Source organism: Candidatus Izemoplasmatales bacterium (assembly GCA_041649275.1).
GTDB lineage: Bacteria > Bacillota_I > Bacilli_A > Izemoplasmatales > Hujiaoplasmataceae > UBA12489.
Window position 1 is genome coordinate 518,094 of record JBAZNL010000001.1, and the last position, 57,671, is coordinate 575,764.

The 57,671-nt window shown below is 59.0% G+C and carries 52 protein-coding genes (2 of these 52 cut by a window edge); 8 read left to right on the plus strand and 44 right to left on the minus strand.

What is annotated here, in order from left to right; genetic code table 11:
- The 17 genes from WC509_02455 to tsaE all read right to left on the minus strand — a co-directional run.
- On the minus strand, positions 1-1,932 hold the 5' portion of the coding sequence (locus WC509_02455) for a Tex family protein (GenBank protein ID MFA5006311.1). It extends 270 nt beyond the left edge of the window; only the first 1,932 of its 2,202 coding nucleotides appear in the window; it begins with the start codon at positions 1,930-1,932; its stop codon lies beyond the left edge, outside the window.
- Positions 1,933-2,047: 115 nt separating this feature from the next.
- Entirely contained in the window at positions 2,048-2,566 is a 519-nt protein-coding gene (locus tag WC509_02460; GenBank protein MFA5006312.1) for a hypothetical protein, read from the minus strand.
- A gap of 97 nt (positions 2,567-2,663) precedes the next feature.
- Positions 2,664-3,005 carry a holo-ACP synthase gene (locus WC509_02465; GenBank protein ID MFA5006313.1) on the minus strand — a complete coding sequence of 114 codons (342 nt, stop codon included), beginning with the start codon at positions 3,003-3,005 and terminating at the stop codon, positions 2,664-2,666.
- Complete coding sequence (gene whiA, locus WC509_02470; GenBank protein MFA5006314.1) at positions 3,002-3,955, minus strand: DNA-binding protein WhiA; 954 nt, start codon at positions 3,953-3,955, stop codon at positions 3,002-3,004. Before whiA ends, WC509_02465 begins: the two co-directional genes overlap by 4 nt.
- 2 nt (positions 3,956-3,957) lie before the next feature.
- Entirely contained in the window at positions 3,958-4,887 is a 930-nt protein-coding gene (locus WC509_02475) for an FAD-dependent oxidoreductase (GenBank protein ID MFA5006315.1), read from the minus strand.
- Between the two features lie 4 nt (positions 4,888-4,891).
- Entirely contained in the window at positions 4,892-6,175 is a 1,284-nt protein-coding gene (gene lgt / locus WC509_02480; GenBank protein MFA5006316.1) for a prolipoprotein diacylglyceryl transferase, read from the minus strand.
- A 4-nt stretch (positions 6,176-6,179) separates the two neighbouring features.
- Positions 6,180-7,121 carry an HPr(Ser) kinase/phosphatase gene (hprK, locus tag WC509_02485; protein ID MFA5006317.1) on the minus strand — a complete coding sequence of 314 codons (942 nt, stop codon included), beginning with the start codon at positions 7,119-7,121 and terminating at the stop codon, positions 6,180-6,182.
- Positions 7,122-7,140: 19 nt separating this feature from the next.
- Entirely contained in the window at positions 7,141-7,704 is a 564-nt protein-coding gene (locus WC509_02490; protein ID MFA5006318.1) for a hypothetical protein, read from the minus strand.
- A gap of 97 nt (positions 7,705-7,801) precedes the next feature.
- Positions 7,802-10,618: an excinuclease ABC subunit UvrA gene (gene uvrA, locus WC509_02495; GenBank protein ID MFA5006319.1), complete on the minus strand. Its 2,817-nt coding sequence runs from the start codon at positions 10,616-10,618 to the stop codon at positions 7,802-7,804.
- Positions 10,619-10,646: 28 nt separating this feature from the next.
- Positions 10,647-12,641, minus strand: a complete 1,995-nt coding sequence (ligA, locus tag WC509_02500; protein MFA5006320.1) for an NAD-dependent DNA ligase LigA — start codon at positions 12,639-12,641, stop codon at positions 10,647-10,649.
- A 7-nt stretch (positions 12,642-12,648) separates the two neighbouring features.
- A complete protein-coding gene (locus WC509_02505; protein MFA5006321.1) occupies positions 12,649-14,844 on the minus strand; it encodes a UvrD-helicase domain-containing protein in 2,196 nt (731 codons plus the stop codon).
- A gap of 236 nt (positions 14,845-15,080) precedes the next feature.
- Positions 15,081-15,299 (minus strand): hypothetical protein, encoded by a 219-nt coding sequence (locus WC509_02510; protein ID MFA5006322.1) that lies wholly within the window; start codon positions 15,297-15,299, stop codon positions 15,081-15,083.
- Between the two features lie 2 nt (positions 15,300-15,301).
- The gene (locus tag WC509_02515) at positions 15,302-16,945 is read right to left on the minus strand and encodes a glutamine--tRNA ligase/YqeY domain fusion protein (GenBank protein ID MFA5006323.1); all 1,644 of its coding nucleotides are present in this window, start codon (positions 16,943-16,945) and stop codon (positions 15,302-15,304) included.
- Between the two features lie 38 nt (positions 16,946-16,983).
- Complete coding sequence (gene tsaD / locus WC509_02520; GenBank protein ID MFA5006324.1) at positions 16,984-17,979, minus strand: tRNA (adenosine(37)-N6)-threonylcarbamoyltransferase complex transferase subunit TsaD; 996 nt, start codon at positions 17,977-17,979, stop codon at positions 16,984-16,986.
- 16 nt (positions 17,980-17,995) lie between these two features.
- Entirely contained in the window at positions 17,996-18,445 is a 450-nt protein-coding gene (gene rimI / locus WC509_02525; GenBank protein MFA5006325.1) for a ribosomal protein S18-alanine N-acetyltransferase, read from the minus strand.
- Positions 18,442-19,050, minus strand: coding sequence for a tRNA (adenosine(37)-N6)-threonylcarbamoyltransferase complex dimerization subunit type 1 TsaB (gene tsaB, locus WC509_02530; protein ID MFA5006326.1), 609 nt, complete (start codon positions 19,048-19,050; stop codon positions 18,442-18,444). The genes rimI and tsaB overlap by 4 nt, the downstream gene beginning before the upstream one ends.
- On the minus strand, positions 19,007-19,468 hold the full coding sequence (gene tsaE / locus WC509_02535; protein ID MFA5006327.1) for a tRNA (adenosine(37)-N6)-threonylcarbamoyltransferase complex ATPase subunit type 1 TsaE: 462 nt from the start codon (positions 19,466-19,468) through the stop codon (positions 19,007-19,009). The genes tsaB and tsaE overlap by 44 nt, the downstream gene beginning before the upstream one ends.
- Positions 19,469-19,672: 204 nt before the next feature.
- On the opposite strand from tsaE, the gene WC509_02540 reads away from it, so the two are divergent.
- The 4 genes from WC509_02540 (at position 19,673) to WC509_02555 (ending at position 23,232) form a co-directional block, all read left to right on the plus strand.
- Positions 19,673-20,551, plus strand: a complete 879-nt coding sequence (locus WC509_02540; GenBank protein ID MFA5006328.1) for a diacylglycerol kinase family protein — start codon at positions 19,673-19,675, stop codon at positions 20,549-20,551.
- A 191-nt stretch (positions 20,552-20,742) separates the two neighbouring features.
- Positions 20,743-21,387 carry a cobalamin-dependent protein gene (locus WC509_02545; protein MFA5006329.1) on the plus strand — a complete coding sequence of 215 codons (645 nt, stop codon included), beginning with the start codon at positions 20,743-20,745 and terminating at the stop codon, positions 21,385-21,387.
- Complete coding sequence (locus WC509_02550) at positions 21,384-22,550, plus strand: FtsX-like permease family protein (protein MFA5006330.1); 1,167 nt, start codon at positions 21,384-21,386, stop codon at positions 22,548-22,550. The genes WC509_02545 and WC509_02550 overlap by 4 nt, the downstream gene beginning before the upstream one ends.
- Positions 22,543-23,232: an ABC transporter ATP-binding protein gene (locus WC509_02555; GenBank protein ID MFA5006331.1), complete on the plus strand. Its 690-nt coding sequence runs from the start codon at positions 22,543-22,545 to the stop codon at positions 23,230-23,232. Before WC509_02550 ends, WC509_02555 begins: the two co-directional genes overlap by 8 nt.
- Before the next feature lie 66 nt (positions 23,233-23,298).
- Here WC509_02555 and WC509_02560 read toward each other — a convergent pair whose 3' ends face one another.
- The 13 genes from WC509_02560 to WC509_02620 all read right to left on the minus strand — a co-directional run bounded on the left by WC509_02560 (position 23,299) and on the right by WC509_02620 (position 36,317).
- A complete protein-coding gene (locus tag WC509_02560; protein ID MFA5006332.1) occupies positions 23,299-24,636 on the minus strand; it encodes a glucose-6-phosphate isomerase in 1,338 nt (445 codons plus the stop codon).
- Positions 24,637-24,752: 116 nt separating this feature from the next.
- Entirely contained in the window at positions 24,753-25,085 is a 333-nt protein-coding gene (locus WC509_02565; protein MFA5006333.1) for a S1 RNA-binding domain-containing protein, read from the minus strand.
- A 90-nt stretch (positions 25,086-25,175) separates the two neighbouring features.
- Entirely contained in the window at positions 25,176-25,670 is a 495-nt protein-coding gene (locus WC509_02570; protein ID MFA5006334.1) for a phosphatidylglycerophosphatase A, read from the minus strand.
- An 11-nt stretch (positions 25,671-25,681) separates the two neighbouring features.
- Entirely contained in the window at positions 25,682-25,915 is a 234-nt protein-coding gene (locus WC509_02575; GenBank protein ID MFA5006335.1) for a NifU family protein, read from the minus strand.
- A gap of 14 nt (positions 25,916-25,929) precedes the next feature.
- Positions 25,930-26,214, minus strand: coding sequence for a YutD-like domain-containing protein (locus WC509_02580; protein ID MFA5006336.1), 285 nt, complete (start codon positions 26,212-26,214; stop codon positions 25,930-25,932).
- Between the two features lie 96 nt (positions 26,215-26,310).
- Complete coding sequence (gene ispF, locus WC509_02585) at positions 26,311-26,802, minus strand: 2-C-methyl-D-erythritol 2,4-cyclodiphosphate synthase (GenBank protein ID MFA5006337.1); 492 nt, start codon at positions 26,800-26,802, stop codon at positions 26,311-26,313.
- Positions 26,799-27,452, minus strand: a complete 654-nt coding sequence (gene ispD, locus WC509_02590; GenBank protein MFA5006338.1) for a 2-C-methyl-D-erythritol 4-phosphate cytidylyltransferase — start codon at positions 27,450-27,452, stop codon at positions 26,799-26,801. The genes ispF and ispD overlap by 4 nt, the downstream gene beginning before the upstream one ends.
- Before the next feature lie 46 nt (positions 27,453-27,498).
- On the minus strand, positions 27,499-28,671 hold the full coding sequence (locus WC509_02595) for a PAS domain-containing protein (GenBank protein MFA5006339.1): 1,173 nt from the start codon (positions 28,669-28,671) through the stop codon (positions 27,499-27,501).
- A gap of 27 nt (positions 28,672-28,698) precedes the next feature.
- Positions 28,699-31,047: a hypothetical protein gene (locus tag WC509_02600; GenBank protein ID MFA5006340.1), complete on the minus strand. Its 2,349-nt coding sequence runs from the start codon at positions 31,045-31,047 to the stop codon at positions 28,699-28,701.
- A gap of 94 nt (positions 31,048-31,141) precedes the next feature.
- On the minus strand, positions 31,142-31,891 hold the full coding sequence (locus WC509_02605) for a DNA integrity scanning protein DisA nucleotide-binding domain protein (protein ID MFA5006341.1): 750 nt from the start codon (positions 31,889-31,891) through the stop codon (positions 31,142-31,144).
- A 101-nt stretch (positions 31,892-31,992) separates the two neighbouring features.
- Positions 31,993-32,454 (minus strand): GtrA family protein, encoded by a 462-nt coding sequence (locus WC509_02610; GenBank protein MFA5006342.1) that lies wholly within the window; start codon positions 32,452-32,454, stop codon positions 31,993-31,995.
- Positions 32,447-33,373, minus strand: coding sequence for a glycosyltransferase family 2 protein (locus WC509_02615; protein ID MFA5006343.1), 927 nt, complete (start codon positions 33,371-33,373; stop codon positions 32,447-32,449). The genes WC509_02610 and WC509_02615 overlap by 8 nt, the downstream gene beginning before the upstream one ends.
- Positions 33,339-36,317: a hypothetical protein gene (locus WC509_02620; GenBank protein ID MFA5006344.1), complete on the minus strand. Its 2,979-nt coding sequence runs from the start codon at positions 36,315-36,317 to the stop codon at positions 33,339-33,341. Before WC509_02620 ends, WC509_02615 begins: the two co-directional genes overlap by 35 nt.
- 295 nt (positions 36,318-36,612) lie before the next feature.
- Between WC509_02620 and hflX the strand changes: the two genes are divergently transcribed.
- On the plus strand, positions 36,613-37,854 hold the full coding sequence (gene hflX, locus WC509_02625) for a GTPase HflX (protein MFA5006345.1): 1,242 nt from the start codon (positions 36,613-36,615) through the stop codon (positions 37,852-37,854).
- A gap of 1,978 nt (positions 37,855-39,832) precedes the next feature.
- On the opposite strand, the gene dusB is transcribed toward hflX, so the two are convergent.
- A complete protein-coding gene (dusB, locus tag WC509_02630; GenBank protein MFA5006346.1) occupies positions 39,833-40,834 on the minus strand; it encodes a tRNA dihydrouridine synthase DusB in 1,002 nt (333 codons plus the stop codon).
- A gap of 111 nt (positions 40,835-40,945) precedes the next feature.
- Between dusB and hslO the strand changes: the two genes are divergently transcribed.
- On the plus strand, positions 40,946-41,830 hold the full coding sequence (gene hslO / locus WC509_02635; GenBank protein MFA5006347.1) for an Hsp33 family molecular chaperone HslO: 885 nt from the start codon (positions 40,946-40,948) through the stop codon (positions 41,828-41,830).
- Between the two features lie 46 nt (positions 41,831-41,876).
- Here the strand turns inward: hslO and glnA are convergent, their stop codons facing one another.
- The 10 genes from glnA to WC509_02685 form a co-directional block, all read right to left on the minus strand.
- A complete protein-coding gene (gene glnA / locus WC509_02640; protein ID MFA5006348.1) occupies positions 41,877-43,217 on the minus strand; it encodes a type I glutamate--ammonia ligase in 1,341 nt (446 codons plus the stop codon).
- A gap of 127 nt (positions 43,218-43,344) precedes the next feature.
- Positions 43,345-43,908: a hypothetical protein gene (locus tag WC509_02645; protein ID MFA5006349.1), complete on the minus strand. Its 564-nt coding sequence runs from the start codon at positions 43,906-43,908 to the stop codon at positions 43,345-43,347.
- A 1-nt stretch (position 43,909) separates the two neighbouring features.
- Positions 43,910-45,151 (minus strand): serine hydroxymethyltransferase, encoded by a 1,242-nt coding sequence (glyA, locus tag WC509_02650; protein ID MFA5006350.1) that lies wholly within the window; start codon positions 45,149-45,151, stop codon positions 43,910-43,912.
- A 4-nt stretch (positions 45,152-45,155) separates the two neighbouring features.
- The gene (pyrR, locus tag WC509_02655) at positions 45,156-45,656 is read right to left on the minus strand and encodes a bifunctional pyr operon transcriptional regulator/uracil phosphoribosyltransferase PyrR (protein ID MFA5006351.1); all 501 of its coding nucleotides are present in this window, start codon (positions 45,654-45,656) and stop codon (positions 45,156-45,158) included.
- A gap of 125 nt (positions 45,657-45,781) precedes the next feature.
- Positions 45,782-46,990 carry a glycoside hydrolase family 16 protein gene (locus WC509_02660; GenBank protein ID MFA5006352.1) on the minus strand — a complete coding sequence of 403 codons (1,209 nt, stop codon included), beginning with the start codon at positions 46,988-46,990 and terminating at the stop codon, positions 45,782-45,784.
- A gap of 30 nt (positions 46,991-47,020) precedes the next feature.
- The gene (locus WC509_02665) at positions 47,021-48,241 is read right to left on the minus strand and encodes a glycoside hydrolase family 16 protein (protein MFA5006353.1); all 1,221 of its coding nucleotides are present in this window, start codon (positions 48,239-48,241) and stop codon (positions 47,021-47,023) included.
- A gap of 95 nt (positions 48,242-48,336) precedes the next feature.
- Complete coding sequence (locus WC509_02670) at positions 48,337-49,242, minus strand: DMT family transporter (protein ID MFA5006354.1); 906 nt, start codon at positions 49,240-49,242, stop codon at positions 48,337-48,339.
- Between the two features lie 5 nt (positions 49,243-49,247).
- Positions 49,248-50,126, minus strand: coding sequence for a 16S rRNA (adenine(1518)-N(6)/adenine(1519)-N(6))-dimethyltransferase RsmA (gene rsmA, locus WC509_02675; GenBank protein ID MFA5006355.1), 879 nt, complete (start codon positions 50,124-50,126; stop codon positions 49,248-49,250).
- 1 nt (position 50,127) lies between these two features.
- Positions 50,128-50,670 carry a DUF4093 domain-containing protein gene (locus WC509_02680; protein ID MFA5006356.1) on the minus strand — a complete coding sequence of 181 codons (543 nt, stop codon included), beginning with the start codon at positions 50,668-50,670 and terminating at the stop codon, positions 50,128-50,130.
- Between the two features lie 33 nt (positions 50,671-50,703).
- Entirely contained in the window at positions 50,704-51,627 is a 924-nt protein-coding gene (locus WC509_02685) for a diacylglycerol kinase family protein (GenBank protein ID MFA5006357.1), read from the minus strand.
- 103 nt (positions 51,628-51,730) lie between these two features.
- On the opposite strand from WC509_02685, the gene WC509_02690 reads away from it, so the two are divergent.
- Together WC509_02690 and WC509_02695 are read left to right on the plus strand one after the other, a co-directional pair.
- Positions 51,731-52,393 carry an HAD-IA family hydrolase gene (locus WC509_02690; GenBank protein ID MFA5006358.1) on the plus strand — a complete coding sequence of 221 codons (663 nt, stop codon included), beginning with the start codon at positions 51,731-51,733 and terminating at the stop codon, positions 52,391-52,393.
- A gap of 1 nt (position 52,394) precedes the next feature.
- Positions 52,395-52,805 (plus strand): HIT family protein, encoded by a 411-nt coding sequence (locus WC509_02695; protein ID MFA5006359.1) that lies wholly within the window; start codon positions 52,395-52,397, stop codon positions 52,803-52,805.
- A gap of 56 nt (positions 52,806-52,861) precedes the next feature.
- Here WC509_02695 and gyrA read toward each other — a convergent pair whose 3' ends face one another.
- The 3 genes in view from gyrA to recF are tightly spaced (at most 10 nt apart) and all read right to left on the minus strand, a layout consistent with a single transcriptional unit that may run on beyond the window.
- On the minus strand, positions 52,862-55,531 hold the full coding sequence (gene gyrA / locus WC509_02700; protein MFA5006360.1) for a DNA gyrase subunit A: 2,670 nt from the start codon (positions 55,529-55,531) through the stop codon (positions 52,862-52,864).
- 10 nt (positions 55,532-55,541) lie between these two features.
- The gene (gene gyrB, locus WC509_02705; protein ID MFA5006361.1) at positions 55,542-57,485 is read right to left on the minus strand and encodes a DNA topoisomerase (ATP-hydrolyzing) subunit B; all 1,944 of its coding nucleotides are present in this window, start codon (positions 57,483-57,485) and stop codon (positions 55,542-55,544) included.
- A protein-coding gene (gene recF / locus WC509_02710) for a DNA replication/repair protein RecF (GenBank protein ID MFA5006362.1) crosses the window boundary here: on the minus strand, positions 57,457-57,671 show its end. It continues 898 nt past the right edge of the window; 215 of the gene's 1,113 nt are visible here — the last part of the coding sequence; the start codon falls outside the window, past its right edge; the stop codon is at positions 57,457-57,459. Before recF ends, gyrB begins: the two co-directional genes overlap by 29 nt.

The window sequence follows — 57,671 nt, forward strand, 5'->3', positions numbered from 1 at the left end:
GTCGCTCTTGAGGAGCGGCTGCGGATAGCGGTCGCGCGGGTCGCGCGACGGCGAGGCGAAGGCGTCGAACAGGTCTTCGACGGTGACCGGGTTCAGGCCGAGTTCGGACGCGACCTTCCCGCGGTCGGCGGCGGCGATGCGTTGCTTCGTCTCCTCGGTGCCGAGCATCGACGGATCGATCGACAGGTGCGAAAGGACCGCGAGCGCGGTGTCGTAGGATTCGGGGTGGATCGGGGTCTTGTCGAGCGGGTTCCCGGAATCCGGGACGCGCAGGAAGCCGACCGCCTGCTGGAAGGCCTTCGGACCGAGCTTCGCGACCTTCTTCAGGGCCTCGCGGTCGGAAAACGGACCGTTCGCCTCGCGGTGCTTGACGATGTTCGAGGCGACGGCGGTGTTGAGACCCGAGACGTATTGGAGGAGCGATGCCGAGGCGGTGTTGACGTTGACGCCGACTTCGTTCACGGCCGAGGAGACGACAAAGTCGAGGCGTTCGGAAAGCTTCGCCTGGGAGACGTCGTGCTGGTACTGGCCGACGCCGATCGCCTGGGGGTCGATCTTGACGAGTTCGGAAAGCGGGTCCTGCATGCGGCGGGCGATCGAGACGGCGGATCGCTCCTCGACCGCGAAGTCGGGGAATTCGGCACGGGCGATCTCGCCGGCGGAATAGACGGAGGCGCCGGCTTCGCTCACGATCACGTAGAAGACGGGACGGTCGAGTTCCTTCAGAACCTCGACGATGAACGCCTCGGTCTCGCGCGAGGCGGTGCCGTTGCCGATGGCGACGACGTCGACGCCGTATTTCGCGACGACGTCCTTGATCTCCTTCTTCGCCTCCTCGACCTGGCGCGGATTGACGCGCTGGCCGACGTAGGCTTCGTGGGGATGGACGACGCCCTTCGCCCTGAAGGTGCCGAACGGGTCAACGACCGCGTACTTGCATCCGGTGCGGTAGGCGGGGTCGACGCCGAGGACGGTCTTGCCCTTCATCGGCGGCTGGAGGAGGAGCGCCTTCAGGTTCTCGGCGAAGAGTTTGATCGCCTGGTCCTCGGCCTTCTCGGTCATCTCGCCGCGCAGTTCTCTTTCGATCGCCGGGGCGATCAGGCGCTTGTAGGCGTCCTTGATCGCGTCCTGCACAAGCGGGACGGACGGTGAACGCCGGCCGCCGACGATCTCTTCCTCGAGGTGGAGGTGGACGTCGCCGATCTCGACGATGACGTCGGCGGAGACGACCTTCTCCTCCTCGGCGCGGTTGATCGCGAGGATCCGGTGCGGCTTGACCTGCTTCATCGGCTCGCTGTAATCGTAATAATTCCTGTAGACCTGCAGTTCGTCCTTGGCGTCCTTCTTGATCTTCGTCGCGAGGGTGCCCTTGTTCCAGGTGAAGTCGCGGATCCACTTGCGGTGCTTCGCGTCATCGGAAATCCATTCGGCGATGATGTATCCGGCGCCTTCGAGGGCGTCCGCGACCGAAGCCACGGCATCGTTCACGAACGGGGCGGCGAGATCCTCGGGGGTCTTGTCCTTCGGGAAGGCGTAGATCGCCTTCGCGAGCGGCTCGAGACCCTTGGCGATCGCGTCGGTCGCCTTCGTCTTCTTCTTTTCCTTGAACGGGCGGTAGATGTCCTCGAGGTCGACGAGCTTCGTCGCCGCGGCGATTGCGGCCTTGAGTTCGTCGGTCAGAAGCCCCTTCTCGTCGATCAGACGGCTGATGTCGTCCTTGCGCTTCTGGAGCGAGACGCCGTATTCGTATTCCTTCTCGATCGTCCGGATCTGCTCCTCGTCGAGCGAACCGGTCGCCTCCTTGCGGTAGCGGGCGATGAACGGGACGGTGTTGCCTTCGCCGAGAAGGGAGAGAACCGTCTTCACCTGGTCGGGTTTGACCTTGAGATCGCCGGCGACGCGCGCGATCAATGCATCGTTAATGTAATCCATGATGAACCACCTTCGGTCGAATGTCTTCATATTATTTATACCACACCGGGGCCATTTCGCGGTAGGGAAAAAAGAAAACCCCGGAGCGCAACTCCGGGGTTCTGGAAGGCTGGATTCAGTTGAACGGGGCGTAGTCGCCGGTCTTGACGAGTTCGAGCATCTCGAGCACGGCGGTCGATCCGATCGCGGTCTCGTAGAATTCGCCGTCGTTCACGACGACGAGCATCGGCGTCCTGAGCGAGCTCAGGCTGATGACGCCGAGGAAGGCGTCCTTGTCGCCGGCGGTATCCTCGGTGATCTCGGCGGTGTTCACGAAATAGACGACGGTGTCGTTCTTGTTGATGCGGGAGACGAGGCGGAGCGCGTCCTTCTGGATCGCGACGCAGTTCTCGCAGGTGTCGTTGTAGAAATAGACGATGTAGTCCTGGACCTGCGCGGCGTCGACGGTCTGCGTGAGCACTTCGTCGTACTTGGTGATGTGCGTGTAGTCGTCGTAGCTGCCGACCGATACGGTCAGGTCGTAGAGGAAGATGACGAGGACGGATACGAGCACGAAGCCGATCAGTCCGACGATGATCTTGAGCAGGAGGAGTTCTCCGGATTGCTTCTTGAAGCCTTTCGCGTAAGTCGCCATGATGGTCACCCCAGATTGAAGATTAGCATTAATAATGATACCTTCTTTTGACCGCTTTTGCAAGCACAAGATGAGGCCGTCGCGAAAACCTCACGATTCACTTCGATTCGATCACGCAAAGACCGACGGCGTAGTCCCCCTCGTGCGAGATCGAGAGCCATACCCGGTCTTCGGGAAACTGTCCGGACGCGAGGTAGGGGCGGCCGTTCACGTCGTTTCCGACATGGATCGCGGTGATGGATCGGATCGAGAGTCCGGTCGGGGCGGCCTTGATGATGGCCTCTTTGACGGCGAAGCGGCCGGCGAGGAACTCGGCGCGCCTCTCCGGGATTCCGAACGCGGCGTAGAGTTCCAGTTCCCCGGGTGACAGGATGTGGGCGGGATCGATCGCGCGGAACCGCGCGACGGCGGCGATGTCGACGCCGATGCCGCGGATCATCGTGATTCCTCCCGGAGGTATTCGAGTTCGACGAGATAGTCCTTGAGGGCGCGGAAGCGGTGGTTGATCGCCGACTTCGTAAGCATCTTCCCGAAATGCTCCTCGGCGGCGTACGTGAGTTCGACGAGCGTCGACTCCGGATACTTCTTGCGCAGGAAGACGATCTCCGCGAGGCTCTTGGGCATGTCCTGCGGCTTGAAGGCCTCGATCTTCGCGATCAGTTCGAGCTGTTCGCGGGCGGCCTTCAGCGCCTTCTCCTCGTTGGCGATGTCGCAGTTCATGACGCGGTTGATCGAGTTCGCGAAATCGCGCTTGATGCGCGCATCCTCGAAGCGGAACAATTCGTTCGTCGCCCCCGTCACGCGCATGAAGTCGGAGATCCGTTCCGCCTCCTTGACGTAGACGATCCAGCCACGGCGGTTCTTCGTGGTCCGGGCGCCGAGGTCGAAGCCGTTCGCGAGCTTCGCGACGCTCTCCGCCAGCCGTTCCGAGAAGGTCTGGATCTCGAGATGGTAGGTCGGCGTCTCCGGCGAGTTCATCGATCCGCCGGCGAGGAAGGCGCCGCGCAGGTACGCCCTGCGGCAGCACTCCTTGGCGACGAGTGAATCGTCGACCTCCTGGAAGAAGAGGGCGTTTCTGTTCATCAGGACGAGATCGTCGACGATGTTCTGGACCCGCTCCTCGATCTCGACGACGTAGATGTCGTTCTTCTGGAGGTTCAGACGCCTTTTCGTCATCGTCAGCGGCTCGACCTTGTAACGCTCCTTCAATAGTTTCAGAAATTTCCTGACGACCGCGTTGTTGGTCGTCTGGAACGTCAGGGCGAGTCCCGTCCGGCGCAGTTCGACCGCGCCGCCCACGGCCAGAAGCGCCGACAGTTCGGCGCGGGCGCAACAGGCTGAATCGCGGGCGTTGGCCAGTTCGGCCTTGACGTCGGCGGTGAACGACATCGTCATCCCTCCGTTTTTCTGAGATCGTCGAGATACTTGACCGCCGACAGGGCGGCGATCGCTCCGTCCGAGATCGCGGTCGCGATCAGGCGGAAATCCTTCTTCGTGACGTCGCCGGCGGCGAAGAGGCCGGGAACCTTCGTCTTCATGTCCCGGTCGACGGCGATGAACCCGTCCGCGCCGACGGCGCCGGTGCCGGACAGATATCCCGTCTCGGGAAGATTCCCGACGTACACGAACGCCCCCTGGGCGGGCAGCACGCGCTCCGCGCCGGTGCGCCTGTCGCGGATCGCGACGCCTTCGAGCAGACGCGCGCCGACGAACCCGGTCACGGCCGTCTCCGTCAGGATCGCGATCGCCGGGTTGCGGCGAACGCGCGCGGCGAGTCCGGCCGCGGCGGTGAGTTCGGGGAGGTCGTGGACGATCGTCACCGAGCGGGCGATGCGGGAGAGGTAGTTACTCTCTTCGAGAGCAGAGTCGCCGCCGCCGATGACGACGACGTCCTTGTCCTTGAAGAAGATGCCGTCGCAGACGGCGCAGTAGGAGAGACCCTTCCCGACGAAGGCGGATTCGTTCGTGACTCCGAGCGTCTTCGACTTCGTGCCGGTGGCGACGATCACGGCGTCGCACAGATATTCGTCGGCGTCCGTCGTGATTCGGAATCCCTGCTCCTCCTGCCGGATCGAGAGGACCTTTCCGTAGCGGTCCTCGATCCCGAGGTCGCGCAGATGCGTGACCATCTTGGCGACGAGTTCCTCGGCCGAGACGCGGCCGAAGCCGAGGTAGTTGTCGACCTGGTAGGTGGAAAGCACGCGGCCGCCCGGGGTCGAGCGGTCGAGCACGACGACGTCCTTGTCGGCGCGTTTGGCGTAGATCGCCGCCATCATTCCGGCGGGACCGCAGCCGACGATCAGAAGTTCGCAGCGGACCATCGGATCAGAGATCCTTCTTCGCCCGTTTCAGTTCCGAAAAGTCGAATGCGCCCGGAACGTCGCCGTAGGTTCCGGTCTTGAAGCGGTAGCGGATCAGGAGATCGAGCGCGATCGCGCCGAGGATCATCAGGATCGACGTCGTCGTCGCCGCCTGCAGTTCGACTCCGAAGATCACGTAGGTCAGCGGGTCGGTTCGCATCGATTCGATGAAGATGCGCACGATGCCGTACCAGACGAGGTAGAACGGCAACAGTTCGCCGATTCGGACCGTCTTCAGACGCCTGAGGACCAGGGCGATTCCGAACCCGATCCAGTTCAGAAGCAGTTCGTACAGGAAGGTGGGATGGTAGTAGCCGGTGATCGGCTCGACCGACAGCCCGTGGAGGCCCCGGACGACGTACATGTTGTTGGCGATGAACTCGGGCAGGTGGAGCGTATGCCTGAGATAGGTCCACTGCGCCTCCAGCTGGAGGTTGGTGAGGGTTCCGGACGTGTAGCCGAAGATCGCCCCGCCATGGGCTTCCTGATTGAGGAAGTTGCCCCAGCGGCCGAACGTCTGGGCGAACACGAAGCCGACCGCAAGGAGGTCGGCGACCTTCCAGAAATCGATCTTGCGGACCCTGCAGTAGACGATCGTCGAGATCGCCGCGAAGACGAAGGCCCCGTGGATCGCCAGTCCCGAAAGACCGAAGTTGGTGAAGTCGAGGGTTCCGTTCTGGAACCCGAGGATCCGCAGAAGGGACGGGAAGAAGCCGCCGTAAACGAAACTCTCCCATTCGAAAGCGACGTACCAGAGGCGCGCTCCCAGAATCGCGATCGGGACGATCCAGAGGAATCCGTCGGTCAGCGCGTCCCGGTCGAGACCGGTCCGCTTCGCCTCCTTGAGGCCGAACGCGAGCGCGAGCATGATGCCCGTCATGATGAAGATGGAATAGAACACGACGGCGCGGTCGCCGATCACGACCAGGCGGTTGTCGAGGGTATAGACGGCTTTGATCGTGACGTCGCCGTCAATCTCGTCCCAATGGCTCTCCCACAGGTTCCAGCGGGTGAAATAGCAGTTCTCCTTGTTGTCGGGAGCCGCCGGGGCGACGATGTCGCAGGCTTCGCCCGCGGTGCAGGAGACGGTCTTGAGGACGGTGCCGTCGTAGTCGGCGAAGACGACCTCGTAATCGCCTTCGGCGGTCTTCCAGGTCGGCGTCGTGTCGATCAGGGATGCGACGACGAGGACGGCGAGGATCGTACCGAGAACGATCGCGATCCGGATCAGGCGCTGCTTCATGGTCATGGTGTCATTCCTCCCGTTTCTTCGCGTTCTCGAGGATGCGCGCGTTCAGGTCGGCGTCGAACTGCTTGGCCGAATGGTAGCCGAGCTGCTTCGCCTTGAAGTCGTAGGCGGCCGCCTCGACGAGCGTGGCGGTGTTGCGGGCTTCGGTGATCGGGATCGACACCGACGTGATCGGGGTGTCGAACACGAGCCGGGCGTCTTCCTTCAGGCCGAGGCGGTCGAAGTCGGTGAAGGCGTCCCACTTGACGAGGTTGACGAACATCGAGATGCGCTTGTTCTCGCGGTAGGCGCGGACGCCGAAGAGGTTGACGACGTTCACGATCCCGATGCCGCGGATCTCGAGATACTTCTTCAGAAGGTCGGGGGAGGATCCGATCACGATCCCCTTCTCCTTCTGGTAGACCTCGACGATGTCGTCGGCGACGAGCATGTATCCGCGCCGCACCAGTTCGAGCGCGACCTCGGACTTGCCGACACCGGATTCGCCGGTGATCACGACGCCGACGCCGTTGATGTCGAGGAGGACGCCGTGGATCGTCTGGCGCTCGGCGAGCGCCGCCTGCAGGAAGTTGAAGAGTTCGCTGAAAAGCGACGAGGTCTTGTACGCGCTCTTCAGGACCGGGATCGCGTATTCCTCGCCGAGGCGGAGGAACAGATCGGGGACGACCACGTTCTTCGAGAAAACGAAGGCCGGCGGCTGCTTCTCGAACAGCATCCGGACGCGGATCTCCTGGTCGCTTTGGTTCAGCCAGTGGAAGAAGGTGCCCTCCTTTGAGCCGATGATCTGGATGCGGTCCGATTCGTAGAAGTCGAACAGACCGGCGAGTTCGAGTCCGGGCTTGGAGACGGACGGGTTCGTGACGGGCCGACCGACGCCTTCGGAACCGGCGAGGACCTCGAGCTTCAGTCCGCCGACGACGTCGCGGACGGTGAGTTTCTGTTCCATGGGGATGCCTTCCTTCCGTTCAGGATTGCGGCGTTCCGCGGCCGGAGAGCCGTCGGACGGCGCCGATGTAGGCGAGTCTCACGAGGAAGCGGATCATCGTGAAGGAGGCGACGCCGACCAGCGGATACCAGAGGTTGTAGAACGAGAACTGGGTCGGCAGGACAAGCAGGTCGGCGGCGTAGAAGAACAACAGGTGCAGGAGGAAGAAGACCAGTCCCGACGAGTACATCACGATCTTCATCTGACGCCGGAAAAAATAGCGGCGGATCAGGACTTCGTAGACGGTGAACGCCGCCGCGAGGCCGGCGTAGATCCAGACGGAGTCGGCCTCGGCGAGGCCGACGAGGCCGAAGAGGACGACGAAGAGGATGAAGTTGACCAAGAACCCGACGACAAGGTTCGTCGTCAGGGACGGGGTGTAGTCGGCGGCCAGGTCGATCCGGATCGCGCGCACCTTGCGCGCACCAGGCTTGGCTTCCTTCTTCAGTTTGTCCAGATCCTCGCGGTTCTGGGCCTTGACCTGCTCGATCAGTTTCTCGAGGTTTTCGATGTCCTTGCGCAGGTCCTCGTCGTTCTTCTTCATGTCCGGATGCCCTTTCGCCCGCGTGCGGGCTACCTTTTATGATAACACATTTCGCCGCATACTTCGAGAAATTCCCGAGGAAAGGAAAGGCGGGAGGTCAGTTCCCTCCCGCCAGGATCTTCTTCAGATACTGTCCGGTGTAGCTCCGCGGGGTCGCCGCGACTTCCTCCGGGGTGCCGACGACGATGATTTCGCCGCCGCGGTCGCCGCCTTCGGGACCGAGGTCGATCAGATGGTCGGCGACCTTGATCACGTCGAGGTTGTGCTCGATCACGACGACCGTGGCGCCGGCGTCGACGATGTCCTGAAGCACCTTCAGGAGGTTGACGATGTCGTGCGAGTGAAGGCCGGTGGTCGGTTCGTCGAGGATGTAGATCGACTTGTCGGTGATCCGCTTGTACAGTTCGCTCGCGAGCTTGACGCGCTGCGCCTCGCCGCCCGAGAGCGTCACCGACGACTGGCCGAGCTTGATGTAGCCGAGACCGACGTCGTTGATCGTCTTCAGGCGCGTGTGGATCTTCGGGATGTTCTGGAAGAACGGCACCGCGTCCTCGATCGTCATCTCGAGGACGTCGGCGATCGACTTGCCCTTGTACTTGACGTCGAGCGTCTCCTGGTTGTAGCGCTTGCCATGACACTGGTCGCAGGTGACATAGATGTCCGGCATGAAGTGCATCTCGATCTTGATCACGCCGTCGCCGCCGCACTGTTCGCAGCGGCCGCCCTTGACGTTGAAGGAGAAGCGGCTCTTGTCGTAGCCGCGCGTCTTCGCTTCGTTGGTCATCGAGAAGAGGTCGCGGATGTCGTCGAAGACGCCGGTATAGGTGGCGGGATTGGAGCGCGGCGTGCGTCCGATCGCCGACTGGTCGATGTCGATGATCTTGTCGAAGACCTCGTAGCCGTCGATCGCGTCGCACACGCCGGCGATCTCGTTGCGGCGGGTGATGCGGTTGGCGAGCCCCTTGTACAGGACTTCGTTCACGAGCGACGACTTGCCCGATCCGGAGACACCGGTGACGACCGTGAAGAGCCCGACGGGAATCGACACGTCGATGTTCTTCAGGTTGTTCTGGCGGGCGCCGCGGATCGTCACGAACCCGCGCTCCGCCTTCCGGCGCGTCGCCGGGACGGGGATCGCGAGCTCGCCGGAGAGATACTTCCCGGTGATCGACTTTGGACATTTCATCATCTCGTCGGGAGTCCCGGCGAACATCACCTCGCCGCCGTGGATGCCGGCGCCGGGGCCGATGTCGACGACGAAGTCGGCGGAGCCGATCATCTCCATGTCGTGCTCGACGACGATCATCGTGTTCCCGATGTCGCGCATGTCCCGCATCGTGTCGATCAGGCGGCGGTTGTCGCGCTGATGGAGGCCGATCGACGGTTCGTCGAGGACGTAGAGCACGCCCGTGAGGCGCGAGCCGATCTGGGTCGCGAGCCGGATCCGCTGCGATTCGCCGCCGGAAAGCGTCCCGGCCGACCGGGACAGCGAGAGGTATTCGAGGCCGACGTTGGCGAGGAACGAAAGTCGGGTCTTGATCTCGCGCAGGATCGGTCGGGCGATCTCGTGGTCGCGCTCGGAAAGGTGGAAGCCGTCGATGTGGGCGAGATGGTTCTGTACCGTCATCGTCGAGACCTCGTGGATGTTCTTCCCGTCGATGCGCACCGACAGGGCCTCTTCGGAGAGGCGCTTCCCGCCGCAGCGTTCGCAGGGGATGTCGTTCATCATCGTCTCGATCCAGTCGCGGATCATCCGCGACGTTGTCTCCACGTAGCGGCGCTCGAGGCTGTTCACGACGCCCTCGAAGGTCTTCTTCTGGTTGTGCTCGAATTCGGAGGACTTCGAAAGGAACTTGTAGTGGATCACCTTGTCGGAACCGAAGAAGATGACGTGGCGCTGCTCTTCGGTCAGTTCGGAGAACGGCTTGTCGAGATCGATGCCGTGCGCCTTGGCGGCCTGGGCGACCATCTGGAAATAGATCGATTCGGTATTCGCGTACTTGTCGAGGACACCGCCGGAAAGCGAGAGCGATTCGTCCGGGACGAGCAGGTGGGTATCGATCTTGCGCTTGAAGCCGAGCCCCGAGCAGTCGGGGCAAGCCCCGAAGGGCGAGTTGAACGAAAACAGCCGCGGTTCGAGTTTCGGGATCGTGAAGCCGCAGTACGGGCAGCTGTAGTTTTCCGAGAAGAGCATCTCGACGTCGTCGACGATCGCGATCATCAGGCCTTCGGAACGCTTGCATGCGGTCTCGATCGAATCGTACAGGCGCGACCGCACACCCTCCTTGACGACGACGCGGTCGATCACGACCTCGATGTCGTAGCGCTTCGTCTTCTCGAGTTCGATCTCCTCGTCGAGGTCGCGGTATTCGCCGTTCAGGCGGATCCGGGTGAACCCGTCCTTGCGCAGGTCGGTGAGAACCTTTTCCTGCGCGCCCTTCTTCCCGCGGACCACAGGCGAAAGAACGGCGACCCTGGCGCCGTCGTGCTCGAGGATCCGGTTGGTCATCTCCTGGATCGTCTGGCGCGAGATCTCGATGCCGTGCTCCGGGCAATAGGGGCGGCCGATGCGGGCGTAGAGGAGACGCAGGTAGTCGTAGATCTCGGTGACCGTGCCGACCGTCGAACGCGGGTTGTTCGAGGTCGTCTTCTGGTCGATCGAGATCGCCGGCGAAAGACCCTCGATCGAGTCGACGTCGGGCTTCTCCATGTTTCCGAGGAACTGGCGGGCGTACGCCGAAAGCGACTCGACGTAGCGGCGTCGGCCTTCCTCGTAGATCGTATCGAACGCCAGACTGGTCTTCCCGGAACCGGAAAGACCCGTCATGACGATGAGCTTGTTCTTGGGAAGCGTGAGATCGATCGCCTTGAGATTGTTCTCGCGAGCGCCTTTGATGACGATCTGTCCGTCCACGGCGTCGCCTCCTGACATGATGGATTTTTTACTGCTGTTCGATCTCGGCGAGGAGGGCGCGGAAGCCTTCTTCGTCGACGATGCGGACGCCGAGTTCGCGTCCTTTGGTCAATTTCGATCCTGCGTCCGTCCCGGCCACGATCAGGTCGGTCTTCTTCGAGACGGAGCCGGCGACGCGGCCGCCGTAGCGCTCCACGAGCGCTTCGGCCTCGCTTCGCGACCATCCGGAAAGCGTCCCGGTGATGACGACGGTCTTGTCCGTGAAGGGCGTCGTCGCCGCGACCCGGTCGGACACGTAGGTCATGTTCAGCCCGAGGGATTCGAGTTCGTCGATCATCCGGGCGTTTTCGGGAACGGCGAACCATTCGACGATCGCGGCCGCGGTCGTTTCGCCGACGTCCTGGACCTTGAGGAGGTCGTCGATCGAGAGCGTCGCGATCCGATCCATCGCGGGATACCGTTCGCAGACGGTCTTCGCCGTCTTCTGACCGACGAGTCTGATCCCAAGACCGAAGAGAAGCCGGTCGAGGTTGTTCCGCTTCGACGCCTCGATCGCGTCGAGGAGGGACATGATCGACTTTTCGCCGAAGCCTTCCTTCAGAATCAGTTCCTGGGCATGGTCCTTCAGGCGGAAGATGTCCGGGATCGAACGGAGGAACCCGTCGTTGTAGAAGTCGGTGACGACCTTCTCGCCGAGCCCGTCGACGTCGTAGGCGTCGCGCGAGGCGAAATGGATCAGGCCGTTGATCTTCTTCGCGTCGCAGTCCGGATTGATGCAGAAATACTCGGCTTCGCCTTCGGCGCGCAGGAGCGGTCCGCCGCAGACGGGACACGACGTCGCCATCGCGAACGGGATTTCGGTGCCGTCGCGGCGTTCCGGGACGACCCGTACGACGGCCGGGATGACTTCTCCGGCCTTGCGGACCACGACGCGGTCGCCGACGCGGATGTCGAGGTTCTTGCAGTAATCCTCGTTGTGAAGGGTCGCCCGCGACACGAGCGATCCCGAGACGACGACGGGAGTGAGTTCGGCGACCGGCGTGACGACGCCGGTCCGCCCGATCTGGAAGGTGATCGCGTTCAGGACGGTGACGACCTCTTCGGGGGGATACTTGTACGCGGTCGCCCAACGCGGCGACTTCGCGGTGTAGCCGATCTTCTCGTAGAGCGCGAACTCGTTCACCTTGACGACGACGCCGTCGGTGTCGTACGGAAGCGAGCGGCGGAGCGCCTCGACCTTCGCCACGTAGGCGACGACATCGTTGATGTCGTGGCAGAGGCGTGACTCCGGATTGGTCTTGAAGCCGAGCCGCTTGAGCAGCGAAAGCGCCTCGAAATGGGTCGGAGCGAGGGTGCGGTCCATCATGTAGTAGATGTAGGCGTCGAGCCGGCGGCGGGCGACGGCGGTGGAATCGAGCAGTCGGAGCGAGCCGGCGGCGGCGTTGCGGAGGTTCTTGAAGGGTTCCTCGCCGAGGGTCGCCTTCTCGCGGTTCACGGCTTCGAAGGCGGCATCGTCCATGAAGACCTCGCCGCGCACCTCGAGGCGTCCCCGATGGGGGATGGTGAGCGGAATCGAGCGGATCGTGCGGACGTTCGCGGTGACGTCCTCGCCGATCGTGCCGTCGCCTCGGGTGGCGGCGCGCACGAGGCTGCCGTTTTCGTAGATCAGCGAGATCGACAGACCGTCGATCTTGAGTTCGGCGACGTAGGTGTACTCCGGAACTTCCTTCCGGACGCGGGCGTCGAAGTCCCGCAGTTCGTTCTCGTCGTATACGTTCGACAGGGAAAGCATCGGCGACGGGTGGACGACCTTCTCGAACCGCTCGACCATGCCGGAGCCGACGCGCCGCGTCGGCGAGTCGGGCGTCGCCAGTTCGGGATGGAGTCGTTCCAGTTCGATCAGCTCGTTCATCAAGGCGTCGAATTCGGCGTCGGTGAGGGAGGGGGCATCGAGCGCATAGTACTCGTAATTGGCGCGCTCGATGGCGGTTCTGAGTTCCTTGATCCGGGAGTTGACGTCCATGGGGCACCTACGCTTTCTGGATCGATGGGTGGTCCTTCATCAGGATCTTGATCCCGACGGGCGCCTTGAAGGCGATCGTCGCCTTGTCGGAATCGATCATCACGACGATTCCCTCGCCGAAGACGGCGTGCTTCACCTTGTCGCCGATGGCGAGCCGGAGGCCCGTCGGGACATAGGACGGCGCGGCCGCCGGCCGAAGTTCGGTGACGCGCGGTTCCGGCTTCGGGAATCCGAATTCGGACCGCACCTTCGGTTTCGACAGACCCTGATGCTCGATCAGGGCGTCGTCGATCTCCGCGAGGAATTCGGAATCCGGATTGTCCTGGTAGCGCCCGTACATCAGGCGCTGCTGGGCGTTGGTGATGAAGACGCGTTCCTTCGCCCGGGTGAGGGCGACGTAGAAGAGACGGCGTTCCTCCTCGACGTCGGCGCGTTCGAAGAGCGACTGCGAAGAGGGGAAGAGGGTCTGTTCGAAGCAGGTGAGGAAGACGACCTTGAACTCGAGTCCCTTGGCGGAATGCATCGTCATCAGGCTCACGAAGTTGTCGTCGGCGAGCTCGTCCTCGGCCTCGGCGCGCAGCGCCAGTTCCGTCAGAATCTGCACGAGCTTGTCCATGTTGGTGATGTTGCCCATCTCCTTGAGCTTCTCCAGGAGGATGGTCTTGAACTCGGATAGGTTTTCGCGCCGGCGTTCGGCCTCGAGCATCTGCTCGGCCGTGAGCGCATCACGCGAGAGCATCGCGTTGTATCCCGAACGTTCGAGGACGGCGTCGTAGGTCTCGAGCAGGTTCCTGTTCTCGATGTCGCCGCGGATCTCGTCGATCGCGGTGCGAAACGCCTTCAGCTTTTCGGCGGCGGCCTTTCCGACGATGCCGGAAAGGTCGTCGTCGATCAGGTCCATCAGCTTCAGGTCGGCGCGGACGGCGGCCTCCTTCATCTTCTCGAAGGTGGTCTCGCCGATCCCGCGCTTGGGTTCGTTGTAGATGCGGGAAAAGGCGTAATCGTCGCCTCGGTTGACGATCAGCCGGAGATAGGCGATGACGTCCTTGATCTCCTTGCGCTTGTAGAAGGAGAGGTTCCCGATGACCTTGTGGGGGACGTTGTACTTGAGCATGACGTCCTCGAAGCGGCGGCTCATCGCGTTGTTCCGGTAGAGGATCGCGAAATCGCGATAGGTGATCCCGCCGAGCTTGACGAGGGTGCGGATCCGGTTGTAGATCCAGTAGGCTTCCTCCTCGTCGCTCTCCGCCTTGAAGTGGACGATCCGCTCGCCCTCGCCGAGGGTCGAGAAGAGATCCTTCGGAATGCGGTTCCGGTTGTGCCTGATGACGGCGTTGGCGGCGTCGAGGATCGTCGAGACGGACCGGTAGTTCTGGTTCAGGATGATCTTCGTATGCTCAGGAAAGTCCTTCATGAACTTGCGGATGTTGGCGATGTTGGCGCCGCGGAAGGCGTAGATGCTCTGGTCCTCGTCGCCGACGATGAAGAGGTTCCGGTGTTCCTTCGCCAGCAGGTAGACGAGGTCGTACTGCAGGTCGTTCGTGTCCTGAAATTCGTCCACGAGGATGTAGGAGAACCATTCCTGGTACTTCTTCAAGACTTCCGGGAACTCCCGGAAGAGTCTGAGAGGCAGCACGAGCAGGTCCTGGAAGTCGACGAGGTCGTTGTCCTTCAGAAACTTCTGATAGCGTTCGAAGATCTCGCCGATCACCTTGCGCCAGGCGGGCTGGGCGAGTTCGATCGTGTCGGGATCGGCCTTCGCCTCCTCGATCATGCCGGCGATCGCCTTGGGCGAGAACTTCTTCGGGTCGAGGTCGAGTTCCTTCATCACGTTCTTGACGATGACGAGCGAGTCGTCGTCGTCGAGGATCTGGAAGTTGTCCGCGTAGCCGAGATGGTGGATGTCGAAGCGGAGGATCTTCGCGCCCATCGCGTGGAAGGTGGAAAGCCAGATGCCGTTCAGCGGCAGATCCGTCATTCGAAAAACGCGGCCGCGCATTTCGTCGGCCGCCCTGTTCGTGAACGTGATCGCCAGGATGTGGTTCGCCGGGATCCCGATCTCGTCGATCAGATAGGCGATCCGGTTGGTGAGCACCCGCGTCTTTCCGGACCCGGCTCCGGCGACCGCCATGACGGGACCGTGGACGGTCCTGACGGCGAGGGCCTGCTGCTCATTCAGTTGGTCGAAGATGCCCTTGCCCATGCGTCATCACCTGTCAATATTATACCATAGGGACGTTCTCCCGGAGCGACAATGATGTGTGATTTTTTCAATTTTCTTCGTTTTAAAGGAGTCTTTAAAGACTCCTTTTCAAATCGGTTTGACATCCGACTGTCGCCTCCTCGACCAGCGTACCGCGTCCTCGCAGAAAGCTGACGGACGGAGCGCTCGCGGAGATGAAAACGGATTCCCGTCGAGGGAATCCGTCCATGGGGGTTTTAACGTTCCGGCGGTTTGCGCAGGGCGAGCGCGGCGACGATCGCCAGGTGCAGCGAGAACGCGAACAGGACGAGGAAGGCGAACGCGAACGCGATCCCCCGGCCGAGGGTCCAGCCGGCATTGCCGCTTAGGAGCAGAACGACGTTCGACACCAGTCCGGCGACACTCGCGAGCGCGATGGCCGCATAGACGACGAGTTTGAGAATCGTCTTCTTCATCGTCACTTGAAACTCGACTTCAACTCGACGATGCGGTTGAAGACGAGCGCTCCCGGCTTCGAGTCGTAGTCGACGGAGAAATATCCCATGCGGACGAACTGGAACTTGGTCTCGACCGCCACGTCCTTCAGGTTGGCTTCGACGTAGCCTTTCGCCTCGTTCCACGAATGCGGGTTCAGACGGTCGAAGAGCGGCCGGTCGGAATCGGAGTCGACCATCAGCGGTTCGAGCAGGTTGAACGTCGCCTTAAGCGCCGTCGCGGCGTCGACCCAGTGGATGTTGCCGTTGGGCTTGCGGGCGTTGAAGCCGGATCCGGAGCGGGTCTCCGGATCGTAGGTGCAGCGCACCTCGACGATCTCGCCCGCGTCGTTCTTCACGACGCCGACGCATTTCACGAAATAGGCCTGCATGAGCCGGACCTCGAGACCGACCGACAGGCGCTTCCAGCCCTTGTCGGGAACGTTCTCCGAAAAGTCCTCCCGTTCGATCCAGACGTGCTTCGAGAACGAGACGGTGCGGGATCCGAGGTCGGGGTTGTCGCCGTTGTTCGGGATCTCGAAGGTCTCTGTCATCCCGTCGGGGTAGTTCTCGATCGTCAGCTTGAGCGGATTCAGGACCGCATGGGTGCGCAGCGCCTTCGCCTTGAGGTCGTCGCGCAGGCAGTTCTCGAGCATCTCCGAGGAGACCGTCGAGTTGATCCGGGAGAGCCCGGTGCCGAGCACGAAGTTGCGGATCGCTTTCGGAGTATACCCGCGGCGGCGCAGGCCGACCAGCGTCGGCATGCGCGGGTCGTCGTAACCCCGCACGACCTTCGCCTCGACGAGTTGCTTGAGGTATCTTTTCGACATGATCGTGTTGGTGATGTTGAGACGGCCGAACTCGTACTGGTGCGGGACGTGCTCCATCTCCGCCTTCTCGACGAACCAGTCGTAGAGCGGCCGGTGGTCGACGTATTCGAGCGAACAGAGCGAATGGGACACCCCTTCGATCGCGTCCTGGAGCGGATGGGCGAAGTCGTACATCGGATAGATGCACCACTTGTCGCCGGTGTTGTGGTGGGTGACGTGGAGGATCCGGTACATCACCGGGTCGCGCATGTTGATGTTGGGGGAAGCCATGTCGATCTTGGCGCGGAGCGTCTTCTCGCCGTCCGCATATTTGCCGGCGCGCATTTCCTCGAACAGCCGCAGGTTCTCCTCGATCGAACGGTCGCGGTTGGGGGAAGGACGACCCGGCTCCGTCAGGGTGCCGCGATGAGCGGAGACCTCGTCGGCCGACAGGTCGCAGACGTAGGCGAGGCCCTTCTTGATCATCCGTACCGCGCGGCGGTAGGTCTCTTCGAAATAGTCCGAACCGAAGAAGACGGCGGCCGGCTCGTAGCCGAGCCACTCGATGTCGCCCTTGATGGCTTCGACGAACATCGCGTCCTCCTTGACCGGATTGGTGTCGTCGAACCGGAGGTTGGTCTTCCCGCCGAACATTTTCGCGAGCTCGAAGTTGGTGATGATGGCGCGGGCGTGACCGATATGAAGGTAGGCGTTCGGCTCCGGCGGGAAGCGCGTCAGGATCTCCTTGACGCGACCGGACGCGAGGTCTTCCTCGATGATCGACTTGACGAAATTGGATGACATATCCATTGAAATCACCTTCGCTGACTGGAATATGATTCTATTTTACTTGATAATCACTTTAATGCAAGGCGGGAATCGCCGTTCAGATACAAATCGTCCGTGGCGCCGTATTTCCGGAACTTGAAATAGCCGGCGGCGGCGATCATCGCGGCGTTGTCCGTGCAGTACTTCATCGCCGGGAAATATACCGGGACGTCGGTGATCGTCGCGGCCATCTTCGCACGCAGGCCGCGGTTGGCGGCGACGCCGCCGGCGACGATGACCTGCTTCACGCCGTATTCCTTCGCGGCGCGTTTCGTCTTCTGGCAGAGGACGTCGGTGACGGCGTCCTGGAAACTCCGACAGAAATCCTCCTTGACGATCGCTTCCCCGCGCTGGACCATGTTGTGGTGGGTGTTGATCACGTGGCTCTTCAGCCCCGAGAAACTGAAGTCGTAGCCGGGGACGTCCATCATCGGCCGCGGGAATCCAAAAACGTCCTTCCCGAGGGCGGCGAGCCGGTCGACGACGGGTCCGCCCGGATAGGGCAGATCAAGGACCCGTCCGACCTTGTCGTAGGCTTCGCCGACGGCGTCGTCCTGGGTTTCGCCGAGCTTGACGAAGTCGAAATGCCCGTTCATCAGATCGAGTTCGGTGTGCCCGCCCGAGACGACGAGGGCGAGGCAGGGGAACTCGAGCGGACGCTCGAGGTTGTTGGCGTAGATGTGGCCCGCGATGTGGTGGACGCCGACGAGCGGGATCCCGAAGTTCATCGCGACCACCTTGGCGGCGTTCACGCCGACGAGCAGGGACCCGATCAGTCCGGGACCGTTCGTGACGGCGACGAGGTCGACGTCCTCGTAGCGGATGCCGGCCTGCCGGATCGCCTGGTCGAAGACCATAGAGACCCCCTTGACGTGTTCGCGGGACGCGATTTCGGGGACGACTCCCCCATATTCCTGATGGATGTCGATCTGGGACAGCACGACGTTCGAGAGGACCTCGCGACCGTCCTTGACGACGGCGACGGAAGTCTCGTCGCAACTGGATTCGACGCCGAGTACGTACATGGTTCTGGCTCCGTTTCTAACGAATGTTGAGCAGCATGAGATCGGCGTCTTCGCCGTTCTCGTAGTATTGTTTCCGTACGGCCACCTTGACGAAGCCGTATTTCGCATAGTAGGCGATCGCGGCGGCGTTGGTGGGGCGCACCTCGAGCGTCAGGGTGTTGCATCCGCGACTCTTCAGGAAGGCGATCGCGAATTCCATGAGAAAGGCGCCGAGGCCGACGCGACGGTGTTCCGGGACGACGTAGATGTTGACGACCTGGGCGAGCGGCGGATCGACCCAGAGAGAGACATGTCCGTAGAATTCGCACGTGTCCTCGTCTTCCATCACGAAGTAGTGGGCGAAGGGATTTTCCGAGAGTTCGGTCGCGATCGTCTGTTCACCGAGGGAATGGCCGAGGATGCGGCGGTCGGCCGCGACGATCGCGGGAATGTCGTCGGCCGACATGAAGCGGATCGCCGGCTTCATGCGTCCGCCTTCTTGCGCTCCGCCTCCGTCACCTGCAGGTAGTTGGGGACGAGCGCGTGGATGTCCTCGATCGTCTTTGCCAGAGTCGAGTTCAGGATGCGGACGGGATCGGGGGTGCCGGCGAGGCGCAGTTCGTACGGTTCGCCGATCCTTCCCCGGAAGATTTCGACGTTTTCGAGCGTGTCGGGCGTCAGTTCCTCCATCGTGTTCTGGTCGATCCGATACAGTCCCATGAACGCGTTGCCGCGCCGGGCGTCGACGAACGGCAGGACGACGCCTTCCGGAGCGCCGGATGCGAGGAGCGCGAGCGAAGAGACGGAGCGGACCGGGGTCCCGTTCAGGTAGCCGATCATCTTCGCGATCGAGACGCCGATGCGGACGCCGGTGTAGGATCCCGGACCGATGCCGACGACGATCTGATCGAGGTCGCGGAGCCCGATGCCGAGCCGCTTGAGCATCGCTTCTAGAAGCGGCAGGATCGTCACGGAGTGGTCGTTGTCGCCCACCTGATAGACGGAATCGGCGACGACCCCGTCGATCACGACGGCCAGGTAGACATGCCTAGTCGCGGTATCGAGAAACAACGTCTTCGACGATGGGTTCATAAGCGCCCTCCCCTTCGATCCGGATCTCGCGGGTGTTTTCGCCCGTCGCCCGGATGTCGATCGTGATCAGTTCTTGCGGCAGCATCGCCTTGACGTAGGGGTACCATTCGATCACCGCGACGCCGTCTCCTCCGATGAACTCCTCGAGACTCCAGTCGTAGCCGATCGTCTCGAGACGGTACACGTCCATGTGGTACAGCGGCAGTCCGCCCTTGTAGATCTTGAGGATCGTGAACGTCGGCGAGTTGACGACGTCTTTGATCCCCATGGCCTGCGCCAGGTATTTCGTGAAGGTGGTTTTCCCGCTGCCGAGATCGCCCGCGAGTCCGATTACGAAACCGGGTTTCGCATGCGCCGCGACGGCGGCGGCGAAGCGTTTCATATCCGCCAGATCGGCGATGTGGATGATTTTTTCCATGACTGATTCCTTTGTGTTTTCTCTACCGAACATTATACCACGAAACGTCGGTTTCGACCCCGCGATCCTTCCGTTCGCTGCAGGTCGGATGAAGGCGCGGGTTTGTGTGGCGAATCTGTAGAAAACGTCCGTTGATATGCGATTTATGATATAATAGAGTCTCGTAATGCGCTTGACCCATCGCGAACCAAGGAAGGTGCCCCGATGTATCTGATCATCCACAATCCCCTGTCCTTCAACCGCAAGTCCAAGTGGACGACCTCCAAGATCGTCAAGTTCTTCCAGAAGAAGGGCATCCCCTTCATCCTCCGGTCCACCTTCAAGATCGACGACCTGCTCGGGTTCCTGAAAGCCAATCCGGCGGTCACCGACATCGTCTACTGCGGCGGTGACGGTACGATCAACTACATGATCAACCACGTCGACGTGGGCGCCGTCAAGGCGAACATCCACTTCGCCCAGAGCGGTTCTGGCAACGACACCCTCCGCACCCTCAAGCCGATGAAGCGGGCCGACGTCCGTCTCGGTCGCGCCGTGACCGAAGCCGGCACTGTCGACTTCATCAACGGCTGCGGGATCGGCGTCGACGCCGCCGTCTGCCATTACGTCAACGCCGACAAGCACAAGAACAAACTCTCCTACTTCATCAATGCCTTCAAGGGCTTCTCCGGTTTCAAGCCGATGAAGACGACCGTCGAGGTCGACGGCGTCAAGCACGAGTTCGAGAAGACCTTCTTCGTCGCCGTCCAGAACGGCCGCTATTTCGGCGGCGGGATGAAGGCGACGCCGGATGCGGATCCGGAAGCCGAGACCTTCCAGATCCTAATCGCCCACAGCATCTCGCGCGCACTGATCTCGTTCCTCTTCATGACGATCTATTCGGGACTCCACCTGAAGTTCAAGAAGTACGTGACCCTGCTCGTCGGCCGGAAGATCCGGATCGCGACCGACTCGCCGCAGTATTTCCAGAACGACGGCGAGGTCCTCGAGCACGTCTCGACCGTCGAGATCGCCAAATCCAAGACGCGGACGTTCATCGCCTTCGACAAGGCCGTCATCGCCGCCGCGAACCTCAAGAAATGACGTCCATGCCCGCCGCTTTCGGCGGGTTTTTTCTACTTTCGACTTGAGAAACCGACGGATTCGTCGTATCATCGAAGCGGATTCCGACATCCCGATGCGTCGCTGTGCATCTCGCTTGGCGCGACGGGCCGTTCAGGGTATAATTTCATAGAATGATTCGCATATTTAGTGATGAAAAGGAGTGATCCATCATGAAATCCATCTACGACCGCTTCGCCGAATTTCTGAAGAACGAGGACAAGGCCGGCGCCGTCCGGTACGCGCTCGAACTGCTCGAAAGCGGCTCGATCGCGGTCTCCGACCTGTACGAGATGATCCTCGGACCGGTCCTGAACCAATTCCATTGCCCCGAGAACGACGAGTCCTGCATCTGGCGGGAGCACGTCCGCACGTCGATCGTGCGCGCGATCGTCGAAATCGCCTATCCGTACGTGCTGAAGGCGAAGGAAGCGCCCGGATTCGTCTCCGTCGGGAAGAAGGCGCTCGTCGTCTGCCCGCCCGAGGAATACCACGAGATCGGCGCCCGGATGGCCGCCGACTTCTTCGAACTGGCCGGTTTCGAGGTCAAGTTCGTCGGTGCGAACACCCCCGTCCGCGACATCCTCGCCGCCGTCCGCTTCTTTACGCCCGACGTCGTCGCCCTCGGCGTCACGAACTACTACAACCTCGTCAAGACCTATGAACTCGTCGAACGGATCCGGGCGGAGCGTCCGGACGTCCGGATCGCGCTCGGCGGAAACGCCTTCCGCGATCCCTCGCACGTGAAGTGCGTCGGCTGCGGCGACGCCGTCCAGTCCTTCCGGGATATCGTCGCGCTCGGGGAGAAACTCCGATGAGGCTGGCCTTCAAGATCGCGCTTCGCTTCCTCAGGTCGAGCCTCGGCCAGACGATCGGAATCGTCCTCGGCATCGGCGTCGGCGTCTCCGTCCAGGTCTTCATCGGATCGCTCATCACCGGTCTACAGGCCTCCCTCCTCGACAAGACGATCGGCAGTTCCTCGCAGATCACCGTGCAGAAGACGGAAGCCGAGGAGTATATCGCCGACTACGCCGACTATGTCTCCTTCATCGGCGGACTCGAGAACGTCGAGGCGGTCGCCACGACGCTCGACGCGAACTCGGTACTCTTCACGGAGAACCGTCCGGTGATCCTGCGGGGCACCGATCTGTCAAAATCGGATGCGATCTATCGTCTCTCCGAGAAACTCGTGCAAGGACGCCTCCCCGAAGCCGACTTCGAGGTCATCGTCGGCGAGAGCCTCCTCGTCGAATTCGGCTACGAGCTGGGCGACGTCCTCGACATCTACAACCCGCCGACCGGCAGCGGCGCGGACGAACACACCTTCGTCACGATCGTCGGCACCTTCGACTTCAAGGTCCAGCAGACCAACGACACCCTGATCGTCACCACGCTTCCGACCGTCCGCGACGTCCTGAACGTCGGCGACGTCGTCTCGACGATCATCATGCGGCTGGACCAGGAGTTCGATTCGGACCTCGACGCGGCGACGATCGCCGCCTACGTCGACGATCCCTCGATCGAGGTCGTCGACTGGAAGAGCCAGAACGAATCGCTGCTCTCCGGCCTCTCCGGCCAGACGGCATCGTCGCTCATGATCCAGGTCTTCGTCACCCTTTCCGTCGTCCTCGCGATCGCGAGCGTCCTCGCGATCACCGTCCTCCAGAAGTCCAAGCAGGTCGGCATCCTCAAGGCGATGGGCATCAAGGACCGCGACGCCAGCTTCATCTTCCTTTCGGAAGGCATGATCCTCGGCGTCTTCGGTGCGATCGTCGGACTGCTCCTCGGCCTCGGCCTGCTCTTTTCCTTCACCACCTTCGCCCTCAATCCGGACGGCACGCCGGTCGTGCCGATCCTGATTGATCCCGGCTTCATGGCGCTTTCGGCGCTGATCGCATTCACATCCTCCTCGCTCGCCTCGCTGATCCCGGCGGGCAAGTCGAAGAAGATCTCCATCATCGAGGTGATCAAGAATGGCTGACAACGTCATCGAACTGCGCCACGTCGAGAAGATCTACGGATCGGCGGTCAAGACGCAGGTGCTCTTCGACATCAACCTCGCCTTCGAGAAGGAATCCTTCAACTCGATCATCGGCCAGTCGGGATCGGGCAAGTCGACGCTCCTCAACATCATCGGCACGCTTGACAAGCCGACGAGCGGCGACGTCCTCGTGAACGGCGTAAAGACGACCGACCTCTCGAAGGACGAGCTCGCCTCCCTCCGGAACAAGACGATCGGCTTCATCTTCCAGTTCCACTACCTGCTTCCCGAGTTCACCGCCTACGAGAACGTCCTGATGCCGGTCAGGATCGCCGGCACGCCGATCACCGATGAGATCCGGGCGCGCGCCGACGAACTGATGGCGCTCGTCGGGCTGACGAAGGTGAAGGACAACCTCGCCGTGAACATGTCCGGCGGCCAGCAGCAGCGCACCGCGATCGCCCGCGCGCTGATGAACCGTCCCGAGATCATCCTCGCCGACGAACCGACCGGCAACCTCGACTCGGACACCACCGAGCAGGTCTATGACCTTCTGCGCGAGATCAACCGCAAATACAAGACCACGTTCGTGATCATCACCCACGACCGCCGGATCGCCGAGAAGGCCGACCGGATCGTCGAGGTGAAGGACGGGAAGATCCGTCTCGACATTCGCAAGTAGCTTCGCCGATCGAAAAAAGAGCGTCCCCGCCGATCCATCCAGGATCCGTGCGGGGACGCTTTGGTTTTACTTGTTCAGCTTCGCTTCGAGTTCGGCCTTCAGTTTCTCGTAACCGGGCTTCCCGAGCAGGGCGAACATGTTCTTCTTGTAGGCCTCGACGCCGGGCTGGTCGAACGGGTTGACTCCGAGGACGGAGGCGGAGACGCCGCAGGCGTATTCGAAGAAATAGACGAGCTGGCCGAAGGCGTAGGGGGTCAGTTCCGGAATCGAGAGGACGATGTTGGGTACCATGCCTTCCTCGTGGGCGAGGAGGGTACCTTCGAAGGCCTTGTTGTTCACGTAGTCGACGGTTTTTCCGGCGAGGTAGTTGAGGCCGTCGAGGTCGACCTTCTCGGTGCCGATCGTGACTTCGCGGCGCGGTTGCTCGACCTTGAGGACCGTCTCGAAGAAGATCCGACGTCCGTCCTGGACATACTGGCCGAGCGAATGGAGGTCGGTCGAGAAGGCGGCCGCGGCGGGGAAGATCCCCTGGCGGTTCTTGCCTTCGGACTCGCCGAAGAGCTGCTTCCACCATTCGGAGAAGGAGTTGAGCGCGGGCTCGTAGTTGACCATCATCTCGATCGCCTTGTTCCCGCGGTAGAGGAGGTTGCGCACGGCGGCGTAGAGGTGGGCGTCGTTCTTGAGGACGGAGTTGGTCGCGTAGGCCTTCTTCGCGGCCTTCGCGCCCTTCATCACCTGGCGGATGTTGATGCCGGCGGCGGCGATCGGAAGCAATCCGACGGCGGTGAGGACGCTGAAGCGTCCGCCGACGTCGTCAGGGACGACGAAGGTCTCGTAGCCGCGTTCCTCGGCGAGTTTGCGGAGCGCTCCCTTCGACTTGTCGGTGGTGGCGTAGATGCGTTCCTTGGCGCCTTCGATTCCGTATTTCGTCTCCAGCAGGTTCTTGAAGACGCGGAAGGCGATCGCGGGTTCGGTGGTCGTGCCCGACTTGGAGATCACGTTGACGGCGAAGTCCTTGTTCGCGAGATAGTCGACGAGGTCGGCGAGGTACGACGAGGACATCTGCTGGCCGGCGAACACGACCTCGAGCTTCTTCTTTTTTTCGAAGTACGGCGTCAGCATGTCGATCGCCGCCTTGGCGCCGAGATAGGAGCCGCCGATGCCGATCACGACAAGCACGTCGGCCTGGCGGCGGATCTTCTTCGCGGCGAGTTCGATGCGGGTGAACTCGGCCTTGTCATAGGTATCGGGCAGCGACAGCCAGCCGGTGAATTCGGCACCCTTTCCGGTGCCGTGGGTCAACGCGCGCGCGGCCACGGTGATTTCCTTCTGAATCTGCTTGAGCGCCCCTTCCGGGACGAAGGCGAGCGCGCGGCTCGCGTCCAATCTGATGTATTTTTCCATGAAAAATCCTCCGATTCATACAAAAAGCATTAATTATTATATCACAACCGGTCCGTTTGCATCAGAAATTCATCCGATGAAACGCTTTCGGCGCGGAAAGGAAAAGCGGCGGATGCTCATCCGCCGCCCTTGCGATGTCGTGCGATCCAGATCGGGAGCATTTCCCCGAGCGGCTCGAATCCGCTCTTCAGGACGATCGTCACGTACTTCTTCCGATGCGCGCGGTTGGCGCGCTTGTAACTGAGACTGACCTTGCCCTCCTCGGTGAACCCCAGGACCTCGAGCTCGACGACGTCGCCGACCTTGAAGAAATCGTCGATGCGACGGACGAAGCCGTCGCTCACCTCGGAGATGTGGACCAACCCGTCGACGTCGCCGTCGAGTTTGACGAACGCGCCATACGATTTGATGCCGGTGATCCGTCCCTTGACCAGATCCCCTTTGTCCATGTCCATTAACCTCGCGATGGTTGCTTGTTTTCAGTATAACACATGCGTCGAACGATGGATACAAAAAACCGCACCCCGAAGGGCGCGGTTTCAGAGGGCGCTGTTGTGGGCGACGGAACTCGCGGCGGCCGCGGCGACGGCGCCGATGATGTCGTCCATGAAGGTGTGGCACTGGGACGTCTCCTTGCCGGCCTTGTCGAGCCGGCCGATGATCCCGGGCTTCACCTTGTCGACGTAGCCGAAGTTGGTGAGACCGATCGAACCGTAGAGGTTGCAGATGGAGAGCACGAGGATCTCGTCGATGCCGTAGAGCGGGTTGTCCTCGTTCACGAGCGTCTGGAGCGGCTCGGAGAGCTTGCCCTGTTCCGCGAGCATGTCGAGTTCGACGCCGGTGAGGATGGCGTTGTGGACCTCGCGCTTGGAGAGGACGCGGTCGACCGCCTCCTCGCAGACGGCGAGGGTCAGGTCGGGGATGTATTTCTTCTGCAGGTCGTAGACGATCTGGGTGATGTCGGCGATCGCGACGCCGCGTTCCTGAAGGAGTTCGAGGCAGCGGGTCTTCATGTATTCCTTGGTGACGATCATGGCTGTTCCTTTCAGACGTGCTCGACGCCGATGACGCCGGGGACGCGTTCGAGGAGCGTGTCCTCGACGAGTTCGCGGAGGGTGCTTTCGAAACCGCCGCAGCCGACGCAGGCGCCGGACATCTCGATGTAGACGATGCCGTCCTCGAAACGGACGAACTTGACGTCGCCGCCGTCGCGCTGGATGTAGGGACGGACGAGATTGATGACGGTGTTGATCTCTTCGATGATCTGTTCGTAGGTCATGGGTCTCTTGCCTTTCAGGAATCCCGCTTCGTGTTCGGATCGAAGTGCGGATTCTTCAGGATGTAGTAGGGACAGTTGAGCGCGCAGGATTCCATCAGGTAGTCCGGAACCGTCTTCACGCCGTTGATCCGGCCATTCTTGGTGAAACCCTTGAGGCGGAGCATGCCCGAGGCGTAGTCGCCGACGAGGTAGGGATAGACGTTGAAGACGTCGAGATAGCGCTTGTTGAAGTCGTCCAGGATGAACGCGTCCCGGTGGTTCTTGATCAGTTCGAATTCTCCGTGTGCCGTTTCGAGCATGTCCTCATCTCCCTTGGAGTGCATTACTATTGTACCACATTTCGCCGAAAAGCAAGGATTTCATCCTTCGGCAAGGAAAACGGGCGTTCCCGCCCGTCACAGCATCATGAACATGTCGGTCTCGAGCAGGACGACCGCCTCGCAGACGATCGCCTTGCCCTCGCCGACGATCCCGAGGCCCTCGAAGGTGGTCGCCTTGACGGAGATGCGGGACGGCTCGACGTTCAGGATGCCGGCGATGCGCCGACGCATGTCGTCGACGTACGGCCGCAGCTTGGGCGCTTCGAGCGAGACCATGCAGTCCAGGTTGGAGACCACGTAGCCCTTCTTGTCGATGTAGTCGAAGACTTCCTTCAGGATCAGCGCCGAATCGTAGTTCTTGTACTTCGGGTCGTCGTCCGGAAAGAACTTGCCGAGGTCGCCGAGCGCGAGCGCACCGAGGATCGACTCGGCGATCGCGTGCAGCAGGCAGTCGCCGTCCGAGTGCCCCAGCGGCCCGTACGGGGCGTCGAGACGGATTCCCCCGAGAATGAACGGCCGACCGGAAACGAGCGGATGGATGTCCTTCGAAAAACCGATTCTGATCATATGATATCCTCCAGCAGCTTGAGATCCGACATTGTGGTGACCTTGAGGTTGCCGTAGTCGCCCTCGACCAGCGTTACCGGTTCGCCGAGGCCGGCGGCATAGACCGAGGTGTCGTCCGTGAACGGGACCGAAGCGCCGGCGCATCGATCGTGCGCAAGTCGGATCTTCGACGTCGGAAACACCTGCGGAGTCTGCAGGGCATAGGTCGTATCGCGATCGATGGATCCCGTGATTTGGCTGTTTTCCACCGTTTTCAAAGTATCTCTGACCTTGACTCCGAGCGTGAGCGCGGGCGCTTCGGTGAGAACCGCCTTGAGCCGGTCCAGATCCGCCTGACGGAGATTCGGACGCGCGGCGTCGTGGATGAAGACGACCTCGTTCTTGATCGTGACGAGTCCGTTTCGGACGCTTTCCTGACGACTCGCGCCGCCGGGGACGAAACGCACGCGGCGGTCGCCGCACAGGCGCTTCACGTCCTCCTCCTCGGCGGGGGCGTGGACGATCACGACCTCGTCGAAGTCGGGATCGGCGAGGAAGGCGTCGACGCCGTACAATAGCATCGCCTTCCCGCGGATGAGGCAGAAGATCTTGTTGTAGGACAGGCGCATCCTGGTGCCGCCGCCGGCGGCGACGATCAATGCCGAATACATGGAATCCTCCTGGCCGTATGGGTTCGCGTCGATGACGCGGAACGGTTCATTCGCCGAAGATCGAATAGTTCTTCTTGGGGTTGCGGATCGCTTCTTCGAGGGCCTTGTTGGCGAGGCTGACGTACTCGTTGAGCGAGTAGGTCGACCACGGTTCGTGCTTGATGACGCCGAGGTTGGGATAGACCACCTGCTGGATGCCGCCAATGTTGATCATCAGGTTGATGAGTTCGCCGCCGCTCTGCAGGGCGCGGAGGAGCACGTCGTATTTGCGCTGTTCGCGGATCACCAGGGCGAACTGGATGCCGGTGATGCGGAAGATGCTGTTGACGTCCTTGGCGAAGTGGTAGCGCATCTTCTTGATGTATTCGGCGATCATCAGGTTGCCGACGTCCCGTCCGAAACGGGCGTTGACGTCGGGGATGTTGGTGAGTTGGATCATCACGAGGTAGAACGTCTCGGGCTCCTTCAGGATCTGTGTCAGATACTGCACGAGCTGCTGTTCGGTCGGTACCGAATCGAGTTCGTGGATCAGCGTTTCCGGAAACAGCCTCATGTCGATCGCGCGCGTCGACGCGACGACCTGGACCTTGCCGCCGAACTCGAAGGCCTTTCCGCGCTCCTCGACCCAGACGACCCCCGAGGGCCGCAGAACGCGGTACTTGATGTCGTAGGAGGGGTTCTTCTTCGATGCCTTGCGGATCGCGGACAGATACTGGGCGCGGTCGTCCTGATGGATCAGTTCGGCGTATTCGTCGAGCGTGAACTCGCTCTTCTCAAGCTCGCCGATCTTGCGGAATTGATCTGTCACGAACAGCGTTCCGGCTTCCGCGTCGTGGAAGGCGAGGGCTTCGTTGAGCAGACCGATCGTCGAAATGTAGCGCAGCCGCAGGAGTTCGGAAGCGTCCTTGACCTCGTCGAGCTCCTTTTCGAGTTCGAAGAAATCGTAGTCGGTGAGATTGCGGGTGATGCGGATCTTGGATCGGAAGCCGACCGCGAAGACCACGGTCGCGGCGAGCGCGAAGAGTTCGTAGTAGAAGTTGAACTGGTCGATCGTGAGGAAGGGGATCCAGGACGGTGCGAACGTCATGATCGGATAGGGGGCGAGCACAATCGGGAAGAGGATCAGCTTCCAGATCCGCCACTTGCGGTAGGCGATCGAACTGGCGACGATCAAAAACAGGGACAGACCCAGTTCCACGTAGATGAGGATATCGTTCACGGCATCAGCCCCTTTCCGTCCGAGACGTCATTTCTTGATGTTGGTCTTCACGTACATCCACGGATAGTAGTAGGTGAGGAAGATACCGAAGAAGACCAGATTGTAGAGCACGGTCACGTAACGCTCGCCGGACACGTAGACGTACCCGAGGATCGTGAAGAAGATCAGCGCCCAGACCAGGTTCAGGCCGTTGTTCACGACCTTGAAGAGGTTGGTCGACGCATAGTCGCCGCGCACGTCGTACCGGTGGAAATCGTACACGATCGGCCGGTCGACGAGCCACGAGACGAAGAACGCGAGCCCGAGTGCGCCGAGCAGCGGGTCGTCGCGGAGCAGGTGGTTGAAGGCCGGCCAGACGGCCGCCGCCACGGTACAGGCGACGCCGAGGCCGAGCAGACCGTACTCGAACCAGCTGATCTTCTTGAAGAGGACGAACTTGAGATAGACGAACGCCCCCGAGAGCGCAAGCGCGAACGGGGCGATCCAGATCATCGGCAGCCAGTTCGTCAGCAGCGCGGCGACGCTCCACACGATCAGATGGGCGAAGAGGATCTTGACGCCTGCGAAATAGACCTTGGTGGTCGGTTGGTAGGGCGGCGCTTCCTCGTCCTGGTAGTCGTCGAGCTTGAACGCGGCGACGACGTCGTAGAGGTCGGTCTCGCGCCCCTGGTACTTGAATCCGCCCGACTCCATCACTTCCTGAAGCCCGACCTTCTTCATGAGAAGGTCGGCAAGCTTGTCGCTGGTGGAGTAGATCGTCACGTCGGGCTGGACGTACGCGCCGCGATGGAGCGTGATGTTCCGATCCTTCGTGCGGACGAAGTAATCGCTTTTCCCGATATGGAAATTGATGTGCCGCTCCGTCTTGCCGAGGGAGGGCGCGTCGTAGTTCTGGCGGATCATCATCATGATCTCGTCGTTGGAAAGCGATCGGAAGGCGTCGTCTTCGCCGAGATAGAGCCGCTCCTCGATCTGGTCGGCGCAGTTCAGGGCATTCTGGAAGATGCCGAAGAGTCCCGCCTCCGGGCGGAACCAGCGGCCGACGAGGTAGAGGTTGTCGAGGATGCGGGAAGCCTCGCCCGATTCGATCTCGATCTGCCGGTCGATCGACAGTCCCTTGCGGACGCCTTCTTCCGAAAGCATGCCCGTGAGCGGACGGGGCTCGGCGAGTTTCGTCGCGACGACGTACTTGCGGAATTTGGGGAACGCCGGCTCGAGCAGGCCGAGGATGCTTTCCGGGGTGATTTCGGTTCCCTCGTCATAGACGAACCCGCATGCGACTGCGGCGTTCTTGGCGGCGGCCGCCTCGGGATCGACGATCTTCTGGTTGAAGAGGCGGACGATCGCGATCAGGGCGGTCGGATCCGCGACGAACTGGTAGTCGTCCTCCTCCATGCCGGCGGTCGCCGTCTTGGCGGACAAGCCGATCACGAGCGTGCCGAAGCGGCGCTTGGGCGACAGGTTCGGGTAATAGCGTGCGAGGGACGCGCGTTCTTCGGCGAGTTCGGGCAGGTATGTTTCGTAGAAGGCAAGCGGATCCGCGGCGGCGACGAGATACTTGGCGGCGATTTCCTTGCCGTTCGCATCCAGCGCGCGCACGACTTTGCCGCCCTGGGCGGAGAGGGCCTTCAACTTGCGGTTCTGGACGATCTTCGGGCTGACGATCTGAAGTTTGGCCAAAAGCGATCGGACGAGTTCGTCTTCCGAGGTCAGTAAATGGAAGTAACCGTCGCTCAGCCCGTTGAAGAAGGCGATGAAGAAGTTGTAGCAGGACACGTCGTCGATCGGAAGTCCGTTGATCTCGGCGAAGAGCAGAAACTCGCCGACGAGTTCCGGATCCGAGAAGTACTTGTGCAGCAGTCCGGCGAGGCTTCGGTCTCCCCACTCGATCATCAGCGACGTGATCGTGTAGTCGGTATTGGCGAGCAGACCGTCCTGCTGGGCGCGATAGTTCTGGCGATGGCGTTCGAGGTCGTTGAAGAAGCGGTGGATGCGGTCGCGGCTCTTCGGATAGCGCCGCACCAGATAGATCATGAACTGGTCGAGCCGGACGACGCGGCGGCGGATCGAACCGTCGGCGGCGACCACGGCGTCGGAGACGGCCGGAAGGAACCTGACTTCCTCTTCGAGACCGAACGTCGCGAGATACTGCGCGAACAGTCCGCCCTTCTCGAGGGCCGGAACCGGCGGCAGCAGGGGACTCCTGAAGCGGAACTTCTCGCCCGATTCGGATACCGCTTCTTCGGTGTCGCGACGCGCCGGACGGGCGCTTGCGTCGGCGAAGACGATGACCTTCCTCATCTTCCGTGCGAGGTAGAGGGCGATGGCGAGGGAACCGACGTCGGCGCCGACGACGAGAACGTCATAATGTTCCATTATAGCCCTCCTTCCGGGGTCGTTTTTCTGTCCCGATTATATCATAAAGCGGGGTAAATGGAAACCGGAGAAAAGAAAAAGTGCTTTCGCACTTTTATCGGATCTTGAGGTATTTTTCAAAATAGAGGTTGAGCGTTTCCTTGCTGACGTTGTAGTCGATGTGGCGGTTGATCGTGACGCTGACGTACCCCGTCTCCTCGGAGACGACGATCGTCAGTGCGTCCGTCTGTTCCGAGATGCCGATGGCGGCGCGGTGGCGGGTCCCGTAATGCAGGGGAAGGTCGGTGCGGTCCGTGGACGGATAGTAGGCCTTCGCACAGAGAATCATGTCGTCGCGGATGATCACGGCGCCGTCGTGGAGCGGCGTGTTCGTGAAGAAGATGGTCGCGAGCAGTTCGGACGTGACGGGCGCGTTCACCATCATCGCCTTGTTCACGTAACCGGACATCTTGATGTCGCGCTCGACGGAGATGAGGGCGCCGATCTTGCGGGCGGAGAGATAATCGACCGCGGTCGACAGTTTCGCCGCGAGATCGTTATTGGTCTTCGAACCGGACCGCGACCTGTTCTTCTTGCCGACGCCGATCTTCTTCATCACCGTGTTGATCTCGTTGATGTACATCATTACGAGGATGTAGACGGCCGGTGCGAAGACGATCAGTTTGACCGCGAGGTCCACGCCGACGAACGGCTCGGCGATCAGATGATAAAGCGTGGCGACGAACAGCGCGACGAGCAGGATCTTGAAGAGGCGGATCGCCTTGTGGCTGACCTTCGTACGCAGTACGAGCAGGAAGATGGCGTACAGGTACGAAATGATGAGAAGCAATTCGAAGTTGCCCATGGGATCACCGCTTTCGGATGAGATGCCAACGTGTCGAACACATCGACTCTATTGTACTATAATTCCGTCCGGTTGCCAATCGCTGACGGCGGATTTGTCTTTTAGCGGATCCGCTTTCCGCCGAACCGGCGGTACGCCGCGTCGAGCGCGAAATAGGCGATCGGGATCATGATCGCAGAAGACATGACCGGTGTGATCAGCTTGGCGATCGGCACGGTTCCATAATCGATGCCGATCCCGGTTTCGACGACATAGTTGATCGCTTCCGCGAGACCCATCGTGACCAGCATCCGGATCAGGAAGACGGTCATCACGACGCCAAACTGGGAGGCGTTCCGGGACTCCGGCTTGAACGTGAAGAGCGCGTTCGCGAAATACGAGAAGATTGAGGCGACGATGAAGCCGACGCCCCTCGCGACGAAGACGACGTCAGGAACCAGAAGATCGAAGAACAGCAGGTAGACGAGCGAGTCGATCGCGGTGTTGACGACGCCGATGATGCCGAAGGTGAGAAACTTGCGGGTGAGGAAATGCGTCTTGACGAACCGCCAGATCCTATTCAACGTCGATTCCCTCGGACGCTTCCTCGATCAGATAGTGGGGGCGGTCGAGAACCTGACGCCTGATCTGGTAGAGCAGATAGAACAGACCGTAGGCGACCAGATCGAGAAAGAGGAACGCGACGATGATCATCGCGGAAATGAAGAACGCCTCGAACGCAAGGACGCCGACGGCGAAGAGGGCGACGGCGGCGGCCGCGAGCAGAAGTCCGAGGAGCAGTCCGAGCGCCGGCAGCACCATCATGACGTTGGAGAACTGGTTCATGCCGTTGAACCCGTAGCGGAACAGGCTCCTGAAGCTCCAGCTGCTCTTGCCGCGGACCCGGGGAATGAAATCGTACTCCAGGCAGATCCGTTTGTATCCGACCCACGAGAAGATTCCCTTCATGAAACGGTTCTTGTCCTTGATCTTCAGGAACGCGTCGATCACGACGCGATCCAGAAGCTGAAAGTCCTTCGCGCCGTTGTCGAGCGGACGGTCGGCATAGCTGTTGTAGAAGCGGTAGTAGAGGTTGGCGAAGAACGCGCGCATCTTCGGTTCGTTCTTGCGCGTGCTGCCCTTGGTATAGACGATCCGGTAGCCTTCCTTATGGAAACGGATCATCTCCGGAATCAGCGAAGGCGGCTGCTGCAGGTCGCAGTCGATGATGATCGCGGCGTCGCTGTCGGCGATGTGCTCGAGGCCGGCGTGCATCGCCGCTTCCTTTCCGAAATTGCGCGAGAAGGAGATGTACCGGACGCGCGGATCTTCCGCCGCGACGGCCTTGATCTCATCGAGGGTCGCATCGCGGGATCCGTCGTTCACATAAAGGATCTCGTAGACGTAATCGGGATCCGTCAGGTGCTTCACCGTCTCCTCGAAGAACGGGCGGACGTTCTTCTCTTCGTTATAGGATGGAACGATGATCGTCAGTTTCTTCATGTTCGGTTGCCTCCTTGGTCGGCTCGGTCCGTCTGCGTTTGCCGCGCCGGATGAGATAGGGGATGAGGAACACAAGTGCGTAGATCGCGGTCGAGGAAGCGGTCGCGAGCGCCCCTTGGGGAAGTCCTTTCGGCTCGAACCGGAGCGTCAGGGAGATGTCGGCGACGCCGTGGGGGATCACGATGCCGAGAAATCCACCCGACACCGACAGCGTCTCGTAATCCTGACCGGACGTGATCTTCCACTCTTCCGAATACGCGACCGGAATCATGACGATCTGGTCGAAGTCGGTATCCGACGTGCGTTGGTATGACAACCTGATCGTGCCGCGCTCGATCGCCATCGTTTCGCCGTCGGCGGCGCTTCCGTCCGCATATTGGTCGTAGGCGGTCAAGTCGTCGATCACATAGCGGATGGATAGATTGAACGGATTGGCATAATTGTACATGTCGTTGGTCTTGAACACGTACATCCGTTCCGGAATCGTGTCGAAATAGTAATACCCTTCGAAGCATTCCGTTTCGTTGTCGAGTTCGTCGACCACGAAGACGCGGTCGAACGTGAGCGAACTGTACATCTGGAAGTAAAGCATCCCGGAATCGCGGCTGAAGGCCACGTTGTCGAAGTCGTACACCAGATATGCGGCGCCTCCGATCGCCCTTTCGAGACGATACTGAAGGGTCTTCGGTTGATTGAAGGCGGCGTTCTGCTCGAAATAGATGGCGACCGGTTCGAGCCAGAATTCGCACTTGACCTGATGCGTCAATCCCGACACGACTTCGCAGTCGTCCCGGTTGCCGTTCTCGAATTCCATGAAGACCTCTCCGTAGTCGAGCGGCGTGAGCGAACTCACGTTGATGTAGATGGCGCCGGTACCGAATCCGATATCGAGCGCATCCTCGTCATAACGATAGAAGGCGCGTTCCGTCGGATCGGCGATGCCGGCGGTGGTCACGAGCGTCGCCGACGACTCGCTGCGATGGGCGTTCAGCGTTTTGACCGTTCCCTCGTTCGCCGGCGTGGCGCGCAGCAGGTTGTATGATGTCGCGTCATAGCGTTCTCCGTCGATGAGGACGTGCATGAGCAGGAGCTTCTGCGTCGCGATCTGCGTATTGATCGAAGAGAAGTTCTGGAAATCGTCGTATTCCATGTAGGATTCGTAGACCTGGAACGGTTCCGCATCGGCGATTTCATAAAGGCGATAGGTGTCGTCGCCGGCGACATAGGTGAAGTAGGCGCTATCCAGCGTGTAGTTCTTGACGGCGGAAACGAGGACGTAGCGGTAGCCGAGAAAATGGTTCAGATACAAGGCGAGCGTGTCCAGTTTCCGCTTCGTCTGGTATTCGCCGCTATATCCGCAGGCGTCGAACAGCAGGCAGCCGATCCCGTTGGTCTCGGCATCGGTCCACGAATGGAAGATCTCGGTGTTGGTGGGGAAGGAGGTCATGCGGTTGAAGTTGAGCTGTTCGACGTCGAAGCGCGACAAGTCGACGTACACCCGGTAGAATTCGTCCCGTTCGAGATGATCTTCGAGGAAAGCGTCGATCGAGTGCATCGATTCGAAGGTGTCGATCTTGTTCGCGATCGAGAAGGGGCCCGAATACGCGTAGACGACGGCGACGAGGCATTCGACCCAGAAGACCGTGCGAATCCATCGCCTCTTGCCGATCCACCCGAAGACCAGCACGAGCACGAGGAAGACTGCGGCGACGCCCATCAGGATCGTATCCGCCGTCATGATGTCGCGGCTTGCATAATATGTATCGATTCCGAGTTTCTCGATATAGTAATAGATCAGGAAGCCGACGAGACCCAGAAGCAAGGACAGCGGGATCGTGAGCCAGCCCATCTTCTCCGTCTCGAATCCGTGTTCGTCGAACACATAGGCGAGGATCATCGTCTCGACCAGAGGCATCATGTTGATCCAGCGCGTGTACGGGGAATCGGTAGTGCCGGAAAATACGTAGGAAAAGATCGGGAAGAAGATCAGAACCAACCCGAATGGAATCAATACCTTATAAACGCGGGCGATGCGTCCGCGCATGAACCAGATGTAGGACATGAACGCCATGCCGACGATCGTGATGTAGAGCGAGACGTGTTCGAGTCCGTAATTGTTCTCGAACCCATAGAAACCGATGCCCTTCTGTTCTGTGAAAATCTTGGCGAGGACGCGGATGTAGATCTCCGGCTGGAACAGCTTCAGTTCGTACCCGAACACCTCCACGACCCAAGCGTTGAAACTACCCTCGGTACGGTAGGTATCCTCGAGTATGAAAAGAATGCTCGGATAGAGGATCACGCCCGCCATCGCGACGCCCAGAAGGATCAGTCCGAGGAATGAGACGCCGTCACGGAGAAACGGCCATACCTTGTTTCCGGGCCGCTTGAGGGCCTCGACGACGTAGAGCACGCTCATGAACGCCATCGCGCTGTATGCGAGATAGAAATCGTAGAATACAAGAGCGCATGTGAACAGTGGCACGACCCATTTCTTCCCGCGGAAAAAGTACTGAATCGCGACGAGGGCGGCGGGCAGGTAGAAGGTCAGTGAGAGGAACACCGGGAATGCCATGAAACTGACGGATCCGCCGCTCACGAAGTAGACGATGCCCATCCAGAAAATGGTTCGGTTCTTCATACCCGTCATCCGAAGATAATATGCGAAAACCATGACGCCGGCCCAGATCTTGATCAATTCCGTCGTCGAGTACGCCAACTCCGTCGGAAAGACATAGCTGAGCAGGAGCGTGATGAAGGTGAAGATGTCAAGGGGGATGTAGTAGACGTCGGAGAAGAAGGAGGCGCCGAGATAGTTGTTCAGATTGAAGAAAGAGAGCGTTCCTTCCTTGATCTGGTCGATGAAATCGCACATGATGCTGTAGTACTGGATGATGTCATCCGAGAAGTTGTTGTAGAAACTGTTGCGTGTCAGGATAATCATCGTCTGGATGATGAACAGGACGGTAAAGACGAAAAGCCCCAAAAAGACGAATGTTTTTCGGGGTTGATCAAAAGTGGCTGCGATGAATGATTGGAAATAGGTTTTCCAGCGACGCCATTGTGCTCGTATACGATCCTTGAATCTGGGTTTCGACGTATCCATCTATGAACCTCGTCTACCGGAATATGCAGTTAATTATATCATATTCGCACATTGTTGCGATAGAGCCTTTTCTATATGGAAACAAATACGAAAGCTAATCAAATGTAATATAATACTATGTGGTGATGAAAATATGGAAAAGGCAATCCTCGTGGGTCTCGAGACCAACGCAAGCATCGAATTCGATTATCACATGAAGGAACTGTCCGCACTTGCGGAGGCATGCGACCTTCAGGTTCTTGAAACTTTTACGCAAAGACTCGACGGGCCGACCGCCGCGCTGTACATCGGATCAGGCAAGGCCGAGGAGATCAAGAGCGCTGTGACGACGTTGGGTGCCGACGTCGTCGTTTTCGACGATGAACTCTCTCCGACACACATTCGCAATCTGGAAAAGGCGCTCACGGCCAAGGTCATCGACCGTACCATTCTGATTCTGGATATCTTCGCTTCGCGGGCCAGGACAAAGGAAGCCATGCTTCAAGTCGAACTCGCACAAAGCCAGTACATGCTTCCACGTACCGTTGGCATGTATTCCTCCTTGTCCCGTCAATCAGGCGGGATCGGTTCAAAGGGGCCGGGAGAGACGAAATTGGAACTGGATAAAAGAATCCTTCGTGATCGAATCGCTCACATACAGGAAGAATTGAAAGAAATCGTCTCCGTTCGAAGAACCCAACGTGAAAAGCGAAAGAAAGATGATATTCCCACCGTCGCGTTGACCGGATACACCAATTCCGGAAAATCAACAATACTGAACAAGATGCTAGAATACTCGACTTCGAATACAGAAAAATATGTCTTTATGAAGGATATGCTCTTCGCGACTTTGGAGACGGCGACGAGGAACGTTGAACTGGGCAACAAGCATCAGTTTCTGGTCACGGATACGGTCGGATTCATCTCAAAGCTGCCGCATCATCTGGTGGAAGCGTTTAAATCGACGCTCGAAGAGATCAAAGAAGCGTCTCTGATCCTCCATATCGTGGATGGATCCAACCCGAAAGCCGCGAATCAGGCTGCAATTGTGGATGAAGTGTTGCGTAGCCTTGAGGTCAAGAACATTCCGATTATCTATGTCATTAACAAATCGGACCTGATCAGTGACGCTCCTTCTTTGCCTTTGAACCCGAGGTTGACCATCAGCGCAAAGACGGGAGACGGTTTTGACCGACTCGTTCAGAAGATAGACGACCAATTGTACTCAAATAACGTGATTGTGACATTATTCTTACCCTATGATAAAGGCCAGATATACAGTTTTCTGAAGGATCATGCGAACATCATACAAACTGATTATGAAAACGAAGGCATGGTCGTCAAAGCTGATCTAAATGAACGCCTTATTGGAATCTACAAACAATATATAAGATAATTCAATCTGAATCCTTTTTCAATTGACACATATCGCATAAATTGATGTCGGCTTATATGTTACTATATTGTCGCGCGTGTTCTCTTTTGCTGCTTATCACGTCATTTATCTCGCATGAACAGCCATATTTAGGTCACATCTGCCCTATATTGGTTTACATTATGTTCTCCATTTACTTTTGTGGTCGTGTTATTGCGACCACATTTTAATTATCTATATAGAGCCGACTCAAACACGACCATCGACGTATGATCAGCTCGAATAACGCTGATATTATTGGTGCAATTCCATCAATATGATGCAAATTTATGACACAACGAGGAAGTTTGTCGTATTTGAATGTATATTATTATTAGAATACACATTTTTAATAAACGCTTTGTCTTTGCCACATAAATCGCAAAAATGGTATGTATATTCATTTCCCTAGATATGGCGGTAAATTCACTTATTAGATATATTAGGTCGCATACATATATACTTTAAACCACTAGATTTTGAATATTGTGTCATTGAGCGACCGAATTCGATCGTGCAGAAACATTATGTTAACATGGATTTCTACTGTTCGTCTAAGCGATGCTATGATGATGACGCTTTTGGCTCTCATAACTAGACATTTTAGGTGTCGATAATTTCAATCAAGGATATGAATACTTGAAGCATCAACGAATTAGGTTTGTATCTTGAGAAACAAGTAATGCCCACATATAGCCATATTCTCATAAACACGAAATCATCGATTTTTTCCTATTGATCTGAATTGACTTCACGAAGTCGAATATCGAATCTCGAAGATCATGGATGAGGACGGGCCCTCTGATAGATTCTGGTTTTATTCATTTTCTCAACGATCCAGCAGTCACGTGCCGCTCTGTCATGTACAATTTGTTTATTATAGAATGGTCACACGATATTTCGTTGTAATGCCGTGTTCTTTACGATGTGAAATTGATTTCTATTCGGGGTTTTTGAAAGATCAATGTCGTCGATCATACAGAACGATGACTATAATGGGTATTTACCATTTCTATCAGTAAACGCATTGTCACACAGACCTATATTCTTCTAATATTATGATTTGTTATATTCGTTGTTGGCACAAACGATCGTTCAATCATTCTCCCGTGTTTGTCCTTTTTTTCCAGATCCATTCATGATGTTTCTTTGTTTGGTTTTTCGGCACACATTTTTCGTAGATATTTACATATACATAGTTAGGCCATTTTATCGTAATTAAAGATAAATAGATCCCTAGACTACGATTCATGCTACCCGATTCATAACTGTTATCTTGAGAAAGTTCGAACTTCACATCAAATCTCATATGGAAAACAAGCAATATTTCTGTCATCACCAAGTTCATCCAAATGCAGACAGAAGATGTTGACAATTCCTTCTGGCTTGCGTACGGGGTAACGCCCTAAAACAACTCAAGTTATCATGGAATTTTGTCAAATTTCCCTTTGCTTCTGTTAGGCTTTGACATTGTTCCAGATTTGCTATATATGAGATCTGACATCGTATGATGATATTTAGAAACATCGCCAGATATAGATGTTTTGCAGCTCTATACTATAATTTAACTATCATTATATTTTGTTTTAATCTGAGACTTACTACTTCTATGCTGCCCATGAAGATGATCGTTGTGAACGTTAATGATCAAGTTGTGCATCGCTCGATCCGAATTTTGGCTCTTTCGTTCGGGAACGTATCTCAGTCGTTCCACATGGTTGTTCTATTTTTATATATATTGAATCACTTTTACACTGTCATTTTGGCCACCGACCAAATATTACCCACTCATCGCGTCTAAAATCGTATCGCTTCGCAAAACCGATTATCCAATCTTGTATATCACTATATCTGGCCATATATCTAGCGTTAACTGTATGCATGCATATTGCTATTCTCTATTAAATCGGCGTTTTAAAATATAAATCCGCTGCTCTCACAAAACAAAAAGCCAGACGCCTCATTCGAGCTCGCCTGGCTTGTTCGTAGAATCCGTGCTTTCGAAGAAGCTGTCCAGGATTCTTAGCATTTCATCTCTTGTTCTGGCTTTGGAAACTTCCAGCTTCGCCTTTGCGGAATCACGCAATCCCTTAAGATACCATGCTGCGTGACTTCGCATCTCGAGTATCGCGATTTTTTCTCCTTCTTCCTTCACCAGATAGTCCATATGTTTTATGATACCCGCACGACGTTCCGTTAGTGACGGTCCGCCATCATAGCTTCCTCGTTCAAGATAGTCGACCGTCTGTCTGATCAACCACGGATTCCCGAGGACACCGCGTCCGATCATCACCGCATCGCACCCGGTTTCCTTCAACATTGTTGCCGCATCCTCGGGAGAATAGATGTCTCCGTTCCCGATGACGGGCACGGATACGGCTTGCTTCACTGCCCTGATGATCGACCAGTCCGCGCTTCCGGAGTACATCTGCGTTCGAGTACGGGCGTGAATGGCGATTGCGCTAATGCCCGCTTCTTCTATCCCTCTCGCAAACGCCACCGCATTGATGTCGTTGTGATCCCAGCCGCTTCTGATCTTGGCGGTGACGGGTTTACGAACCGATGAGACGATCCGGCTTACGATTTCGAACGCCTTCTCGGGATCCTTCATCAACTTGGATCCCGCGTCCGACTTCACGACCTTCGGTACCGGGCATCCCATATTGATGTCGATGATGTCCGCATCGGTTTCGCGATCGATCATGATCGCCGCGGCGACCATCGACTCGACATCGGCGCCAAAGAGTTGTAGGGTGACCGGATGTTCATCTGGTTCGATCTTCAGCATGCTGCGGGTTCTGCCGTTATTGTGCCCAAGTCCCTTGTCCGACACCATTTCCGTGTAGACCAGCCCGATGCCGAGTTCTTTGGCGATGCGACGGAACGCGGGGTTGGTGACGCCGGCCATCGGAGCGAGGACGACCTGGTTCGGGATTTCGATATCGCGGATTTTCCATTTCATGTCGATGCACCACTTTCCGTGTTCCATTATACCCCGAGGGGCTTCCCAAGACAAAGCAAATCGATTCCCGATCCCGACTGTGATATAATGGTTCCCGGAGCGTGAACGACCATGAACGATTATCTTGTCAAAGCCTATGCATTCGACGCTACCGTCCGTCTCTATGCCGCCCGAACCACGAACCTCGCCGAAGAGGCCCGCAACATCCACGATACGTTTCCCGCGGCGTCCGCGGCGCTCGGTCGAACCCTGACGGCCGCCGCAATCATGGGTGCCATGTACAAGGGCGACCAGAGTCTTTCGATCCGCATCGACGGCGGTGGTCCCCTCGGTCCGATCGTCGTTACGACGAATACCCGCGGTGAAGTCCGCGGATACGTCGGAAATCCGCATGTGCACGGATCGACGAACGACGGCAAACTGGCCGTCGGTTTCGTCGTCGGACACGACGGCTTCATCCACGTCACGAAGAATCTGAACATCCGCAACATCTTCACGTCCAGTGCCGAGCTGCAGACCGGGGAGATCGCCGAGGATTTCACGTATTATTTCTTGAAGAGCGAACAGATTCCCTCGGCCGTCGGTCTTGGAGTCCTCGTCGAAACGGACAATTCGATCGTGTCCGCCGGCGGTTTCATCCTGCAAGTCATGCCCGGTGCGAAACCGGAAACGCTTGACCGCATCGATGCGACCATTCGGGCGATGCGACCGGTCAGCGAACTCATCCAGGACGGCTATACGCCGGAGATGATCGTCCAGGAGATCACCGGGGGAGAACACGAGATCGTGGAACGCCTCGAGCTCGGGTACCGCTGCGACTGCAGTCGCGAGCGTTTCGGCCGTGGGATCGCCTCCCTGGATCGCACCGAACTCGACGAGATGATCGCCGAAGGCAAGCCGATCGAGACCGTATGCCATTTCTGCAACCGCAAGTACGAATTCACGGTCGCCGACCTGCAGGCGATGCTGCCGCCCGACCCCCTTGCGAAATCGTGACCGAATCAGATGAAGAGCGCCGATCGACCGATCGGCGCTCTGCTTTTCACATCACTTTGAGATACTGGTTGATTTCCCACTGCGTGACCGCCTGGCGGAAATCGTCCCACTCCCGGCTCTTGAGTTCGACGAACTTCTCGAAGATGTGCTCCCCGAGAGCTTCCTTGACGATCTCGTCGGCGGACAACGTACCGATCGCTTCCTTGAGATTGTCCGGCAGATTGACGACGCCGAGCGCGGCTCGCTCTTCGGCGGTCTTTTCGAACAGGTTCTCGTTCACCGGACCGATCAGGGGCAGGTTCCGCTCGATCCCGTCGAGCCCGCTCGCGAGGATGACCGCCATCCCCATGTAGGGATTGCAGGAACAGTCGACGTTACGGATCTCCGTGCGGGTCGTACGGCCACGGGTCGCCGGAATCCGGACCATGACCGAGCGATTGTGCTCGGACCACGAAACGTAACAGGGGGCTTCATAACCGGGGACGAGGCGTTTGTAGGAGTTCACGGTCGGATTGGTGATCGCGCAGAACCCGCGGGCATGCGTCAGAATGCCCGTAAGCCACTTGCGTGCCGTCAGACTGAGACCGGCGGGATCGCTCGGATCGTAGAAGGCGTTGTTTCCATCCGAATCCCATAGCGAACAGTTGGAGTGCATGCCGCTGCCGGCGACCTTGGCGACGGGCTTGGGCATGAACGTCGCGTGCAGACCATGACGGCGGGCGATGTTCTTGACGACGAGTTTGAACGTCTGGACGTTGTCGCAGGCTTCGACGATGTTGGAGAACTGGAAGTTGATCTCGCACTGTCCGGGGCCCACTTCGTGATGGCTCGCTTCGACGGTAAATCCGATCTTCTCGAGTTCGAGGACGATGTCGCGTCGGCAGTCGCCGGCGCCATCGATCGGCGAAAGGTCGAAATACCCTCCCTGATCGGTGAAATCGAGGATCGGTTCGCCGTTCTCCTTGGTCTTGAACAGGTAGAACTCCGGTTCGAAGCCGATGTTGAGGGCGGAGAAGCCAAGCTTCTCCATGCGGGCGGCGATCCGCTTCAGATTGGATCTCGGGTCGCCGGGGAACGGTTTACCATCCGGCGTATAGACGTCGCAGATGAGTCGCGCGACCTTCCCGTAGCTCGTTTCCTCCCAGTTCATGATGAGCCAGGTGTTGAGGTCGGGATGAAGATACATGTCGGCCTCGAGGATGCGGACGAACCCCTCGATCGAGGATCCGTCGAACATGACCTTCCCGTCGAGCGCCGTCTCGAGGCGCTTGACCGGAATCTCGACGCTCTTGATGGTGCCGTTGATATCGGTGAACGTCAGACGGATGTAGCGGACGTTCTGCTCCCTGGCGTCGCGTAGAATCTCTTCTTTCGTGTATTTCGGCATATTCGATTGTCGAACGCGTTCCCCTCTGACGATGCGGCGCACTCATGAACGGGGATGCGGCCTTTCTGGATGGCGAACGCCTTTGTCCGCCGATTTGACATCATTATACTTGCATGGGCGTCCGAAATCAATCGGTTTCGGATTTCTTTTGCGCGATCAGAAAGGCGCATGCATCGTACTTCGAGATCTGCCGGTCCATGGCCGTCCTGAGAATGAGGGAATGGGCGTCCGCTTCGCTCATGCCCCGGTCGGACAGTTGCTTCTTGCATTCGTCCATCATGCGACGAAGGTCGGCGCGATGGACGGCTTTCTCCGCCTGGGCGGCCGCGGACTTGAGCGCCGTCGAAGTCTTCAGGAGAAGCGCGGCCGCGATGCCGAGTTCGGCGTCGATCCGCTGGTCATCGACGAATGCGAACAGCGGTTGATCCAGCAACGGCCGGATGGCGCCGATGGCGAATTCCGAGGCCAGATAGACGACGGGCATGCGGTCGGACAGGACGAGGTTTTCGATGAAACCGGAGAGATGCGGAACTTTGCAGGAGGAATGGACGACGACGAGATCGTAGTGCACGAGATCGTCCTTCCGGATCTGGCCCTTCTCGATGTCGAACGGAATGTTGCGGACGGAAAGGACGCGTCCGATGCGCAGGTTCGTCAGCTGGTCGTCGCCGCAGACGAGGACGCGGGGCATGTCAGCGGGGCAGCGGGTGGTCGGCGACGAGCGCGGCGACGTCCGCCTTCACGGCCGCGAGGACGGCTTCGTCCTCCGGATGCGCGAGCGTCCTGTCGATCAGACGGGCGACCATCCGGAAATCGGCTTCTCCGAACCCGCGCGTCGTCATCGCCGGGGTGCCGAGACGGATGCCACTAGTGATGAACGGCTTTTCCTGATCGTAGGGGATTGTGTTCTTGTTGCAGGTGATGTCGACGCGATCGAGAAGGTTTTCCGCCTTCTTGCCCGTCATGCCCGTCTTCGATTTGACGTCGAGGAGAAGCAGATGGTTGTCGGTACCGCCCGACACGACGTGATAGCCGAGCTTCGAAAACTCGTCGGCGAACGCCTTGGCGTTGTCAACGACATGGCGCTGATACTCCTTGAACTCCGGCGTCATCGCTTCCTTGAAGGCGACCGCCTTCGCTGCGATCGCATGCATGAGCGGCCCGCCCTGGATTCCCGGGAAGACGATCTTGTCGATCCGTTCCGCGATCGCCTGGTTGTTCGTCATGATCACGCCGCCGCGGGTACCGCGCAGCGTCTTGTGCGTCGTCGACGTGACGATGTCGGCGTATTCGCAGGGATTCGGATGGAGCCCCGCTGCGACGAGTCCGGCGATGTGGGCCATGTCGACCATGAGCATCGCCCCGACGGAGTCGGCGATCGCGCGGAATCTCTTGAAGTCAAGGATGCGGGGATAGGCGCTCGCTCCGGCGACGATCAGCTTCGGCCGGAGTTCCGTCGCCTGCGCCTGCAGCGCATCGTAGTCGATCGTCTCGGTCTCGCGGGACAGGTAATAGGGATGGAACTCGTAGTCGACGCCGGAGAAGTTGAGCGGATGACCGTGGGTCAGATGACCGCCCTGGTCGAGCGCGAGACCCATGACGACGTCCTTCGCCTGCAGCACGGCACGATAGGCGCCCATGTTCGCCTGCGAGCCCGAATGCGGCTGGACGTTCGCGTACTTCACGCCGTAAAGCGTCTTGAGACGTTCGCGGGCGAGGTCCTCGACCATGTCGACGAATTCGCAGCCGCCGTAGTAGCGCTTCTTGGGATAGCCTTCGGCGTACTTGTTCGTGAGGATGCTTCCGGCGGCTTCGAGGACCGCACCGGAGACGAAGTTCTCCGAAGCGATCAATTCGATGTGCGAACGCTGGCGTTCCGCCTCTTTCTGAATCAGGTCGTACAGTTCGAGATCCGTTTCCTGCAATCGGGTCATGATGTCACCTTGTCCTTTCTATGTAGACGCCGGCATCGGGGCCGGTGAGGTTCACGATCACGGTCTCGTCGAGCGAGGTCGGAGCGTTCTTGCCGACATAATCGGCGCGGATCGGCAGTTCGCGATGCCCGCGGTCGACGAGCACGGCGTATTCGATCCGCTTCGGACGACCCATGTCGACGATCGCGTCCATCGCCGCCCGCGCGGTGCGTCCCGTGAACAGGACGTCGTCGACGAGGATGCAGACCTTGCCGGCGACGGCGAAGTCCGGCATGGTAGCGGGACGCCGCTTGTCGTCGTCGCGGTGCATCGAGATGTCGAGTTCGATGACGGGCACCTCGACGCCGGCGTACTGCCGGATGTTGTCCCGGATCGCCTGCGCGACCGGCAGACCCTTTTTCAGAATGCCGATCAGGACGACGTCGTTGAGGTCGTCGTTTTTCTCGAGGATCTCGTGCGTCATGCGACGCAGGGTCTTCAGGGCGGTTTCGTGATTGATGATCATGGGCACGTCGGTTCACCTTCCATCCATGATTATATCATGTTTTCCAATCGCGCGACATCGCATTCTGAAGGCGGGCGATGAAAAAGAAAGGCACCTCGCAAGGTGCCGTTCCGGTTGAATCGATATCATTGAGACGCGGTCGTCTCGACGGTGATCGCCGTCTTCGAGGACAGGTTTCCGGCATAATCCTCCGCCTCGATTTCGACGAGGACCGGAGTGCCGGCGGTCAAGCCGGTGAGCTTCACGACGTTGAGCGAAACCGACCGCAGATAGACGCCGTTCACATAGACGTTGTAGTAGCGGACCTGATTGTCGTCGACGGCTTTGGTCCAGTAGACGTACGCGGTGGTGTCGACGGCGTTCGCGATCGCCAGCGCGGTCGCCGGGAGCGGCGGAGCGGCATCGTCGATGAGATAGTCGCGCTGGTAGACGCGGACGTAGTCGATTTCGAACGTATCGCTCGTGAATGCGGAGTCGACGGTCCCGCCCATGGATCCGCCCATGGCGAGGTTCAGGATCAGATAGAACTCCTGATCGAACGGCCACGCATCGGAGATCTTCAATCCGGCACCGGCGACGGACGCGGCGTTGAAGACGTACGAACCGTATTTGTAGTTGTCGACCCACCAGCTGAAGGAATACTCGTTCCACGTGACCGAATAGACATGGAAATCCGTGGTCAGATTCGCAGTCTCCCGACTGTAGCTGATCTGCGTCCCGATCTTGTGGTTGTATGCGGCCGTATGGAGCGAGCCGACGACGTTGTCGATGTTGTAGAACGCGGTATGTTCCATGATGTCGATTTCGCCGCTGGCGGGCCACCCGCCGTAGACGCTTTGCTTCGGCATCATCCAGAAGGCCGGCCAGGTGCCCGCGACTCCGGGAAGCTTCGCGCGCATCTCGAACTTGCCGTACTTCCAGTTCTTGATGCCTTGCGTCCAGATTTTGGCCGACGTGTAGTCTTCGCCGCCGTAGTCTTCCCGAAGCGCAGTGAGGATCAGTTTTTCGCCGTCGACGTAGGCGTTCTGGGACCGGTTCGTGTAGTACTGGAGTTCGTTGTTGCCAAACCCGCCCCCGCCCGTCTGATGGCGCCACTTGGTCGGATCGACGCCGCCTTCGTAGTTGAATTCCTCGCACCAGGTCGGAACCCAGCCGCTGACGATCGCGACGCCCTCGCATTCGGCGGGGATGTTCGCTTCGAGAGAGTCCGGATCAAGCGTGGACAAGGTCGTGTTGCCTGTCGTCGCGGACGTCGATGCGGTCGTGGTCATGTCGCATGCATAGACCAGCACCGATACCGTCACCACGACAAGTAGAATCAGCAGTTTCTTCATCGCTCATCGTCTCCGTTCATGCGACGACATTCAGTTCGTAGGGATCCGAAGTGTTGCCCGCATAGTCTTCGGCAACGATCTTGACACGTTCACCGAATCGAGCTTCAGCGTCGTCAGGAGCACGGCGTTGACGGCGACCTTCTTCGTCAGGGCGCCGTTGATATAGACGTTGTAAGTCTTGACGCGGAGATCGTCGACGGACGCCACCCAGCGGATGAAAGCCTGCCGTCCCTCCTGCCAGAGGACGACCGGATTGTCGATCGGGCTCGGATTCATGGTATCGCCGGTGACATAGTCCTGCTGGTAGATGCGGACATAGTCGATCGTGAAGGTCGCCGGGAAGATGGTGTCGTCGACTCCTTGCGCGCCGCCCCACGTACCGCCGATGGCGAGGTTGAGAATCAGATAGAACTGCTGGTCGAACGGCCAGTCGACGCTGGTGTCGTAGTTGTAACCGCTTCTCCATTTATCATCGGCTTCGACGCCGCCGAAACGATACCCGTCGAAATACCATTCGATCCCGTCTTCGTTCCAGACGACGCCATAGGTGTGATAGGTGTTGGCCACATCGATGCTCGACACCGTCCCCGCCGTAATCAGGGAATCGGTATTGCCGCCGCGGCCGTTCGTACCGTTGAAGCGTTCGGTGTGGAGCGTTCCGAGGACGGTGTTCATGTCGTAGCCGACGTGTTCCATGATGTCGATCTCGCCGCTGTCGGGCCAGTTGCCGTATTTCGAGATCTTCGGCATCATCCAAAAGGCCGGCCAGGTGCCCCGCCCTTCGGGAAGTTTCGCCCGCATCTCGATCTTGCCGTACTTCCAGCTCGCTGTCGCCTGCGTCCAGAGTTTGGTCGACGTATAGCTGTTGGTTCCGTAGGTTTCCTTGAGCGCGGTGATGACGAGGGCTCCGTCGACGATCGCGATGTTGTCGGGATCGGCGTTCTTGTAGTACTGAAGCTCCTGGTTGCCGAACCCGCCGCCGCCCGTATGGTATGTCCATTTCGACGGATCGACGATCGTGGTCGGTGTTTCCTCTTCAAATTCGTCGCACCAGACGGGAATCCAGCCGCCGGTGACGGGGATGGCGGAGCATTCGTCGGGAATCGTATCGATCAACGCCGTTCCGGTGGTACCCGTCGTGGGCGGAACCGTCGTGGGCTCGGTCGTTGCCTGCGTGGTGGAAAGATCGCATCCTATGACGGTCGCGAGAACGATCGATAGACAGCTGAAAACGAGAATTTTTTTGATCATATGAGACCTCCATAGGAATATGGAAACAGTTACATGACAATCATATCATATGATCGCATGCATTTCAAAGAAAAAAACCGGGGTATGCGAGAGGATCATGCCCCGGTTTCAGATGAACGGATGCTGTCGATGGTGAGAAGCGTCATGGATGCGACGATGATGGCGCCGCCGGCGATCGTGAGGGTGTCGATCCGCTCACCGAACACGACGACGTTGGTCAACACCGTGAAAAGAGGAACGAAGTTGATGAAGACGTTCGGCAACGTGACACCGAGCGCGTCGACCGAAAAGATGTAGAGATAATAACAGACTCCGGAGCAGACGATGCCGAGGAAAGCGAGGTGCCCCCACTCGACCGCGGAGAAGGATGCAAAGTCCGGGAAAGGCCTGAATATCAACGTTGGCAGGAACGTAAACAGGGCGACGATCGACTGGATCGTCGTGATCTTGAGGCTGTCGTACTTCATCCCCGCCTTCTTCGTGATCAGCGTATAGACCGTCCAGAAGACAATCGAGAGAACCATGAAGACGTACCCGATCCAGGCGTTGCCCGAACTTCCAAGGTCGAACCCGTCATGGAAGACGACCAGTACGACGCCGAGAATCGAAAGAGTGATTAACAAGCCCTGGGTGGCATTGATCTTCTCGCGGAAGGCGAGCCTGTTGCCGATGACGGCCGCCATCGGGGTGAGCGAGACGAGAATCGAAGCCGCCTCCGATGAAATATAGAGCATCGAGGAGTTTTCGAAGATCGAATACATGAAGATTCCCATGAAACCGGCCAGAAAGAAGGTGAAGAAGTCTTTTTTCGTGATGCGGAAGCTCATTTTCGTCGCGAATGCGATGACGAGAACGAACATGACGGCGAACACGTATCGGAAGAACCCGAGGGTGATCGAATCGATGTAATGGTTCGAAACGAGGGCTTCGATGGAGATGAAGGAGACACCCCAAAAGACGACGGTGATCAGAATCGCTCCGACGCCGAGCAGCTTTTTCATCGACTTTACACCTGCTTTCGTCCCCGTTCCCGGCTGATGACATCCGCCAATCTGACGAAATCATCGACCTTGAGGGTCTCCGCACGACACATTGGATCAATGCCTGAAAGGTTCAGGATCCGTTCCCAGTAATCGCGGTTTATTAAGTCACTTTTATCTCTAAGGTTATTTATTATAGTCTTTCTTCTCTGCGAGAAACAGCGGTGCACGATTTCGTAGAATGTTTGATCATCCATGGCCGGAACACGGGGTTTCGGATCAACTGCGACCATGACGACGGCTGAATCGACGTTCGGTTGCGGGGTAAATACGGTGCGTGGAACCTTGAAAAGGTACGTGGATGAAGCGCGATATCGGATCGCGACCGTCAATGCGTTGTAATCTTTGGTGGATGGTTCTGAGGTCACGCGTCTGGCGACCTCGTCCTGCATCATCAGAACCAGCCTGGTGACCCGTTTCGATGTTTCGAGAAAACGCATCAGGATCGGCGTTGTGATGTAATAGGGCAGATTCGCCACGACCACGACTTCCATACCGTTTTCGAAATGGTCGGCGATATCCTCGTCGATCTTCGCCTTGAGAATATCCTTATGCAGGACGGTCACATTCGTAAAATCCTTCAAGGTTTCATCCAGGATCGGAATCAATTCCGCGTCGATCTCGTAGGCGAGGACCTTTCGGGCTGCGCGCGCAAGACCTGATGTCAGCGATCCGAGACCGGGTCCGACCTCGATCACGCCGGTATCGGGGCTGATTTGCGCTGCACGCACGATCTTGTCTAGAATGTTGCGATCCGTCAGGAAGTTCTGTCCCAGATGCTTCTTGATGCGGAATCCGCTTTCCGATAAAATCCGGCCGACAATGCCCTTGGTGGCTTCGTTCATATCATCCGTCCAGTCGCTCGGGAGAAATCCCCAGCATGTTGAGCCATTTGAGCAGCGTTTTCGCGTTCGATGGAGGAAGCGACAATCTTTCCGCGACGGCGGCCCTGCGTGTTGCGGCGTCTTTTGTCCCGACGAGGCCGCGAACGGAGAGGTCGCCGACCGTAACGAGCGGCTTGCGGTCGCGGTTCACCGTCCGGAAACGATCGATTGCCATCCGGATGGCATCCGCATCCGCGTGTTCGACGCCGACCTTGCGACCGTTGGCGCTGATCGCCTGACGGCGTGGCAAGAAGGCGACGCCGGCGTCGGGAACGATCTCGAGCAGTCGTCCGGTGATGGATCTTCCAGGATGGTCGGGGTCGAGCAACAAGATGACTCCGCGGGTCGCGGCGGCTTGTCTGATCAATGTGACCGTCGCTTCGGAGATCTCTGTCCCGTTCGTCACGATGCACTCCGCCCCGGGTACGACGGATTCTACTTTCTGCTTGTCGTGAAGGCCCTCGACCACAATGATTCTATCGAACATATAATGCTCCGTTTTCATTTTAATGTTTTTAAATGGCCTTTTTAGGCGTTTTCAATCTTTTCGGTAATCGCACTGAGAGGGAAAGTGCTTGCGCTTCGCCTTTTCCGGAATGATAATCGAAATCGCTCTGCGGCAGACCTTGATTTCCTGATTTCCGACCCCTCCCGACTCGCCGTCGACATTCCATTTCGACTTCGTGTCGGTGATGATCTTCATCGAGCTGGTCCGGAAGCGCTTGACGAGCGGCGTCGACCAGAACGGCAGGATGAAGGAGAAAAAGTAGATGATGTTGTTGAATGGAAAATAGTAACGATAGAGGACGACGTCGACGAGTCCGTCATCAAGGGTCGGCTTGTAGACCATGTTGATGCCGGCCACGCGCTTCGAATTGATGATCAGCATCAGCGAGAACCGCCCCCGGAACTCGCCCTTGTCGTACGCGATGCGCATCCGCATCTTCGGGATCGTGAACAGTTCCTCGATGCCCTTGACGAGATAGGCGAGATAGCCGATCTTCTTCTTGAGACGCGAGTCGGTGACGTAGCTGATGTCGATGTAGGCGCCGTTGCCCGATACATAGCAGAAATAGCGGTCGTTCGCCTTGACCACATCCATCTGCACGGAGGTGCTCGTCAGGATGTTGTCGATGGCCTTGGGCACGTTCTTGGAAAGCCCCAGGGTATGGCCGATGTCGCAGGCGGTCCCGGCGGGGATATATCCGATCACCGGGCGCTCTTCGAAGTCCATCATCCCGTTCACGCATTCGTTGAAGGTACCGTCGCCGCCGACGATGATGATCCTGTCGTATTTCTCTTCGCAGGCTTTCCGGGCGAGTTCGGTCGCCTGCCCGGGATAGGCCGTCTCGTAGGTTGCGACGTCGTGACCGCATGCCGAAAGGCGCCGCTGGACGTAATCCACCTGTCCGGCGAAGGTCTGTCTGCCGCTTTTCGGATTGTAGATGATCATCGTCTGCATCGTCTCGTCACCCGTTCCATTATATCATGGAATCATCATCCGCCGATCGGAAATATTGCGGCGTTCAGGGATGCGGATGGTATAATGGATGAGGGTGATGACCGTGCCTCGCATCGATACCGTACTGTTCGATCTCGACGGAACCCTCGTCGATTCGATTCCGCTGATCGCGGGTACGCTCAGGAAGACGCTTCATGAATTCCATCCCGAAATCACGGTCTCGCAAAGCGATGTCGACGCCATGATCGGCCCGCCGCTGTCGGCGACGTTCGCGCGTTATACCGCGGACGAGGCGACCGTCGCCGCGATGATCGGGCGTTACCGCCGGATCTACAAGGAGACCGAACTCGATTCGATCCGCATCTACCCCGGGGTCAAGGATGCGCTGGTTACGTTGAAGGCGCAGGGACGCCGTCTCGGCATCGTGACCACCAAGTTCACCGAATCGGCGATGCCGTCGCTCGTCCACTTCGGCATCGTCGACCTGTTCGACGTCATCGTCGGCCTCGAACACGTCAAGAACCACAAACCCCATCCCGAACCCGTGGAGAAGGCGCTATGCGCCCTGTCGAGCGGCCATGCGGTGATGATCGGGGACACCGAGGGCGACCTGCTCGCCGGCAAGGCGGCCGGCACGCTCACATGCGCCGTCGGCTGGTCGCACCGTCGCGACGCGCTCGCGGCGTTGTCGCCCGATTTCTGGATCGACGATTACGCGGACCTCGTGTCCGCGATCGAACGTTACGAGTCGAAGGAGGAACATTGACATGGATTGCGTATTCTGCAGGATTCTGAATGGAGAGATTCCCTCTTACAAAGTGTTCGAGAACGACGACGTGCTCGCCATACTCGACATCTCCCAGGCGACCAAGGGCCATACCCTCATCATCGCCAAAAAACACTACAAGAATCTTTACGACATCGACGCCGCGCTCGCCGGAAATGTCTTCTCGGTCGTGCCGAGAGTCGCCAACGCCATCAAGAAGGCCTTCAACCCGATCGGCATGAACGTCGTCGTCAACACCGAGAAGCCGCTTCAGACGGTCTTCCACTTCCACATCCATCTGATTCCGCGCTACCCGAACGACGGCGTCGACATCGACTTCATCAACAACGCCGGAAACACCACGCGCGAAACCTACGCCGATACCGCCGCCCGCATCCGCGACAACTTCTAGAGTCCCATCGAAAAAGGCACGCCGTCCGAGATCCGGATGGCGTGCCTTTTTCATCTTCAGTAGCTGTCTTTCAGGAGTTCGTCGACCTCGGGTTCGTCCGCGTCGGCCTCCCCATCGGTTTCGGAATCCGCATCCTCCTCCGGTTCCTCCTGGTTGAGGAAGCGGTGGTAGTCTTCGGAAAGTTTCGCGGCGTTCTCGACCGCCATCGGTTCGGTCTTTTCGACGACGGGTGCGTCCGCGGCCGAATCCTCCGCGACGGCGCCCTCGGCGACCTCTTCGGATCGCGGCACGATCGCGACCGTCGCGACCTGGTGTCCCTCCATGAGGTTGATGACCCGGACGCCCTGGGTCGAACGTTTGGTCTGCGCGATCTGGTCGATCGGCACGCGGATGATCATGCCCTTGTCGGTGACGACGAGCAGATCCTCGTCCGGCGTGACGCTCACGAGCTTGCTCAAGCCGCCGTTCTTCTCGGTCACGTTGATCGTCTTGACACCCTTCCCGCCGCGCTGCTGGAGGCGGTACTCGTCGACGATGGTACGCTTGCCGTAGCCGCGTTCGGTGATCGCGAGGATCTCGTTGTAGTCCTCCGTGACGACGCTGACGCCGATCACGGCTTCGCCTTCCTCGAGTTCGATGCCCTTGACGCCGGCGGCGTTCCTGCCCATGTAGCGGACGTCTTCCTCGTTGAAGCGGATCGCCTTGCCGTTGGATGCGCCGATGATGATGTCGCGGTCGCCGTCCGTCAGCTTGACGCTGTGGAGTTCGTCGCCATCGCGCAGCGAGACGGCGCGGATACCGTTGGTGCGGATGTTCTGGAAGTCGGAGACCTTGGTGCGCTTGACGACGCCGTCGCGGGTCGTGAAGAACAGGAACCCGTTCTCGAAGTCCTTGACGCTCATGATCGCGGCGAGCTTCTCGTGTTCGACGAGATTGAGCAGGTTGACGATCGGAAGGCCCTTGGAGTTGCGTCCGAGCGACGGGATCTTGTAGCCCTTCATCTTGTAGACGCGTCCGAGGCTCGTGAAGAAGAGCAGGTAGTCGTGGGTCGACGTCGAGATGATCGAATCCACCACGTCGTCCTCGTTGCATTTGACGCCGGTCTTGCCGCGTCCGCCGCGGTTCTGCGACTTGTAGACGTCGACGTTCATGCGCTTGACGTAGCCGTTCGTGGTGACGGCGATGATGACGTCTTCGACGGGGATCAGGTCCTCGTCCTCGATGTCGAAGTCGGCGTCGAGGTCGATCGCGGTGCGGCGTGCGTCGCCGAAGCGCGCCTTGATGTCGAGCGCTTCCTGAATGAGGATCTCGTGACGCACCTGCTCGCTTTCGAGGACGGTCTGGTAGAAGGCGATCGCCTTCTCGATCTCGGCGAGTTCCTCGTGGATCTTGCCTTGTTCGAGGCCGGAGAGCTTGCGCAGCTGCATCGCGAGGATCGCCTTGGCCTGAATCTCGGAGAGTCCGAACCGATCCATCAGCCGCGTCTCGGTGTCGTCGTAGGAGCCGCGGATCGTCGCGACGACGGCCTCGATGTTGTCGAGGGCGATGATCAGGCCCTTCAGGAGATGGTCTCTCGCCGTCGCCTTTTCGAGGTCGAAGCGGGTCTTGCGGACCAGGACGTCGAGCTGGTGGCGGAAGTAGTGGGCGATGATCTGCTTCAAGGTGAGCGTCTCCGGCTTGTCGTCGACGAGCGCGAGCATGTTTACCGCGAAGGTGATCTGGAGCTGGGAGTTCTTGTAGAGGTTGTTCAGGAAGACCTCGGGATTGACGTCGCGACGCAGTTCCATGACGACGCGCATGCCGTTTCGGTTGGATTCGTCGCGCAGGTCGGTGATGCCTTCGATCTTCTTGTCCTTCGCGAGTTCGGCGATCCGCTCGATCAGCGTGGTCTTGTTGACCTGGTAGGGGATCTCCCGCACGATGATCGACTTCTTGCCGTTGGCGTGCTCGACGATCTCGGTCTTCGCCTGGACTCGGATCTGGCCGCGGCCGGTGAGGTAGGCCTCGCGGATGCCGGCCTGGCCGAGGATGACGCCGCCCGTCGGAAAATCGGGCCCCTTGATGTAGTTCATCAGCTCGAGGTCGTCGATCTCGGGATTGCGGACGTAGGCGACATACCCGTCCACGACCTCGTTCAGGTTGTGCGGCGGGATGTTGGTCGCCATGCCGACGGCGATGCCGTTCGCCCCGTTCACGAGCAAATTCGGGAACTTCGCAGGCAGGACCTTCGGCTCTTTTTCGGTACCGTCGTAGTTGTCGACGAAATCGACCGTGTTCTTGCGCAGGTCGCGGAGCATCTCGACCGTGATCTTGTCCATCTTCGCTTCGGTGTAGCGCATCGCCGCGGCGCCGTCGCCGTCGACCGATCCGAAGTTGCCGTGGCCGTTGACGAGCGGATAGCGGTAGCTGAAATCCTGCGCCATGCGGACCATCGCGTCGTAGATCGAGGAATCGCCGTGGGGATGGTACTTGCCCATGACGTCGCCGACGATGCGGGCGGATTTCTTGTATTGCTTGTCGGGATAGACGCCGAGTTCGTCCATGCCGAAGAGGATGCGGCGGTGCACCGGCTTCAGGCCGTCGCGCACGTCCGGAAGGGCGCGGGCGACGATGACGGACATCGCGTAGCTCAGAAACGACGTCTTCATCTCGTGCGTGATTTCGGTGTCCACCAGCCTGTTGCCGACGATGAGCGGCGCGACCGGTTTGTTGTTCAACTCGTCCATGATGGTCTCCTCAGATGTCCAGGTTACGGACGTAACCGGCGTTTTCGATGATGAAGTCCTTGCGCGTCGACACGTCTTCGCCCATCAGCATGCTGAAGATCTGATCGGCTTCCATCGCGTCTTCGAGGTTGACCTTGACGAGCGTGCGGACGGCCGGGTCCATCGTCGTGTCCCAGAGCTGTTCGGGATTCATCTCGCCGAGACCTTTGTAGCGCTGGATGACGGGCTTGCCGCCGATGCGCGCGAGAATCGTCTCGAGTTCCTTGTCCTCGTAGGCGTACTCGATGGTCTTGCCGTACTGGATCTTGTAGAGCGGCGGCTGGGCGATGTAGATGTAGCCGTTCTCGATCAGCGGCTTCATGTAGCGGTAGAAGAACGTGAGCAGGAGCGTGCGGATGTGCGCGCCGTCGACGTCGGCGTCGGTCATGATGATGATCTTGTGGTACCGGGCCGAAGCGATCGTGAACTCGTCGCCGAAGCCGGTGCCGAACGCCTGGATCATCGACAGGATCTCCTTGTTGCCGAGCGCCTTGTCGACGCGGGTCTTCTCGACGTTCAGGACCTTGCCACGAAGCGGCAGGATCGCCTGGAATTCGGAATCCCGACCCTGCTTCGCCGAACCGCCGGCGGAATCGCCCTCGACGATGTAGATCTCCGACTTGGAGGCGTCGCGGCTGCGGCAGTCCGCGAGCTTCGAGGCGAAACCGAGGGTGTCGAGCGGCGACTTGCGGCGGGTCGCGTCGCGGGCCTTCTTCGCGGCTTCGCGGGCGCGCTGCGCCATTACGGCCTTCTCGATGATGGTACGGGCCGCGACCGGGTTCTCGAGCAGGAACCGCTCGAGACCCTCGGACATGATGTTGGAGACGACGCGACGAACGTCGGTGTTGCCGAGCTTGGCTTTCGTCTGACCCTCGAACTGCGGATCCGGATGCTTGATCGAGATGATCGCGACAAGACCTTCACGGGTATCTTCCCCGAGGAGCGACTCGTCCTTCTTGAAGAGCCCGAAGTTGCGGCCGTAGTTGTTGATGATGCGGGTGAGGGTGAGTTTGAAGCCTTCCTCGTGCGTGCCGCCCTCGGGATTGGTGATGTTGTTGGTGAAGGGATAGATGTTGGCCGAGTAGCCGGTGTTGTACTGCATCGCGATCTCCGCCGTGATGCCCTCCTGCTCGCCTTCGAAATAGGCGACGAGCGGATTCAGGAGCTCCTTGCCGAGGTTGAGGAATTCGACGTATTCGCGGACGCCGCCGTCGTATTTGTATTCCTTGAACTGGACGTTCTCGGGGTCGCGGGTATCCTTGATCGAAAGATGGATTCCCTTGTTCAGGAAGGCGAACTGCTGGATGCGGGTCCGAAGCGTCTCGTAATCGTACTCCTGGGTCTCGACGAAGATCTCCGGATCGGCCAGGAAGGTGACGATCGTGCCGCGCAGGTCGGTATCGCCAATGCAGGAAAGCGGCTCCTTCAGGAAGCCGTGCTCGAATGCGATCTTGTAGACCTTTCCTTCCTTGTGCACCTCGACCGACAGCCGCTTCGACAGCGCGTTGGTGACCGACGCGCCGACGCCGTGGAGACCGCCCGACACCTTGTAGGTCTGATGGTCGAACTTGCCGCCGGCGTGGAGGGTGGTGAACACCGTCTCGACGACGGGCTTGTGCGATTTCGGATGCACGTCGACGGGAATGCCGCGGCCGTTGTCGGTGACGCGGATCACGTTACCCGGAAGAATCTCGAGTTCGACGCGGTTCGCGAAGCCCGCGAGCGCTTCGTCGACGGCATTGTCCACGATCTCCCACACGAGGTGGTGGAGGCCGCGCGGACCGGTGCTGCCGATGTACATGCCGGGGCGCTTCTTGACCGCCTCGAGTCCTTCGAGGATCTGGATGCTGCTCGCGTCGTACTTGGCGCTCGCCTCGTTCTGGCCGTTAAGGTTGTTCGGGATGTTGTTGTCCATGGTGTTCCTCCTTGATGGTGCCGTTCGTGACTCTGAAGATGCGCGATGGGCGGACGATGTCTTCCGCGATGTCGGTAAGGTCGGTGGCCGTCACGACGGCCTGGATGCCGCTTTCCGCGAGACGGCGGAGAAGCCGGTTCTGCTTCTCGCGGTCGAGTTCGCTCAGCACGTCGTCGAGCAGGAACA

What these genes read in the sequence shown, in the direction of transcription:
- ligA (MFA5006320.1), bottom strand. Translation starts at nt 12,641, where the DNA reads ATGGACGTCAACTCCCGGATCAAGGAACTCAGAACCGCCATCGAGCGC.
- tsaB (MFA5006326.1), bottom strand. Translation starts at nt 19,050, where the DNA reads ATGAACCCATCGTCGAAGACGTTGTTTCTCGATACCGCGACTAGGCAT.
- WC509_02615 (MFA5006343.1), bottom strand. Translation starts at nt 33,373, where the DNA reads ATGAAGAAACTGACGATCATCGTTCCATCCTATAACGAAGAGAAGAAC.
- ispF (MFA5006337.1), bottom strand. Translation starts at nt 26,802, where the DNA reads ATGATCAGAATCGGTTTTTCGAAGGACATCCATCCGCTCGTTTCCGGT.
- WC509_02475 (MFA5006315.1), bottom strand. Translation starts at nt 4,887, where the DNA reads ATGGTCCGCTGCGAACTTCTGATCGTCGGCTGCGGTCCCGCCGGAATG.
- WC509_02570 (MFA5006334.1), bottom strand. Translation starts at nt 25,670, where the DNA reads ATGATCGTCACCAAGGAATACATGAAGACCCGCTGCCTCGAACTCCTT.
- hflX (MFA5006345.1), top strand. Translation starts at nt 36,613, where the DNA reads ATGGAAAAGGCAATCCTCGTGGGTCTCGAGACCAACGCAAGCATCGAA.
- lgt (MFA5006316.1), bottom strand. Translation starts at nt 6,175, where the DNA reads ATGACCATGAAGCAGCGCCTGATCCGGATCGCGATCGTTCTCGGTACG.
- WC509_02490 (MFA5006318.1), bottom strand. Translation starts at nt 7,704, where the DNA reads ATGAAGAAGAACGACGAGGACCTGCGCAAGGACATCGAAAACCTCGAG.
- glyA (MFA5006350.1), bottom strand. Translation starts at nt 45,151, where the DNA reads ATGACCCGATTGCAGGAAACGGATCTCGAACTGTACGACCTGATTCAG.
- WC509_02460 (MFA5006312.1), bottom strand. Translation starts at nt 2,566, where the DNA reads ATGGCGACTTACGCGAAAGGCTTCAAGAAGCAATCCGGAGAACTCCTC.
- ispD (MFA5006338.1), bottom strand. Translation starts at nt 27,452, where the DNA reads ATGTATTCGGCATTGATCGTCGCCGCCGGCGGCGGCACCAGGATGCGC.
- WC509_02465 (MFA5006313.1), bottom strand. Translation starts at nt 3,005, where the DNA reads ATGATCCGCGGCATCGGCGTCGACATCGCCGCCGTCGCGCGGTTCCGC.
- WC509_02565 (MFA5006333.1), bottom strand. Translation starts at nt 25,085, where the DNA reads ATGGACAAAGGGGATCTGGTCAAGGGACGGATCACCGGCATCAAATCG.
- WC509_02540 (MFA5006328.1), top strand. Translation starts at nt 19,673, where the DNA reads ATGTATCTGATCATCCACAATCCCCTGTCCTTCAACCGCAAGTCCAAG.
- gyrB (MFA5006361.1), bottom strand. Translation starts at nt 57,485, where the DNA reads ATGGACAACAACATCCCGAACAACCTTAACGGCCAGAACGAGGCGAGC.
- WC509_02620 (MFA5006344.1), bottom strand. Translation starts at nt 36,317, where the DNA reads ATGATTATCCTGACACGCAACAGTTTCTACAACAACTTCTCGGATGAC.
- WC509_02695 (MFA5006359.1), top strand. Translation starts at nt 52,395, where the DNA reads ATGGATTGCGTATTCTGCAGGATTCTGAATGGAGAGATTCCCTCTTAC.
- rsmA (MFA5006355.1), bottom strand. Translation starts at nt 50,126, where the DNA reads ATGAACGAAGCCACCAAGGGCATTGTCGGCCGGATTTTATCGGAAAGC.
- tsaD (MFA5006324.1), bottom strand. Translation starts at nt 17,979, where the DNA reads ATGTACGTACTCGGCGTCGAATCCAGTTGCGACGAGACTTCCGTCGCC.
- WC509_02600 (MFA5006340.1), bottom strand. Translation starts at nt 31,047, where the DNA reads ATGGAACATTATGACGTTCTCGTCGTCGGCGCCGACGTCGGTTCCCTC.
- hslO (MFA5006347.1), top strand. Translation starts at nt 40,946, where the DNA reads ATGAACGATTATCTTGTCAAAGCCTATGCATTCGACGCTACCGTCCGT.
- WC509_02505 (MFA5006321.1), bottom strand. Translation starts at nt 14,844, where the DNA reads ATGGGCAAGGGCATCTTCGACCAACTGAATGAGCAGCAGGCCCTCGCC.
- WC509_02545 (MFA5006329.1), top strand. Translation starts at nt 20,743, where the DNA reads ATGAAATCCATCTACGACCGCTTCGCCGAATTTCTGAAGAACGAGGAC.
- gyrA (MFA5006360.1), bottom strand. Translation starts at nt 55,531, where the DNA reads ATGGACGAGTTGAACAACAAACCGGTCGCGCCGCTCATCGTCGGCAAC.
- pyrR (MFA5006351.1), bottom strand. Translation starts at nt 45,656, where the DNA reads ATGATCATCAATCACGAAACCGCCCTGAAGACCCTGCGTCGCATGACG.
- tsaE (MFA5006327.1), bottom strand. Translation starts at nt 19,468, where the DNA reads ATGGAAAAAATCATCCACATCGCCGATCTGGCGGATATGAAACGCTTC.
- WC509_02645 (MFA5006349.1), bottom strand. Translation starts at nt 43,908, where the DNA reads ATGCCCCGCGTCCTCGTCTGCGGCGACGACCAGCTGACGAACCTGCGC.
- WC509_02685 (MFA5006357.1), bottom strand. Translation starts at nt 51,627, where the DNA reads ATGCAGACGATGATCATCTACAATCCGAAAAGCGGCAGACAGACCTTC.
- dusB (MFA5006346.1), bottom strand. Translation starts at nt 40,834, where the DNA reads ATGAAATGGAAAATCCGCGATATCGAAATCCCGAACCAGGTCGTCCTC.
- WC509_02550 (MFA5006330.1), top strand. Translation starts at nt 21,384, where the DNA reads ATGAGGCTGGCCTTCAAGATCGCGCTTCGCTTCCTCAGGTCGAGCCTC.
- whiA (MFA5006314.1), bottom strand. Translation starts at nt 3,955, where the DNA reads ATGTCGTTCACCGCCGACGTCAAGGCCGAACTGGCCAACGCCCGCGAT.
- WC509_02560 (MFA5006332.1), bottom strand. Translation starts at nt 24,636, where the DNA reads ATGGAAAAATACATCAGATTGGACGCGAGCCGCGCGCTCGCCTTCGTC.
- WC509_02670 (MFA5006354.1), bottom strand. Translation starts at nt 49,242, where the DNA reads ATGAAAAAGCTGCTCGGCGTCGGAGCGATTCTGATCACCGTCGTCTTT.
- WC509_02580 (MFA5006336.1), bottom strand. Translation starts at nt 26,214, where the DNA reads ATGCTCGAAACGGCACACGGAGAATTCGAACTGATCAAGAACCACCGG.
- WC509_02605 (MFA5006341.1), bottom strand. Translation starts at nt 31,891, where the DNA reads ATGGGCAACTTCGAATTGCTTCTCATCATTTCGTACCTGTACGCCATC.
- WC509_02665 (MFA5006353.1), bottom strand. Translation starts at nt 48,241, where the DNA reads ATGATCAAAAAAATTCTCGTTTTCAGCTGTCTATCGATCGTTCTCGCG.
- rimI (MFA5006325.1), bottom strand. Translation starts at nt 18,445, where the DNA reads ATGAAGCCGGCGATCCGCTTCATGTCGGCCGACGACATTCCCGCGATC.
- hprK (MFA5006317.1), bottom strand. Translation starts at nt 7,121, where the DNA reads ATGGAACAGAAACTCACCGTCCGCGACGTCGTCGGCGGACTGAAGCTC.
- WC509_02555 (MFA5006331.1), top strand. Translation starts at nt 22,543, where the DNA reads ATGGCTGACAACGTCATCGAACTGCGCCACGTCGAGAAGATCTACGGA.
- WC509_02575 (MFA5006335.1), bottom strand. Translation starts at nt 25,915, where the DNA reads ATGACCTACGAACAGATCATCGAAGAGATCAACACCGTCATCAATCTC.
- WC509_02510 (MFA5006322.1), bottom strand. Translation starts at nt 15,299, where the DNA reads ATGAAGAAGACGATTCTCAAACTCGTCGTCTATGCGGCCATCGCGCTC.
- glnA (MFA5006348.1), bottom strand. Translation starts at nt 43,217, where the DNA reads ATGCCGAAATACACGAAAGAAGAGATTCTACGCGACGCCAGGGAGCAG.
- WC509_02680 (MFA5006356.1), bottom strand. Translation starts at nt 50,670, where the DNA reads ATGAAAACGGAGCATTATATGTTCGATAGAATCATTGTGGTCGAGGGC.
- WC509_02660 (MFA5006352.1), bottom strand. Translation starts at nt 46,990, where the DNA reads ATGAAGAAACTGCTGATTCTACTTGTCGTGGTGACGGTATCGGTGCTG.